Source organism: Cedecea davisae DSM 4568, from assembly GCF_000412335.2.
GTDB classification, from domain to species: Bacteria; Pseudomonadota; Gammaproteobacteria; order Enterobacterales; family Enterobacteriaceae; genus Cedecea; species Cedecea davisae.
In genome coordinates, this window is the sequence record NZ_KE161030.1 from 2,350,458 (window position 1) to 2,407,076 (window position 56,619).

Below are 56,619 nucleotides of genomic sequence, written 5' to 3' on the forward strand. Positions count from 1 at the left end.
CGTGGAGCGCAGCATCACTACCGCACCCACCAGCAGAGGCTGTTTATCTTCCCCGTCCAGGTGAACCGGGGTGATTTCCATCAGGAAGTTTTGCCCATGGATCACAACATGTTCGGTATGCGAGTCGCGAGGCTCGCTTTCCAGCCAGCGGGTAAAGTTAAAGCCGCTGATAAGCGTCCCGGCATTGTGATTGCGCAGGCGGTCTTCACTCTGCCCGAACAGCGTGCAGCTGGCCGGGTTTGCCAGCTCAACTTTGCTACGCATATCCAGCGACAGCACCGGCTCCGGCAGCGCTTCCAGCAGCGCGCTCAGGGCGCGGTGCTCACGCTCGGACGGCATCCACGGCACTTTACGCACGTCGGTAACGTCGGGAATGCGGCGAATTTCAGCCATCAGGCTGCTGAAGGATTCAAAATCAAGGGAGGAGAAATTAAGGTAAATACGCCCAATCGGGTCAATTTCGATGCCGCGCAAATCGATACCGCGCAGTACCAATAGATCGAGCAGTTCGCGTGTGAGACCAAGGCGGTCCTGACAAAAGACTTCCAGACGCATGCAGGTGACCTTATTTTGCAGTAAACGGCCTATGTCCGTCAGCCTGAGGCTGAGCTCTCATAGAGTTGAGAGAATGATAACTCAGTTAGTCCCCGGCAAGAAGATACCTGTCATGAAAAGTTGACACTGAAAGGCAAACCACTGGTCAACGAGAAGATTATTTTTACCCGAAGCTGTAAATGAAAAAAGGCAGCCGCAGCCGCCTTTGTTGTCGCTGATACTCGTTTTAATGAGCCGCTTTGTTTTTCCCCGAGGCCAGCGTCTCTTTCAACTGCACCAGCAGCTGTTTACGGAAGTCGCCAAGCCTCGGCTTATCGCCCTCCAGCCACGGGAGCGGGCGGCAAAGCTCCATTGCTTTAATGCCGAGGCGCGCGGTTAGCAGCCCCGCACCAATGCCCTGAGCGGCACGGGCGGAGAGCCGGGCGGCAATATCCTGAGACATCCAGTCCATTCCGACCTCCCGCACCAGCTCGCTGGCCCCGGCGAAGGCGATGTTCAGCAGCACAAGGCGGAACAGGCGAATCCGGCTGAAGTAGCCAAGCTCGATGCCATACAGCGTGGCGATGCGGTTAATCAGGCGCAGGTTACGCCAGGCGATAAACGCCATATCGACAAGCGCCAGCGGGCTGACGGCTATCATTAGCGTGGACTCGGCGGCAGAGCGGCTGATTTCGCGCCTTGCCTGAGCGTCAAGCACCGGCTGCACAAGCTGGGCATACAGCGAGACCACTTCGCGATCGTTATGGGTTTCGTGAATAGAAGCGTACCAGCGCTGCAGCGCCGGGTGGCCTTTATCCAGCCCGGCCTGAGCGGCCAGTTTCTCGCAAAATGCACGCCCTTTACCGCTGCCGTGGCTCGCCAGCAGATCTCGTGCTTCATCACGCTCTTCAGCACGCTGACGCAGCCGCCATAGCCGCCGCCATTCGCTGGCAACCGATCCCACACCGGCGGCAACAATTAACCCTCCGGCAACGCCGCCGCCGAGCGCAATCCAGTCCTGCGCCAAAAAGGCGTTGTGCGTCCACTGGATCCCCTGAGCAACGACGCTAACGCCGAACAGCGCCAGGCCCGCCGTGACCATTTTTCGCCACAGGCTGCGCTTTGGCCTTAGCGCGGCTTCAACCGCCGCCTCGGCCTGCCCTTCGTCTTCGGCCAGCTCATCAAAGGTGGCGGCAACCGGGGTGAATTTTTCCGCCTCCGGCTCGCTAAAGGCATGAGCCGCCTTCCAGTCCTGCTCCTTCACCGCCTCAAGCGGCTGCGCAAAGTCGATGCGCGGTTTGATAGGATCGCTCATCGCAATTTATCTCCAATCAAAAACTCCAGCGCCGCGTCCAGACGGATGTGCGGCAGCGGCCTGTCCACATCCATAACCTGCGGCCTGAACTGTTCAAACTGAAACCCCTGATTTTGCCAGAAGGCGTTACCCGGCAGGCGCGAAGGGACTTCGCCGGGATAAACCGTCAGAGGTGCGCCGTCGCTAAGGCGGTTCCCGCGCAGGGCGGGAATTTGCTCCCCCTGCACTTCCACCATGCCGCTTTGCGTGGCCTGCACCGAAGCCAGCCCCATGCAGTCCATGCTGATGCCTTCAAAAGCCGCGTTCTGCCATGCGTCCTGCACCAGTTGCTGGAGCAGCGAAACCATGTTCGCGTGCTGGTCAACCGTTACGTGGTCGGCTTTAGTCGCGGCAAACAGCAGCTTGTCGATAACCGGGGAAAACAGGCGGCGGAACAACGTGCGCTGCCCGTAGTGGAAGCTCTGCATCAGCTGAGTCAACGCCAGGCGCATATCATTGAACGCCTGCGGGCCGCTGTTAAGCGGTTGAAGGCAATCGACCAGGACTATTTGCCGGTCGAAGCGCAGGAAATGATTTTTATAGAAACCTTTGACCACTTTTTCGCAGTAGTAGTCAAAACGTGCGCGCAGCATTCCGAGATTGCTGCCTTTATCCGCCTGTGCCAGTCTGGACTCGCCGAAGCCGTCCACGTCCGGCCACGGGAAGAATTGCAGCGCGGGCGCACCAGCCATGTCGCCCGGCAGTACAAAGCGCCCCGGCTGAATAAAATGCAGCCCTTCTTTTTTGCAGCGCACAAGATAATCGGTCCACGCCTCTGCGATAGCAGCAAGGCGGTTCTCATCGGCGGGCGCTAACGGGTCCAGCCCCTCGCACAGGCGGCGCCACTCGGCTGACCATTCGGCACGCTGGCCCTGCAACAGGCCGGTCATCTGCCGCGACCAGCTCAGGTAATCCTGAGCCAGCATCGGCAGGTCCAGCAGCCACTCGCCCGGGTAATCAACAATTTCCAGGTACAGAGTCGAAGTGTCTTTAAAATGGCGCAGCAGCGAATCGTTGGAGCGATAGCGCAGCGCAAGGCGCATTTCGCTGACGCCGCGCGTCGGCGTTGGCCATGCAGGAGGAGTGCCGTACAGCTGCGCCAGCCCTTCATCGTAGGTAAAGCGCTGAATACCGAGGTCGCGCTGGGGTACGCGTTTTACGCCAAGCAGCCGCTCTTCACGCGCGGCGCTCAGCATCGGCAACCTCGCGCCGGTATGAATACCGAGCAGTTGGTTAACCATTGCGGTGATAAAAGCGGTTTTGCCGCTGCGGCTAAGCCCGGTTACCGCGAGACGTAAATGACGATCGACGCCCCGGTTAACCAGGGCGTTAAGTTCATTTTTGATTCGGTTCATAAGCGTCCTGATTGCCTTAGGCCTGGGGGAAATACCTTCATTGATAATATCAAATAGGGCTGATTGCCACGAATCAAAGCGTTATGGCGAAAAAACTCGCCGTTGGGAGGGAGGTTATTTTGCCATGCGGCGATCGTAACGGTTGGAAACGTTACGCAGAATGCGGGTCAGCAGCGGCTCCAGCACCACGGCCAGTACCATTTTTAGCGGACGACGGGCAACGGATTTTATCGCCCATGCTGCAAACCCGGCCGGGCCAAACCGCAGCGCGGCCAGCAGGGCCAGTTTCCCCGCCAGTTGCAGGCCGGGTTTTGCTTTTTGCGAAACGGATTGAAACTTAGTCATCATAACTCCTCACAACGGCGGGAGGTCGCCCTCCCGGTTTCGGACTATAGCTGGCGGAAGCGGCTGCGCAGCGTGAAGGTATCAGAAGTGATATAGCGCTCCATCGAACGCAACTTCTGCTCCCCCGCTGCCAGTTCGGCATCCACCGCGTTTAGCAGGTCGCGGCTGGTAGGCTGGTCGCTTTTCTCATCCGCGCCGTAGGGCATCGGGTCAAGAACAAACGTCATGACGATGTAGGCCACCAGCACGAAGAACGACAGGCCAAAAAATATCGACAAAATGGCGATGGCGCGGACCAGTTTGACCGGCACATCAAGGTACTGGGCAATACCGGCGCAAACGCCCTTTACCATCCCTTTCTCAGGGATGCGCCACAGCTTACGACCGGAAAATGAGTTCACCATTAGTTATGTCTCCAGTTCGGGTGTTCGGCATCGAGGATCTGCTCCAGAGACTGAATGCGCTCCCGCATCTGCCGCGCCTCATCAGTCAACTGCGCCAGTCGTTGCTGTTCACTTTGTGAAAGCTGAGTGCCATCGGGCCGGTTGCTGTAATGAAGCCAGAGCCAGATAGGCGCGACGAACAGCACAAAGATGGTCAGCGGTATAGCAAGAAAAAGCGCGGTCATGTGTACTCCTTACGGGTCAGGCTCGACTCGCGGCGCGCCATGCGCAGCCGCGGCCTGGATTATTATTGATTATCCTGGTTCATTTTTGCTTTCAGCGCGGCGATCTGAGCGCTGATTTCATCATCCGCTTTCAGTTCGGCAAACTGCGAGTCCAGCGATTTTTGCTTGCCGAAGCCGTGGCTTTCCGCCTCGGATTCCATCTGGTCTATACGGCGTTCGAAAGATTCGAAACGCGCCATCGCTTCATCCAGCTTGCCGCTGTCCAGCTGGCGACGAACATCGCGTGAAGAAGAAGCCGCCTGGTGGCGCAGGGTCAATGCCTGCTGGCGGGCACGGGTTTCGCTGAGTTTATTTTCCAGCTCGCCTATCTCTTTCTTCATGCGGGCCAGAGTTTCATCAACGTGAACCACTTCATTTTCCAGCGTGGTAATCAGGTCGGTCAATTTCTGTTTTTCAATCAACGCGGCACGAGCCAGGTCTTCTTTATCTTTACGCAGCGCCAGCTCGGCTTTTTCCTGCCATTCGGCCTGCTGGGTCACAGCCTGCTCTACGCGGCGGGCGAGTTGTTTCTTCTCGGCCAGCGCGCGGGCCGAAGTGGAACGAACCTCCACCAGCGTGTCTTCCATTTCCTGAATCATCAAACGCACCAGCTTCTGCGGGTCTTCCGCTTTTTCCAGCAGCGAGTTGATGTTAGCGTTCACGATGTCGGCAAAACGAGAAAAAATACCCATAATTCAATCCTCTTAGTCATTATCTCAGGTGCCAGGCACTCTGTTCGCAGTGGATATTGCAGAGTTCATGCCAACTTTTTAATGCATTGATTTTAATCTATTTTATAAAATTTGACCTATCAAAGAAAGCCGCTATATTGGTTAAATTAACTAACTATTAGTGAATTTAACCATGTCGGATAACAAAGATAACCTAATCGGCGAGGCCAACAGCTTTCTCGAGGTAATGGAGCAGGTTTCCCGGCTCGCACCGCTGGACAAGCCGGTTCTTGTCATCGGCGAGCGCGGCACGGGTAAAGAATTGATAGCCAGCCGCCTGCACTTCCTGTCCCGCCGCTGGCAGGGGCCGTTTATTTCCCTCAACTGCGCCGCGCTAAATGAAAACCTGCTGGACAGCGAATTGTTTGGCCACGAGGCCGGAGCGTTTACCGGTGCCCAGAAACGCCATCAGGGGCGTTTTGAACGTGCCGAAGGCGGGACGCTGTTTCTTGATGAGCTGGCTACCGCCCCCATGCTGGTACAGGAAAAACTGCTGCGCGTGGTGGAATATGGCGAGCTTGAGCGCGTCGGCGGCAGCCAGCCGCTACAGGTTAATACCCGGCTGGTTTGTGCCACCAACGCCGACCTGCCACAGCTTGCCGAAGAAGGGAAATTCCGCGCCGACCTGCTGGACAGGCTGGCGTTCGACGTGGTGATGCTGCCTCCGCTGCGCGAGCGCCGCTCGGATATCCTGCTGCTGGCGAACCACTTCGCCATGCAAATGTGCCGTGAGCTGAACCTGCCGCTGTTCCCCGGCTTTACCGACTATGCCAGCGAAACGCTGCTCGACTATGCCTGGCCCGGCAATATTCGTGAGCTAAAGAATGTAGTGGAGCGCTCGGTTTATCGACATGGCTCGAGCGATGAGCCTCTGGATAACATTATTCTGAATCCTTTTACCCGCAGGCTCGCGCCCCTGCATCCGGCAGATAAGAGCCCTCCTTCCGGCCTGCCCGCGCTGCCGCTCGATCTACGCGGCTGGCAAAATGAGCAGGAAAAAAGCCTGCTGGAACAAAGCCTGAAGCAGGCGGCATTTAACCAGCGCCGTGCTGCAGAACTGCTGGGCGTGAGTTATCATCAGCTGAGGGCGATGATGAAAAAGCACCAGATAAACCCGGCCACGCCGTCATAAGCGCCGATTTTTTCATCGCTCTGCGCAGAAAATTGCCGATCGTCACCAGTAATTTTGGGGACAAGGCAAGAGTGCGATACACTTTGCCTATCACCTGAGATAACTCAAAAACTTATGCGCGGAATGCTCTCCACCCTGTTACTGGGTTTATGCTGCCTGAGCGGCGCGGCGCGTGCCGCAACGCCTGCTGAAAAGCCGGCAGATATTCGCCGGAGCGGGTTCGTTTATTGCGTCAACGGGCAGGTCAACACCTTTAACCCGCAGATGACCAGCGGCGGCCTGACTGTAGATACGCTGGCAGCTCAGCTTTATGACCGCCTGCTCGACGTAGACCCTTATACTTACCGGCTGGTGCCGGAGCTGGCGGAAAGCTGGGAAGTGCTGGATAACGGCGCAACCTACCGCTTCCACCTGCGCCGCAACGTCCAGTTCCAGACAACGGCCTGGTTCAAGCCCACTCGCCCGCTGGACGCCGACGATGTGGTGTTCACTTTCGAGCGCATCTTCGACCGCAACCACCCGTGGCACAACGTTAACGGCGGCAGTTATCCCTATTTCGACAGCCTGCAATTCCCGGAAACGGTAAAAAGCGTGCGCAAGCTGGATGACAACACCGTCGAGTTTCGTCTCAACAAACCAGATGCATCCTTCCTCTGGCACCTGGCGACGCATTATGCGTCCGTAATGTCCGCCGAATACGCCGCGCAGTTGAGCAAAGCCGACCGCCAGGAGTTGATGGATCGCCAGCCTGTCGGCACCGGCCCATTCCTGCTTAGCGAATATCGCGCCGGGCAATACATTCGCCTTGCACGTAATCAGCACTTCTGGCGCGGCGTACCGCTGATGCCGCAGGTAGTGGTTGACCTCGGCTCCGGCGGCACGGGCCGCCTGTCCAAATTGCTGACCGGCGAGTGCGACGTGCTGGCCTGGCCTGCCGCAAGCCAGCTGACTATTTTACGTGACGATCCGCGCCTGCGTCTGACGCTCCGCCCCGGGATGAACATTGCCTATCTGGCGTTCAATACCAACAAAACGCCGCTCAACAATCCCGCCGTTCGCCACGCGCTGGCGCTGGCCATTAATAACCAGCGTCTGATGCAGTCGATTTATTACGGCACGGCAGAAACCGCGGCTTCTATTCTGCCGCGTGCTTCATGGGCCTATGACAACGACGCAAAAATTACCGAGTACAACCCGGCGAAAGCCCGCCAGCAGCTTCAGGCGCTGGGGGTCAATAATCTTGAACTGCGCCTGTGGGTGCCGACCAGTTCCCAGGCCTGGAACCCAAGCCCGCTTAAGACAGCGGAGTTGATTCAGGCCGATATGGCGCAAATTGGGGTAAAAGTGATTATCGTCCCGATGGAAGGCCGCTTCCAGGAGGCCAGGCTGATGGACATGAACCACGACCTGACCCTGGCAGGCTGGGCCACGGACAGTAACGACCCGGACAGTTTCTTCCGCCCGATGCTGAGCTGCGCCGCTATTGGCTCCCAGACTAACTACGCCCGCTGGTGTAATCCGCACTTCGACAGCGTGCTGCAAAAAGCCCTCGCATCACAACAGCTGGCCGCCCGCATCGAAGCCTACAACGAAGCACAGGATATTCTCTCCGAGGAGCTGCCGGTACTGCCGCTCGCTTCATCCCTGCGCCTTCAGGCTTACCGCTATGACATGAAGGGTCTGGTGCTTAGCCCGTTCGGCAATGCTTCTTTTGCCGGGGTGTCGCGGGAAAATGTTGAGGTGAAAAAATAATGATAATTTTTACCTTACGCCGCCTGCTATTGCTGCTGATCACCCTGGTTTTCCTGGCGCTGGTCGGCTTTAGCCTCAACTACTTTACCCCCCACGCCCCGCTACAGGGTGCCTCGCTATGGAATGCCTGGGTATTCTGGTGCGAGAGCCTGCTGCACTGGGATTTTGGCGTCTCAAGTATTAACGGCCAGTCGATTAACGAGCAGCTGCGAGACGTGTTCCCGGCCACCATGGAACTGTGCATTCTGGCCTTTGGCTTCGCGCTGCTGATCGGCATTCCGGTGGGAATGCTGGCCGGCGTCATGCGCAATAAATGGCAGGATAAACTGATCAGCGCCCTGGCGCTGGTGGGCTTCTCCATCCCCGTATTCTGGCTGGCGCTGCTGCTGACGCTGTTCTTCTCCCTGACGCTCGGCTGGTTCCCTGTTTCCGGGCGTTTTGACCTGCTGTACGAGGTGAAATCCGTCACCGGTTTTGCGTTAGTGGATGCCTGGCTCTCCGACTCCCCTTACCGCAGCGAAATGATCGTCAGCGCCATACGTCATATGGTGCTCCCGGTCGCGGTGCTGGCCGTGGCGCCGACCACCGAAGTCATTCGCCTGATGCGCCTGAGCACAATTGAAGTGTTCGACCAGAACTATGTGAAAGCTGCCGCCACGCGCGGGCTCTCTCGCTTTACTATTCTGCATCGCCACGTTTTGCATAATGCATTGCCGCCGGTTATTCCGCGTCTTGGCCTGCAATTTTCAACCATGCTGACGCTGGCGATGATCACCGAAGTGGTGTTTAGCTGGCCGGGCCTTGGCCGCTGGCTGATCAACGCCATTCGCCAGCAGGACTATTCGGCGATTTCTGCCGGGGTGATGGTAATCGGCTCGCTGGTAATTATTGTTAACGTGATTTCCGACATTCTGGGCGCTATGGCCAACCCACTGAAGCATAAGGAATGGTATGCCTTACGATAGCGTCTACCGCGAGAAGCGGCCGCCCAGTACGCTGCGCCTGACGTGGCGTAAATTCTATGGTGATACTACCGCGATGATTGGCCTTTACGGCTGCGGCGGCCTGGTGCTGCTGTGTCTGTTCGGCGGCCTGTTCGCACCTTATCAAATCGATCAGCAATTCCTCGGCTATCAGTTGCTGCCGCCTTCATGGTCGCGCTATGGAGAGGTTTCGTTTTTCCTCGGCACCGATGATCTTGGTCGCGATGTGCTTAGCCGCCTGCTAAGCGGTGCAGCACCGACCGTCGGCGGCGCTTTTATGGTCACGCTGGCCGCTACGCTTTTCGGCATCGTGCTCGGCGTGATTGCCGGGGCGACTCACGGGCTGCGCTCTGCGGCGCTCAACCATATTCTCGACACCCTGCTCTCTATTCCTTCGCTGCTGCTGGCGATTATCGTGGTGGCCTTCGCTGGCCCAAGCCTCAGCCACGCGATGTTTGCCGTCTGGCTGGCCCTGCTGCCGCGTATGGTGCGCTCGGTGTACAGCGCGGTGCATGACGAGCTGGAGAAAGAGTACGTGGTGGCCGCCCGCCTCGACGGCGCTTCTACCCTCAATATTTTATGGTTTGCGATAATGCCGAACATCACCGCAACGCTGGTGACGGAAATTACGCGAGCGCTCTCTATGGCGATTCTCGATATTGCCGCCCTCGGCTTTCTCGATCTCGGCGCACAGCTGCCCTCGCCTGAGTGGGGCTCGATGCTCGGGGATGCGCTGGAGCTGATTTATGTTGCGCCCTGGACGGTGATGCTGCCCGGCGCGGCCATTATGATAAGCGTACTGCTTATCAACCTGCTGGGCGACGGCCTGCGCCGCGCAATTAATGCGGGGGTGCAATAATGCCATTACTTGATATCCGTAATTTGACCATCGAGTTCATGACTTCAGAAGGCTGGGTGAAAGCGGTAGATCGCGTCAGCATGACGCTGACGGAAGGCGAGATTCGTGGCCTGGTCGGTGAGTCCGGCTCGGGCAAAAGCCTGATAGCCAAAGCGATTTGCGGCGTGACCAAAGACAACTGGCGCGTAACCGCCGACCGCATGCGCTTCGACGACATCGACTTGCTGCGCCTCTCCTCCCGCGAACGCCGCAGGCTGGTGGGCCATAACGTATCGATGATTTTCCAGGAGCCGCAGTCCTGTCTCGACCCTTCGGAAAAAATCGGCCGTCAACTTACCCAAAATATCCCCGGCTGGACTTATAAAGGCCGCTGGTGGCAGCGTTTTGGCTGGCGTAAACGCCGCGCCATCGAGCTGCTACACCGCGTCGGGATCAAAGACCATAAAGACGCCCTGAGCAGCTATCCGTATGAGCTTACGGACGGCGAATGCCAGAAGGTGATGATTGCCATCGCGCTTGCCAACCAGCCGCGCCTGTTGATTGCGGACGAACCGACCAATGCCATGGAGCCGACCACGCAGTCGCAGATTTTCCGCCTGCTGACGCGCCTGAACCAGAACAACAACACCACGATTTTGCTTATCAGCCACGACCTGCAAATGCTCAGCCAGTGGGCCGACAAGATTAACGTGATGTACTGCGGGCAAACGGTGGAAAGCGCCAACAGCGAAGATCTGGTGACGACGCCGCACCATCCTTATACCCAGGCGCTGATCCGCGCTATCCCTGATTTTGGCAGCTCAATGCCGCATAAAAGCCGTCTGAACACTATGCCGGGCGCTATCCCGCTGCTGGAACAACTGCCGATGGGCTGCCGCCTTGGCCCGCGCTGCCCTTACGCCCAGCGCAAATGTATTGAAGCGCCGCGGCTTGAAGGGGTGAAAAATCATCTGTATGCCTGTCATTTCCCGCTGAATATGGAGAGTCAGTAATGGTCGAAACGCTGCTGGAAGTCCGCAATTTAAGTAAGACGTTTCGCTACCGCACCGGCCTGTTCCGGCGTCAGCATGTTGAGGCGGTAAAGCCGCTCAACTTTACGCTGCGCGAGAAGCAGACGCTGGCCATTATCGGCGAGAACGGTTCCGGTAAGTCCACGCTGGCGAAAATGCTGGCCGGAATGATAGAGCCGACCACCGGCGAACTGGTGATTGACGATCATCCGCTGCATTACGGCGATTACTCCTGGCGCAGTCAGCGTATACGCATGATATTTCAGGACCCCAGCACCTCGCTTAACCCGCGCCAGCGTATCTCACAGATTCTGGACTTTCCGCTGCGCCTGAATACCGAGCTGGAGCCGGAGCTGCGGCAAAAGCGCATTCTGGAAACCCTGCGTATGGTTGGGCTGCTGCCCGATCACGCCAGTTACTATCCGCATATGCTGGCGCCAGGGCAAAAACAGCGCCTTGGCCTGGCCCGCGCGCTGATCCTGCGACCGAAGGTGATTATCGCCGACGAGGCGCTGGCTTCGCTGGATATGTCGATGCGCTCCCAGCTGATCAACCTGATGCTGGAATTGCAGGAAAAACAAGGAATATCTTATATTTACGTCACGCAGCACATTGGCATGATGAAACACATCAGCGACCAGGTAATGGTGATGCATCAAGGTGAAGTGGTCGAGCGCGGCAGCACCGCCGATGTACTGGCCTCCCCGCTTCATGAACTGACTAAGCGGCTGATTGCCAGCCACTTTGGCGAGGCTTTAACCGCTGACGCCTGGCGTAAAGATCGTTAAACCCCACTTTTCCCACAGCGGGAAAGTGGTCGGATTAACGCTTACGTTAGACTCATGTTAGAATCGCCCGGTCTTAACGTCGGCCTGCCTGTTTTTTTCACCTGCTGGCCGCAACAACAATGACTATTAAGGATTAAAAGCTATGGGTTTTCTTACCGGTAAACGCATTCTGATCACTGGCGTCGCCAGTAAACTCTCCATTGCCTACGGTATCGCGCAGGCGATGCACCGCGAAGGTGCCGAGCTGGCCTTCACCTACCAGAACGAAAAGCTGAAAGGCCGTGTGGAAGGTTTTGCCGCCGATCTGGGTTCCAGCATCGTGCTGCCTTGCGATGTGGCTGAAGATGAGAGCATCGAAGCGCTGTTTACCGAACTGGCGAAGAGCTGGCCGAAATTTGACGGCTTCGTTCACTCCATCGGCTTCGCACCTGCCGACCAGCTGGATGGCGACTACGTGAACGCCGTGACCCGTGATGGCTTTAAAATTGCCCACGACATCAGCGCCTACAGCTTTGTAGCGATGGCAAAAGTTTGCCGTGAAATGCTGAACCCGGGTTCTGCCCTGCTGACTCTGTCCTACCTGGGCGCAGAACGTGCTATCCCTAACTACAACGTTATGGGCCTGGCAAAAGCTTCTCTGGAAGCTAACGTTCGCTACATGGCAAACGCTATGGGTCCTGAAGGCGTTCGCGTTAACGCTATCTCCGCTGGCCCAATCCGCACCCTGGCAGCTTCCGGTATCAAAGACTTCCGTAAAATGCTGGCCCACTGCGAAGCGGTTACCCCGATTCGCCGTACCGTTACCATCGAAGACGTAGGCAACTCCGCGGCCTTCCTGTGTTCCGACCTGTCTGCCGGTATCTCCGGTGAAGTGGTTCACGTTGACGGCGGCTTCAGCATCGCAGCAATGAACGAACTGGAACTGAAAGACTAATTTCGGTTCTTTAGCGGGGCGGGCTCAGGCTCGCTTCGCTATTTCCCCCTGCCTTCCTCCCCCGTTCCCGAATTTGTTATAGCTTTCCGATATTTATTATCACCGATCATTCTTTTGTCACCTCCCGAGCTTGCGCCAGGATAAAACAGCGAACCAGGCCCGGCATTCACGTTGTATCCGGGTCTGCAAACTTTTTGACCAAGGAACGACAATGGAACAACGCCGCTTTTCTGGTAAAAGCCACTGGTATCATGAAACCCAGTCCAGTCTGTGCCCGGCGGATGTACTGCCCTTAGTTCCCGAAGCGGCGCAGGTTGATGACCGCTTCCTGCTTGATTTAACGCCTTCTGAACAGCAATTAATCGTTGAGGCTCCGTGGCTTGACGCTGCCAGAGCCGCGGCCCATGTTCTGCTGCCCGACAGCATCGCCGTGACGCGCCTGCATACCCTGAGCAGCTATGACCGCCTGAGCACTGCTCTGACCGTCGCTCAGGTTTATGGCGTGCAGCGTCTTTGTAATCACTATGCCGCTCGTCTTGCCCCCCAGCCCGGCCCGGACTCCTCGCGTGAAAGCAATCGCCGCCTGACCCAAATAACCCAATTTGCCCGCCAGCTTGCCAGCCAGCCGACGCTGATTGATGACGTGGCGCTGGCCCAGCTCGATGAATGCGGGCTTTCGGTGGACGATATCGTCACCTTTACTCAGATTATCGGCTTCGTGGGCTTCCAGGCGCGCGCGATTGCAGTCTTGCAGGCTCAACAGGGCCTGCCCGTACGCTGGCTGCCGGGCCTGGACGGACTCCAGGATGCCGACCCTGCGCTGTTTGGCCCGGAGCCAGCCAGCTGGCAGCCGGGGCTGGCTCCGGTTGAATCGCGCTATGCCCGCCCGGAGCAACTGGAAATTTTAAGCATCAGCCAGCCTTTACGTGCGCTGCGGGATATTGCCTGGCTGCTGGCCCACGATGAACGCGCTTTGTCCTCGCTCAGCCAGCTAACGCGGCTGTTCTGGCAGATAACACCTCAGGTTTCACACGATTCACTGCTGGTCATCATGCTGACGTCGCGCATTAACGGCAGCCCCGCCTGCTTTAGCGATGCGGTAGCCGCATGGCAAGGCGATTCAGGCCTGCCGGACGCGATGCGCAACGGCGAACGCGCTCTGAACGCATGGAGTCATAATCACCCGCGTGAAAAAGCGATCATCCAGGCAGTCCAGTTGCTCACCCGGGCACCCGACAGGTTCAGCGCCGCCCAGCTTCAACCTTTGTATGAGCAAGGTTTTAGCGAACAGGAAGTGCTGAAATTGCTGGTGGGCGCCGGGCTTGCGGGCTGGATAAATCGGCTGAAAATTAGCCTCGGGAATACCGCTCAAACGCTGGCTCCCTGAGGCTTTCAGGCAATCAGCGCTTGCCGCAGGGTGTGGTTTCGCGTAAAACTGTCAGCCGCTCTTTTGGCCACGAAAACGAAACGATATGCTTCAGGATAACCCGCTGCTCGCGCAGCTAAAACAGCAACTGCATTCCCAGACTCCACGCGCTGAAGGTGTGGTAAAAGGTACTGAAAAAGGGTTCGGCTTCCTCGAAGTCGATGCCAATAAAAGTTACTTTATTCCGCCTCCGCAGATGAAAAAAGTGATGCATGGCGACCGTATCAGCGCCGTTATTCACAAAGATAAAGACCGCGAGTCTGCCGAGCCGGAAGAGCTTATCGAGCCTTTCCTGTCGCGTTTTGTTGGCCGCGTTCAGAAGAAAGACGATCGCCTGTCGATTGTGCCTGACCACCCGCTGTTAAGAGACGCCATTCCATGCCGCGCCGAGCGCAGCGTGACGCATGACTTCCAGAACGGCGACTGGGCGGTTGCGGAAATGCGCCGTCACCCGCTGAAAGGCGATCGCGGTTTTTACGCGGAGTTAACCCAATTTATTACCTTCGGGGACGATCATCTTGCGCCGTGGTGGGTGACACTGTCACGTCACAACCTCGAGCGTGAAGCGCCGGACGGCGTGGCGACCGAAATGCTTGACGAAGGCTTGGTGCGCGAGGATTTAACCGCGCTGGACTTTGTCACCATCGACAGCGCCAGCACCGAAGATATGGACGATGCGCTGTACGTTGAAGAGCTGGCCGACGGCAAGCTTCAACTGACCGTTGCCATCGCCGACCCGACGGCCTGGATTGCCGAAGGCAGCAAGCTGGACGGCATCGCCAAAGTGCGCGCTTTCACCAACTACCTGCCGGGCTTCAATATCCCGATGCTGCCGCGCGAACTGTCTGATGACCTGTGCTCATTGCGCGCCAACGTTACCCGCCCTGTTCTTGCCTGCCGCATGACCATCGAGCAGGACGGCGCAATCGGGGACAATATTCATTTCTTCGCCGCTAACATCGAGTCTAAAGCCAAACTTGTTTATGACGAAGTGTCCGACTGGCTTGAAGAAAAAGGCGACTGGAAGCCGCAGAGCGAAGAGATTGCTCAGCAAATCCGCCTGTTGCAGCGCATTTGCCTGGCCCGCGGCGAATGGCGCCACAACCATGCTCTGGTGTTCAAAGATCGCCCTGATTACCGCTTTATTCTCGGCGAAAAAGGCGAAGTGCTGGATATTGTGGCCGAGCCGCGCCGCATCGCCAACCGCATCGTTGAAGAGTCGATGATCGCCGCTAACGTTTGTGCCGCTATCGTGCTGCGCGAAAAACTTGGCTTCGGCGTTTATAACGTCCATACCGGCTTCGACCCGGCCAATACCGAACAGCTTGCGGCGATGCTGCAAACTCACGGTATCACCGTGGACGCGCAGGAAGTGCTGACCCTCGACGGCTTCTGCAAACTGCGTCGCGAACTAGATGCCCAGCCAACCGGCTTCCTCGACAGCCGCATTCGCCGCTACCAGTCATTCGCGGAAATCAGCACCGAGCCAGGCCCGCACTTTGGCCTCGGCCTGGAAGCCTACGCGACCTGGACTTCACCGATTCGTAAATTCGGCGATATGGTTAACCACCGCCTGCTGAAAGCGATTATCAAAGGCGAAAGCGCCACGCGCCCTGGCGAAGATACCACCGTACAGATGGCGGAACGCCGCCGCCTGAACCGCATGGCCGAACGTGACGTCGGCGACTGGCTCTATGCCCGCTTCCTGAACGCCAAAGCAGGCACCGATACCCGCTTTGCGGCGGAAATTATCGACGTCAGCCGCGGCGGCATGCGCGTACGCCTGGTGGAGAACGGTGCGGTTGCGTTTATCCCTGCGCCATTCATCCACGCGGTGCGTGATGAGCTGGTTTGCAGCCAGGAAAACGGCACCGTGCAAATTAAAGGCGAAGTGGCCTATAAAGTGACCGACGTTATCGATGTCACCATCGCAGAAGTGCGTATGGAAACTCGCAGCGTCATCGCTCGCCCTGCCGCCTGATAGCGCAGCAAAGCCAGCAAAACCGGGCCAGGTGCCCGGTTTTTTTATTTCTATAAATCCCGGCGGCTGTTTTTTGGTACATCCTCTGCAAAAACAATATCTTTTCTCTTTCACCTGGGCTTTAACATCGGCTTTCTGTTGCTACTATAAATAGTAGATTTAGGTGATTTTTTTCCCTGAGGCTCAGGAGTAAGAATGAAAGACGATTTGGAGCAGAACCTGCTTTATCGTTATCTGGGAACAACCAGCCCGTACTGGCGTTTGCCGGCGGACAGTAACGCTTTGCAGCTTTCGGCCAGCGAAGACGCCGACATCGGCCAGGTCGTGGCATTAGACTCGGCTCAGGCCGATGAAATTCGCCAAATGACGGTGATTACCTCCAGCCTGACCATGACGCTTTCGCTTTTTGGCATTGAGGTGCCGGTGCATATGGTTGGCCGCAAGGTTTCCAAACGCGAGTGGGCCGGCACGGCTTCCTCCTGGCATGATACCCACTCGGTCGCTCGCGATCTGGTGCAGGGCCTCTCTTTTGCAGAGCAGGTGGTTTCCGAAGCTAATTCGGTTATCGTCATCCTCGACAAACAGGGAAATATTCAGCGTTTCAACCGGTTGAGCGAAGAATACACCGGAATGAAAGAGCATGAAGTCATCGGTCAGAACGTCTTTAAATTATTTATGAGCCGCAGCGAAGCCGCCGCCTCGAAGCGTAATATCAGCGGTTTTTTTCGTAATGGCAGCTCTTACGAAGTGGAGCGTTGGGTAAAAACCCGCAAAGGGCAGCGCCTGTTTCTGTTCCGCAATAAATTCGTTCACAGCGGCAGCGGTAAAAATGAAATTTATCTTATCTGTTCGGGCACCGATATTACCGAAGAGCGCCGCGCTCAGGAGCGGCTGCGCGTGCTGGCAAATACCGACACTATCACCGGCCTGCCCAACCGCAACGCCATTTACGACCTGATAGCCGAAGCCATCGAAAATCGCGGGTCGGGCCAGGTTGGCATAGTTTATCTTGACCTGGATAACTTCAAAAAAGTGAACGATGCCTACGGGCATATGTTTGGCGACCAGCTGTTGCAGGCGGTTTCGCTCGCGATTTTAAGTTGCCTAGAAGAGGGCCAGGTGCTGGCACGTCTCGGCGGCGATGAATTTATCGTGCTGGCGACCAATACCTCTCAAGGCTCTCTTGAAGCCATGTCCTCCCGCATTTTGACCCGCCTCAGGGTGCCGTTCCGCATCGGGCTGATTGAGGTTTACAGCGGCTGTTCTCTGGGTATTTCGCTCGCCCCGCAGCACGGTGAGGAACGCGAGAGCCTGATCCGCAATGCCGACACCGCGATGTATACCGCTAAAGAGAGCGGCCGCGGCAAGTTTTGTGTGTTTTCGCCGGAAATGAACCAGCGCGTGTTTGAGTATTTATGGCTGGATACTAATTTGCGCAAGGCGCTCGATAAAGAGCAACTGGTGATTCACTACCAGCCGAAAATGACCTGGCGAGGCGAGGTGCGTAGCCTGGAGGCGCTGGTGCGCTGGCAGTCGCCGGAACGCGGCCTGATCCCGCCTCAGGGGTTTATCTCCTACGCGGAAGAGTCCGGGCTGATTGTGCCGCTCGGTCGCTGGGTGATGGTTAGCGTGGTGCAGCAGGTCGCGAAATGGCGCGATAAAGGTATTAACCTGCGCGTGGCGGTTAACGTTTCTGCCCGTCAGCTAGCGGACCAGACGATTTTTAGCGATCTTAAGCAGGCGCTTAAAGATCTTAATTTTGAATACTGCCCGATTGACGTGGAGCTTACCGAAAGCTGCCTGATTGAGAACGAAGAACTGGCGCTGTCGGTTATCAAGCAGTTCAGCCAGCTTGGCGCTCAGGTACATCTTGACGATTTTGGCACCGGCTACTCCTCGCTTTCCCAGCTTGCACGCTTCCCCATCGACGCCATTAAGCTCGACCAGTCTTTTGTGCGCGATGTTCACAAACATTCGGTTTCCCAGTCTCTGGTGCGGGCGATTGTGGCCGTGGCCCAGGCGTTGAACCTGCAGGTGATTGCGGAGGGCGTGGAGAATCAAAAAGAAGACGCCTTTCTTACCAAGAACGGCGTCAACGAACGGCAGGGATTTCTGTTTGCGAAACCAATGCCCGCGGCCGTATTCGAGCGTTGGTTTAAGCGCTATCAGGCGAGGACAAAGCGCTAACCGGCCTTACGCATCGCCGTCGAAGTGTGGCGGTTTTGCAACTGTACCAGGCGCTCCATGTAGGCGATGTCCTTGTCCTCAAGGCAGAATGCCGCATCCACCCAGTCTTCGGTGATATCCATCAGCTCCGAGCGCGGCAACTGCAACACCCGCTGGCGCGCTCGCAGCATCGCTCTCACGCCGTTTAATTTCGGCAGCAGGGTATCAATGAAGGTCCGTGTGGCGAGGTAGCCCTGTCCCGGCTCAAACAGCTGATCCACCAGCCCGTGCTGGTGATACCACTCCGCCGTATGTGACTCCCCTTTATAAATAAGCTCTTCCGCCAGCTTCATGCCGGAGCGGCGCGCCACCAGAGAATAAGCCCCCATGCCGGGAAACAGGTTAAACGCAATTTCCGGGAAGCCGAGCCTGGCGTCGCGCTGAGCCAGCAGAAAATGGTGCGCCAGGGCGGCTTCAAACCCGCCGCCGAGCGCACTGCCTTCTACCATGGCAAGGCTTATTGCTCCGGTATCAAATCCTCGAGACGCCGCATGAACGCAGTCAACGCAGGCCCTTGCGTAGGCGCGTAAAGCCTCGCGCCGCCCATTACGAATCGTTTCGACAAAAAAGCCTAAATCGCCGCCGGTGTTATACATCCCGGGGACCAGCGAACCGGTGACCCAGAAATCAACTTTAAATCCGGCCTTCTGGACGATATATCCCAGATTCATGATTTCCTCTATCAGGGCATGATTGAAACAGGGGCGCGGCCGTGAGCGCAGCATCATCCAGACGGTGCGTCGCTCTTCTTCGTAATATCCAGACAGTTGCGTAAAACGTGCAGTATCGGTAAATAACTTGCAGGTTGTTTGGTCAATAACTGTCATAGCCTTATCCTCATCAAATGAATGTGCGTTAATCGCAGGATCAGACTAATCCACGGCTGTAGTTTGATGAATGTGATGCGCTGATTAATAATTATTGCTTATATGTTGTGCGATAATTTATTGAAGGATAAGGCGAAGAATTGGCCGTGCGCCCTTCTCTTTGGCGGCCTTTTTTTGCATTATGGATTTATGATTCGTTCGCCAACACAGACAGGATTTACTATGCCAACGCTTGATCCGCAGCAGCTTGCTAAACGTATTGATACCGTGCTGGATATTCTGGTTGCCAAAGATTATGCCTCAGCGATAAATAATCTTGAGATCCTCAAGGCCGAGCTGCTGAGTTTAGATAATGACGGGAATAAAACGAACGGCGAGCAGAAAAAGTCGCCGTGGGAAATTTAAGCAAAAGCCGGTAACCACCGGCTTTATTATTTTTTACAGCGTTAATGCGCCAAACGCACCCTGCCAGTCTTTTTCGAAGCCTTCAATGGCCGCCGTCACCGCTGGCGTAACCAATATTTGCTCGGCCACATCAACCGGGAGCGTGATCGCCTCACACCCGGCGAGCAGGCAGGACATTGCCTGATGAGGCGTGCGGAAGCTGGCTGCCAGCACTTTTGAATCCGGGGCATGCAGCGTCAGCAACTGCTGGAGATCCTGCACCATTTGTATGCCGTCCCCACCCTGGGCATCCAGACGATTAACATAAGGCGCCACGTATTCCGCACCGGCCAGCGCCGCCAGCAGCCCCTGAGCCGCACCATATACCGCCGTGCCCAGCGTCGCAATGCCCATAATTTTTAGCTGTTTTAGCGCCGCCAAACCTTCCGGTGTAACAGGCACTTTTACTATCAGCCCCGGCACTCGCGTCGTCAGCAGTTGAGCCTCTTTAACCATCTCATCCGCCCGACTGGCAATCACCTGGGCAAAAAGTTTGCCTTCGCCACCCAGCGCATCCTGCAACGCGGGCAAAACGTCCCAAAGCGGCTTGCCTGCCTTAGCAACAATTGAAGGATTGGTTGTTACGCCCTGCAATGGCAGGACACGCGCCAGACGTTTAACGGCGGCAACATCGGCGGTATCTAAATACAGTTCCATCACGCTCTCCACATTTAGAGTCATCTCTCACTGCGGGCATCATAACCCGGCTGTCGGATGTTTAGCTGATCAATATCAATATAACTTTCATTCGAAAGTAATTTAATTTACGAAAGAAACACGAATGAGATGAAGCCATGCTGTTTAATATTCAGCGTTACTCAACACACGATGGTCCTGGGATACGCACGGTGGTTTTCCTGAAAGGCTGCTCGCTCGGCTGCCGCTGGTGCCAGAACCCGGAAAGCCGCTCCCGGGAATGTGACCTACTGTTCGATCCTCGCCTGTGCCTGGCCGACTGCAATCTCTGCCAGCAGGCGGCACCTGAGATTGTTACCCGAGTGGGTCAGGAGCTGATTATTGCGCGCGGCAATCTCGACGAAAACGCAATAAGCACGCTGAGGAACTGCTGTCCGACCCAGGCGCTGACCGTCTGCGGAGAAGAAAAAACCGCCGACGACATTATGGCCGCCGTGCTACGCGACAAACCTTTTTATGAGCGTAGCGGCGGGGGCATTACGCTTTCGGGCGGCGAACCCTTTATGCAGCCTGAGCTGGCTCGCGAACTTTTGCAGCGCAGTAAACAAGCCGGGCTGAATACCGCCGTTGAATCCTGCCTGCATGTGCCATGGAAATACATCGAACCTTCGCTGCCGTTTTTAGATCTTCTGCTCGCCGACCTTAAACACGTAGATAAGCAGCGCTTCCACCAATGGACGGACGGCAACGCGGAGCGCGTGCTGGATAACTTCCGCAAACTGGCCGCGCGTGGCGTGGAGATGACGGTCCGCGTACCGCTGATCCCCGATTTTAACGCCGATGAGCAGTCGATTCGGGCCATCAGCGATTTTGCCGCCGATGAAATTGGCGCTAAAGCTATCCATTTTTTGCCCTACCACACCTTAGGTATCAACAAATACAACCTGTTGGCTCAGCCTTACCGCGCCGCGCGCTCGCCGCTTGATGCGCCGGATCTCCTGCATTTTGCCGAACAGTACGCCAGCCAAAAAGGCATGACGGCCTGGATAAGAGGATAAACATCATGACCGAACTGAACCTGAACTTTCTTAGCCCGCGTATCAAGGCGCATAAAGAAGCGCTGATCCACATCGTTAAGCCGCCGGTTTGCACCGAGCGCGCTCAACACTACACCGAGGTTTATCAGCAGCATCAGGATAAACCGCTGCCGGTTCGCCGCGCCATGGCGCTGGCTCACCATCTGGCCGAACGTACCATTTGGATAAAACACGACGAGCTGATTGTCGGTAACCAGGCCAGCCACGTTCGCGGCGCGCCTTTCTTCCCGGAATACACCGTCGGCTGGATAGAAAGTGAGATTGACGAGCTCGGCGACCGTCCAGGCGCAGGCTTCTCGATTTCAGATTCGGACAAAGCCGTGATGCATAAAATTTGCCCGTGGTGGCGCGGGCAAACGGTGCAGGACAGGTGCTACGGCATGTTTACCGACGAGCAAAAAGCCTTGCTGGCAACCGGCATCATTAAGGCCGAAGGTAATATGACTTCCGGGGATGCCCATCTGGCGGTTAACTTCCCTCTCCTGCTGGAGCTTGGCCTTAATGGCCTGCGCGATAAGGTGACCGAGCGCCGTGCTCGTCTGAATCTTACCGACCAGGAGGATCTGCATAAAGAGCAGTTCCTTAAAGCCATTGATATGACTTTTAGCGCCCTTAGCGACCATATCCTGCGTTACGCCGAGCTGGCCAACAGAATGGCGGCTGAGGAAACGCGAGAAACTCGTCGCGATGAACTGCTGGCGATAGCGGAGAATTGCGAACGCATTGCCTCTCAGCCTCCGGTAACGTTCTGGCAGGCGCTACAGTTAAGCTACTTTATTCAACTGGTGCTGCAAATTGAGTCCAACGGCCACTCCGTCTCATTTGGCCGCCTGGATCAGTATCTCTACCCGTGGTATCGCCGCGACGTTGAGCTTAAGCAGACGCTGGGCCGCGAACAGGCGATTGAGCTGCTGCAAAGTTGCTGGCTGAAACTGCTGGAGGTAAACAAAATCCGCTCCGGGTCGCATTCAAAAGCGTCGGCAGGTAGCCCGCTCTACCAGAACGTCACCATTGGCGGACAGACGCTGGTACACGGCGTGGCGGTAGATGCCGTCAATCCTCTGTCTTACGCGGTGCTTGAATCCTGCGGCCGCCTGCGCTCCACGCAGCCAAACCTGAGCGTTCGCTACCATGCAGGCATGAGCAATGACTTCCTCGACGCCTGCGTGCAGGTTATCCGCTGCGGATTTGGGATGCCGGCGTTTAACAACGATGAAATCGTCATTGATGAATTTATTAAAATCGGCGTCAGCCGCGAAGATGCTTACGACTACGCCGCCATCGGCTGTATTGAAACCGCGGTGGGCGGCAAGTGGGGCTACCGCTGTACCGGCATGAGCTTCATTAACTTTGCCCGAGTGATGCTGGCAAGCCTTGAAAATGGTCGCGATGCAACCAGTGGAAAAATCTTCCTGCCTCAGGAAAAGGCGCTCTCAGAGGGAAACTTTGCTTCATTTGATGAGGTGATGGACGCCTGGGATACGCAGATTCGCTATTACACTAAAAAATCCATCGAAATAGAGTGCGTGGTGGACACGGTGCTGGAAGAAAATGCCCACGATATTCTCTGCTCGGCGCTGGTGGATGATTGTATCGAGCGCGGCAAAAGTATTAAACAAGGCGGCGCGAAATACGACTGGGTGTCGGGTCTTCAGGTCGGTATTGCCAACCTTGGAAACAGCCTCTCGGCGGTGCGCAAGCTGGTATTCGACGAGGGAATTATCGGCCAGCAGCAGCTGGCGGAAGCATTAGCCAACGACTTTGACGGGCTGAGCGGCGAGCAGCTGCGCCAGCGGTTAATCAACGGCGCCCCCAAATACGGTAACGATGACGACGAAGTGGATATGCTGCTGGCCCGCGCTTACCAGACCTATATTGACGAACTGAAGCAGTACCATAACACCCGCTTTGGCCGCGGTCCGATTGGCGGAACCTATTACGCCGGAACCTCTTCAATCTCGGCTAACGTGCCGTTTGGGGCAGCAACGATGGCGACCCCGGATGGCCGCAAGGCGAAAACCCCGCTGGCCGAAGGTGCAAGCCCTGCCTCCGGTACGGACAGACTCGGTCCAACGGCGGTCATCAGCTCGGTTGGAAAACTGCCTACCGGCAAAATCCTCGGCGGCGTTCTGCTCAACCAAAAACTGAATCCTTCGACGCTGGATAATCCACGCGATCGGGAAAAATTAATGTTTATGCTGCGTACTTTCTTTGAGGCACACAAAGGCTGGCACGTTCAGTACAACATTGTTTCCCGTGAAACCCTGATAGATGCCAAACAAAATCCTGATAAATATCGTGATTTAGTGGTCAGGGTAGCGGGATACTCGGCCTTCTTTACTGCCTTATCTCCTGACGCGCAGGATGATATTATAGCCCGTACTGAACATACACTTTGACGAGAAGGCGGCGGTTACCCCGCCGCCTGACTACTGGCTGACATGAACTCAAGACAACAAATTATTCTGCAGATGGTTATCGATCAAGGCCGGGTAAGCGTGGCTTCTCTGGCGAAAACGACCGGCGTTTCAGAAGTCACGATCCGCCAGGATTTAAATCTGCTCGAGAAAAACAACTACCTGAGACGCATCCACGGTTATGCCGTCCCGCTCGATAGCGACGACGTTGAAACCCGAATGATGAATAACTACACGCTCAAACTGCAACTGGCGAATTACGCCGCTTCTCTGGTTAACGACGGCGAGACGGTATTTATCGAGAACGGCAGTAGCAATGCCCTGCTTGCCCGCACGCTGGCGGAGCAAAAAAATGTCACGATAATTACCGTCAGCAGCTACATTGCGCACTTGCTGAAGGATACCTCCTGCGAGGTTATTCTGGTGGGCGGGATCTACCAGAAGAAAAGCGAAAGCATGGTTGGCCCGCTGACCCGGCAGTTTATCAAACAGCTGCATTTTACCCGGGCATTTATCGGTATAGACGGATTTATGCCGGAAACCGGCTTTACCGGGCGCGATATGCTGCGCACCGACGTGGTCAATTCGGTGCTGGAAAAAGGCAGTGAGGCTATCGTGCTCACCGACAGCAGCAAGTTTGGCAATCTCCATCCTTATACTCTGGGGCCGATATCGCGCTTTAGCCGCGTGATAACCGATGCAGCGCTGGATGCAGAAACCTTACAGCAGCTCAAAGCCGCTGATTTACAGGTAGATATTGTAGATCCGTATCTTCCTGCCTGACGCTCTCCGGCCCGTGCGCCGCACGGGCATCATTGCTCTCAGAATTATCCCACACGTTAATTAAGAGTTTTTACCTGTGTTAATTCCGCGGGAAATTTAGAATAGAATTTAGCGATATAACAGGGAGTAATAAACGCACCTGCTGTTTTTTGAGCTTATATCGCAACATCGTTTCACGAACCGGCCCGGAAAAGTGCTCAATAAGCACTATACTTATCTGAGACTGGCTTCCGTGAATCAATTATTCTGGAGAAAGTATGATGACCTTAAATAACAAAAAAGTGGCCGCTGCAATGCTGGCTATTACTCTCGCAGTTTCCCTGAGCGGTTGTTCTAACTGGTCCAAACGCGATCGCAACACAGCAATCGGCGCAGGTGCCGGTGCGCTTGGCGGCGCGGTACTGACCGACGGCAGCACTCTGGGGACACTCGGCGGTGCGGCAGTAGGCGGTATTATCGGTCACCAGGTGGGTAAATAAGGCATGACGCCAGCAAAAGCTAACACGCTTTGACGAATTAATTGTGCATGATTTTCAGGTCTGACAAACAGCAGTCAAAAATAAGAGGCCACGGTATTTCCGTGGCCCATTAATAGATAATGCGAAATATTAACCGCCCGCGAGTTTGACCTTCATCCCTTTCGCTTCAAGCAGTGACTTTATCAGGTCGCGTTTATCGCCCTGAATTTCGATTATTCCGTCTTTAACCGCCCCACCGCATCCGCATTTCTTTTTCAGTTCTGCCGCGATTTTTGCCAGGGTAGCGTCGTCTTCATCAATCCCGCTGATAAGGCACACGCCCTTTCCTTTGCGTCCGCTGGTTTGCTTCTGGATCCGCACAATGCCGTCACCCTTTGGGCGCTCGGCTACCGCTTTTGGCTCATCAATACGCCCGGTTTCGGTGGAATAAACCAGACGGCTGTTCTCATCTTTCATTAAGCCTCAAGCCTCCTGTGCCAGCGATGCGCGGATATCACGCAGAGTTTGTGCAGGGTCGGCAGATTGGGTGATCGGACGCCCGATTACCATAAAGTCTACGCCTGCCTGCTGAGCCTGTTGCGGAGTCATAATGCGGCGTTGATCGCCCGCGTCGCTGCCTACCGGGCGAATGCCGGGAGTTATCAGCTTAAACTCGCGGCCAAAGGCGCTTTTAAATCGCACGGCCTCCTGCGCGGAGCAAACTACGCCGTCCAGGCCACACTCTTTCGTCAAGCCGGCCAGGCGTTCGGCATAATCTGCCGGGCTGGACGCGATGCCTAAGTCAGCCAAATCACTGGCCTCCATGCTGGTGAGCACGGTGACCGCAATCAGCAGCGGCGCATCTTTGCCAAACGGCACCAGCGCTTCGCGGGCGGCACGCATCATTCTTGCCCCGCCGGTCGCGTGTACGTTCACCATCCACACGCCAAGTTCCGCAGCAGCAGCAACCGCCCGGGCAGTGGTGTTCGGAATATCGTGGAATTTCAAATCCAGGAATACGTCAAAGCCGCGCTGCTGCAAATCCCCCACCAGCTGCGGCCCAAACAGCGTGAACATCTCTTTGCCTACCTTGAGGCGGCAATCGCGAGGATCGATACGGTCGACAAAGGCCAACGCGCTATCGCGGTTATCATAGTCGAGTGCGACGACAATCGGTGAATCAGTGGCAACACGGGAGGAGGATGACGCAGTTGAGTTCATGGCAAAACCTTCTGACTGTTGGGCACCGGCGCGGCGCAAAAAAGTTAAACGGCAGCATTCTACTCGCCAGCCCGGAAAATTTACAGCCGCCATTGCCTCCTGCTAAGCGATAACTGCGCGGATGCTGAGGTTTGATGATTATTAACACCATTAGTATGTTGTAACTAAAGTGCGCTTTTTTTATAAATAGCCGCGGGCTATTGGCCGTCAAGCCCGCGGATTGGTTTCACCGTTGACCACGCGCGGCAGGACGGGCAGTGCCAGTACATGGTATAGGCGGTAAAGCCACATTTCTGGCAGCGGTAGCGCGGCTTGGTGCGAATCTGCTCGCCCACCATATCACGCAGCACCATCAGGCTCTCTTTGGCGCGCCCTTCTTCCGCCTCATGCAGGTGGTAGTCCATCAGGCGATGGAAGACCCGCATGGTCGGATGGCGCTGCAACTGCCGGTTGATGTAGAGCTGGGCGGTTTCTGCCCCCTCTTTCTGCTCCAGAATGCTGGCCAGCATCAGCTCGGCTACCGCGCCGGTATTTTCTTCCACGCAGCGCTTAAGGAACGCTTCCCACTCTTCGGGCTTCCCGAGCTGCTGGTAGCAAACCTGTAGCATTTCCAGCGTCTCGCTTACCAGCTCGCTGTCCTGCTCAATAACGCGTTTGAGTGATTCTACCGCTTTGGCATACTCGCCCTTCTCCATAAAGATGCGGCCCATCATGATGGAGACTCTGGCGCAGTTGCGATCCGCCGCCGCGCCTTTTTTCAGCAGCGACATGGCTTTATCCGAGTCGTCACTGCCGATATTTTGCAGCGCAAGTTCGCAGTAGAAATGCGCGATTTCAACTCGCTGCTTGTCTTTGCCGAGCTTCACCAGCCTTTCTGCCACGTCGATGGCTTTTTGCCAGTCGCTGGTAGCCTGGTGGATTTGCAACAGCTGTTGCAGCGAGCTGACCCGGAAGTCGGTCTCATCGATCAACTGGGCAAACATATCCTCTGCACGGTCGTACAGCCCGGCAGCCATGTAGTCTTTACCCAGTTGCTGAACCGCCAGCATGCGCTGGTCGTAGTTAAGCGACGCGCTTTCCATTAACGACTGGTGAATACGGATGGCGCGGTCAACCTCACCGCGCTGGCGAAACAGATTACCCAGCGTAAGGTGGGCTTCAACGGTGCCGGTGTCCTCTTTGAGCATATCGAGGAACAGATCGACCGCCTTGTCCTGCTGGTTTGACAGCAGGAAGTTGACCCCTGCCACGTAATCACGGGAAAGACGGCTGGCTTCCTGCTGCTTATCTTGTTGCGCACTTCTGCGCCCCATGTACCAGCCATAGGCGGCCGCAACGGGTAACAGCAGAAACAGCAGTTCCAACATAGAGGGTTATTCCTTCACGGTCGGCGCGACGGGCGCCGGAACATCAGCGGCGGGAGTAACCTGCTGCTCAAGACGTTTAATTTTGCGCTCGGCGCGAGCCAGTGAGACGCGTACGCGCAGCCAGAACAGGCCGCAAATCAACCAGCCAAGGATAAAACCAGCGGCAAACAGCGTTGCCAGCAGGGTTGAAACCCGGTATTCGCCCTGCGCCAGCAGATAGTTAAAGTGAACAACCTGATCGTTTTGTGCGCCCAGAGTGACCGAAACCACGAAGATGGCGAGTACCAGCAAGAAGATGAATAAATATTTCACATTACGTCCCGTTATGTGGTCACAGGTGACTCAGCTATGCCAAAAATGAATCCCGGATGTATAAACTACCATTTCAGGCCAAACCGTGGAATCCATTAACCACCTCCAATTCGTAAGAAATGGGGGTTAAAACACTATTATCAAGCTTATTCGCCGCGTTCGGCTATTTCCTGCTCTTCCTGAGCCGGCGGCGTAAGCGGCCCGCACCAGCGTTGAGCAAGCCAGGTAGCTAAAATTACCAGCAGCGCGGAGATAACCGTCGCCACGGCTAAATCACGCGGCCAGTGCATCCCCAGCAGCAGGCGGCTGCCCATAACCGCCGTCGCCCAGACTAATAAAACCACCAGCGTAATGGTCCGCCTGCGCGGCCACAACAGGCCGACGCCCAGCAGCGCCCAGCTGGCGGCAAACATCGTATGCCCGGAAGGGAAAGCAAACCCCGTTTCAAACTGCCAGTGGTTGCGCAGCCAGCCGGGGATAGCCTGCTCATTATGAAGCTGTTCTTTGACCAGGTCCGCACGCTGGGTACGCTTTAAATTGTAGAACTCGTCGGTCGGGATATGGTGAGTTTTTTCGAGCCAAACAACGAACGGCCGGGGTTCCTGCACTTTATTCTTGATAACGGACTTAATGCCCTGACCTATAAGGATAGCAGCTGCAAGAATAGCAAATAACATCAGGGCGGGCTTGAGGCGAAAACGCAGGCACCACAGAAACCAGCCACAGAGGGCAATATGGGTAATTGCGCCCCAGGGCTGGGTCACGGTTTCTGTCACCCAATAAAGCAATTTTAATACACTCTCATTGCCACCCGGCACCCACTGCCAGCCGCTCAGCCAGACGAGTAACGGCATGATTAACAGAAGAATTGCACCTGCGGTAATACGTTTTACTATTGCCTGCATGAAAACCTCGTGATAATGAAAGCCGTTCAAGAATAACTGATAAATGCCGGAGATGGCGAAAACGCAGCAAGGTAATTGGCAAAAATGGCTTTTTAACCTGCCAATGGAGCGAAGTGGCGTGCGTTATGGCAAAATATCCGGCATTAACGTACAAGCCAGACCTCTGGCAGACGCCGCAGGCGGTGTCGATATAAGTACCTGGAGAATCACATGCAGCTTAAACGTGTGGCAGAAGCCAAACTGCCAACCCCATGGGGCGATTTCCTGATGGTGGGTTTTGAAGAAATAGCGACCGGGCACGACCACGTAGCCCTGGTTTTTGGTGATGTTAGCGGAGAAGAGCCGGTGCTGGCTCGCGTTCACTCCGAATGTCTGACCGGCGATGCGCTGTTCAGCCTGCGCTGCGATTGCGGCTTCCAGCTTGAAGCCGCTCTGACCCACATCGCTGAACAGGGTCGAGGCATTCTGCTTTATCATCGCCAGGAAGGTCGTAACATTGGTCTGTTGAATAAAATTCGCGCCTACGCGTTACAGGATAAAGGCTACGACACGGTGGAAGCTAACCACCAGCTCGGCTTTGCCGCCGACGAGCGTGACTTTACGCTGTGCGCCGATATGTTCAAGCTGCTGGGAGTAGACGCCGTGCGCCTGCTGACCAACAACCCGAAAAAAGTCGAAATTCTGACTGAAGCAGGAATAAACATCGTTGAGCGCGTGCCGCTTATCGTTGGCCGCAATCCGAAAAATGCCCATTATCTGGATACCAAAGCCGCGAAAATGGGCCACCTGCTGTCCGAGTAATAACTTGCTTTACGGCTCCCCCCTTTCGGGGGGAGTTTCTTTCTTACTTCAGCATATTTCTGATGACATAGTGCAGGATGCCGTCGTTGCGGAAATAGGTTAATTCATTTCCGGTATCGATACGGCAGCGGCAGTCAATTACCTGCTGGCGTCCGTCGGCAAAGGTCAACGTTACCGGCACCGTGGCGCCAGGCTTTAATTGATTAAGATTGCTAATGTCTATTTTCTCTTCGCCGGTCAGGCCAAGCGTTTTACGCGTTACGCCCTGCGGGAATTCCAGCGGTAATATCCCCATCCCGATAAGGTTGGAGCGGTGAATACGCTCGAAGGATTCGGCAATAACGACCCGAATGCCCAGCAGCCTTGGGCCTTTTGCCGCCCAGTCGCGACTTGAACCGGAGCCGTACTCTTTCCCGGCGATCACCGCCAACGGCGTGCCCTGCTCTTTATAGCGCATGGCTGCGTCATAAATCGAGAGGACTTCTTCCCCCGGCAGCAGGCGCGTCATCCCGCCCTCCACGCCCGGCACCATTTCGTTACGAATGCGGATATTAGCGAAGGTCCCACGCATCATTACTTCGTGGTTACCGCGCCGTGAACCGTAAGAGTTGAAGTCTTTGCGCTCAACGCCGTGCCCTTGCAGGTAGCGCCCTGCCGGGCTGTCCGGTTTTATACTGCCCGCAGGAGAGATATGGTCGGTGGTGACAGAATCGCCAAGCATCGCCAGCACTTTGGCGCCGTGAATATCCTCCACCGGCTTAGGCTCCACGCCCATATCGTCAAAGAATGGCGAAAGTCGAATGTAGGTTGAGTCATCCTGCCAGCCGTAGGTCGCCGAGCGTTCAACTTCAATACTCCGCCACTCCTCAGTACCTTCAAACACTGCGGCATACTCTTTGCGGAACATATCCGTCGTGACCTGAGCTACCGCAGTGGCTATCTCCTGGCTGCTCGGCCAGATATCTTTCAGATATACCGGGTCACCTTTGCGGTCATGCCCAAGCGGCTCTTTGGTCAGGTCGATGTTCATATTGCCCGCCAGGGCGTAAGCCACCACCAGCGGCGGAGAAGCCAGCCAGTTGGTTTTCACCAGCGGATGGATGCGGCCCTCAAAGTTGCGGTTACCGGAAAGCACCGCGCCAACGGTAAGATCGCCCTTTTTAATCGCCAGCTCGATAGGATCGGGCAGCGGGCCGGAGTTGCCGATACAGGTGGTACACCCGTAGCCGACAAGGTTAAAGCCCAGTTCATCGAGATAAGGCGTCAGTTTCGCTTTTGCCAGGTAGTCAGATACGACCTTCGAGCCGGGAGCCAGAGAAGCCTTGACCCACGGCTGAGGTTTAAGCCCAAGCGTTACCGCCTTTTTGGCCAAAAGCCCCGCGGCCATCAGCACGCTTGGGTTGGAGGTGTTGGTACAGGAGGTGATTGCGGCAATGACTACCGCACCGTCCGGCAGTTGATACTCTTTGCCGTTAAGCGTGTAATTCACCGGAGCACGATCTTTATGCGAGGCGTTAACCTCCAGCTCGTTGCTGGCGGCAAATGCTTTCGGCACGCCGCCAAGCGGCACGCGATCCTGCGGGCGTTTTGGCCCGGCAAGGCTGGCCTCAACATCGTCCATATTCAGCGCCAGGGTGCTGGTAAATACAGGCTCATCACCCGCGTTACGCCACATGCCCTGCGCTTTGGCATAAGCTTCAACCAGCGCAACCTGTTCTTCGCTGCGGCCGCTAAGGCGCATATAGTCGAGCGTCACGCCGTCAATCGGGAAGAAACCACAGGTAGCGCCATATTCAGGGGACATATTGGCAATAGTCGCGCGGTCCGCGAGCGGGAGCGAATCCAGCCCATCGCCATAAAATTCGACAAATTTACCCACCACGCCATGCTTGCGCAGCATCTGGGTTACGGTCAACACCAGGTCGGTGGCGGTTATCCCTTCCCGCAGTTTGCCGTCGAGCTTAAAGCCAACGACGTCGGGAATAAGCATCGATACCGGCTGGCCGAGCATCGCCGCTTCGGCCTCTATGCCGCCTACGCCCCAGCCTAAAACGCCGAGGCCGTTAATCATCGTAGTGTGGGAGTCGGTGCCGACGAGGGTGTCCGGGTACGCAACCCATTCTCCTTCAAGCTGTTCGCTCCATACGGCTTTACCGAGATATTCGAGGTTAACCTGGTGGCAAATGCCGGTTCCTGGCGGTACAACGCTGAAGCGGCTGAACGCCTGCTGGCCCCAGCGTAAAAAGACGTAGCGCTCATGGTTACGTTCCATTTCAAGACGCACGTTTTCTTCGAATGCATCTTTGTCGCCGAAATGGTCAACGGTAACCGAGTGGTCAATCACCAGGTCAACCGGCGAGAGCGGGTTCACTTTAGCCACGTCACCGCCGAGGCGTTTCACGGCTTCACGCATTGCCGCGAGGTCAACAACAGCAGGTACGCCGGTAAAGTCCTGCATCAGCACGCGGGCGGGTCGATAGGCAATTTCACGGTCGGCGTGGGCGTTTTTCAGCCATCCGGCAAGGGCGTGGATATCTTCCCGGGTAACGGAGTCTTCATCCTGCCAGCGCAGCAGGTTTTCCAGCAGAACTTTTAGCGACTTAGGTAAACGGCTGATATCCCCAAGCTGTTTCGCGGCTAGCGGCAGGCTGTAGTAGTGCCAGGTTTTATTTAGCGCCTGTAGGGTGTCCTTGCTGGCTTCGCGTAGGGTTAACGACATAGCTCCTCCTTTATGACAGGGATAGCGAGTGCCCTGATTATCGTCAGGGTCACTATTAAAGATAACACAAACCTGTCGTAACGATTTGATAACAACCCGAATTGATAAATAGACGTTATGCAAGCGGAGGTGAGAAAACAAAACGCCCCGGGTGTTAGCCGGGGCGCTGAGAGATTAATTAGTAAAAATGCGGAATAACTCTAACCAGAACAAAGAAGAGAGCAAAAACGCTCCCAGCCATGCCCAGTATTTAGTGCCACAACGGCTATTCATAAACATTACTCAATGTTGCGCTATGCAATATGACTGATTAATTAATCAGTCTCGATGGATTATTGCTGTGTGTAATTATCAGTAAATAGTTCGTTTAGCCGCGGTAAATAAATTGTGTCTTTGGGCCGCGGATAAAATAAGCAATGTTAAATTAATCTTATTGTTTTTTACTGTCGTCTTCGGAAAACAAATCTATAAACGCCTGCTGCTGTTTAGTCAGCTCCCAGCCATCGGGCGTGGCGTTTGCGCTTTTCCTGTCAACCTTGCGCGGCTTGCTGTCGCTGCGGGTTACCGTTTTTGGTGCAGAGAGTCTGGCTCTGGCGGACATAGCTACCCCCAAAATTTCCAGGCAACTAATGCCACAACCAGCCAGAACAGGGCTGAAACCAAAAAGACCGCAATCCAGGCTTTACGTTTCAGGGCCGGATCCCTTTGCGGTTGTTCACTTCCTGATGACATTGCTAGCCTCATACAATCGACACCACTTATCGTAATAATTCTTAACAATCGGTATAACTAATCGCCAGTTGGGATTAATCCTAAAGAAACTCTAGCGCAAAAGCCAGCGAAATTGCGCCCTCAGAAGGAGAAAAGATTTAATCTTTTGACCTGAAATAAATAATTGAAGTGCCAAATTTGCGCAACTACTAATTATTTACTAGCTGTGTCTCTTTATTGCGACACAATAACCATTGGCGGGATGTGGCTTATTAAATGAAAGGGAACCGGCAAGAAGAATGCGTTTAATTCTTGTTTAATATTTAGAAGGGTATCTCCGGTTTAGCCGAAGATACCCTGGGGAATTATTTAGCAGGTAATTTAATATCTTTAAACATCGCTTCAATATCTTCATTGGAGCGTAATGCCACGGCGGCATCCACCACGTCACGCGTTAAATGCGGCGCAAAACGCTGAATAAAATCATACATATAACTACGCAGGAAGGTGCTGCGGCGGAAGCCAATTTTTGTGGTGCTGTGGCTAAAGACGCCCTGCGCTTCAATGCGGACCAAATCCGGGTCTGAAACAGGGTCAACGGCCATGCTGGCAATAACCCCTACTCCCAGCCCCAGGCGGACGTAGGTTTTAATTACGTCGGCATCGGTTGCGGTGAACACAATGCGCGGCGTGAGCCCGGCGCGGTTAAACGCCGTGTCCAGCTCTGAGCGGCCGGTAAAGCCAAAGGTATAGGTAACCAGCGGGTATTGGGCCAGCTCTTCAATCGTTACCGACTCTTTGGATGCCAGAGGATGATCCGGCGTTACCACGATAGAGCGGTTCCAGTGGTAGCATGGCAGCATCACCAGATCGTCGTAAAGATGCAGCGCTTCGGTGGCAATGGCAAAGTCCGCATTGCCTTTAGAAACGGCCTCAGCAATCTGCGTAGGCGAGCCCTGATGCATATGGAGAGAAACCCGTGGGTAGCGCTCAATGAAGCCCTTGATAACGCCCGGCAGCGCGTAGCGTGCCTGGGTGTGCGTCGTTGCCACATACAAAGAGCCTTTATCCGGCCAGGTATGTTCACCGGCGACGGACTTAATCGCGTCCACCTTAGAAAGCACTTCGCGCGCGATGCGGATGATTTCCTGCCCCGCCGGAGTGACCTGAGTGAGATGTTTGCCGCTGCGGGCAAAAATCTGGATCCCAAGCTCATCTTCCAGCATACGCACCTGCTTGCTGATGCCGGGCTGGGAAGTATAAAGCCCCTCTGCGGTGGAGGAGACATTAAGATTGTGGTTTACCACTTCAACGATATAACGAAGTTGCTGTAATTTCATGAATTACCGTCCAGGGTCAAAAAGGCCCCGGCACGGAAATGGCGGGGATTGAGACGCAGTGAAAGCGAAAATTGACATTGCTTTACGCACTATATCAGTTATAGCTACTTTGTATAGATGCGATAAAAAGATAATAAACAAGTTATATATGGCGCAATAAAAAAACCGGAGCCAGGCTCCGGTTTTCATCACTTCAGGCGGGATTATTTCTTGCCAACAACCCACTTGCCTTCCACGAAGAAGGCGGACCAGCCGGTAGCTTTACCCTCTTTTTCAGAAGCCACGTACTGCTGTTTGGTCTTGCGGCTAAAGCGCACTACGGCTTTATTGCCTTCAGGATCTTCCTGAGGGGCATCGGCCAGGTAGCGCAGTTTCTCCGGCAGACGATCGCGGAAGCGGTAAAGCTCTTCCACCAGCGGCGCACGCGTTTCACGCGATTTCGGGAAAGTATTCGCAGCCAGGAAGACGCCGGCAGCCCCGTCACGCAGTACGAAGTAAGCATCAGACTTCTCGCACGGCAGTTCAGGCAGCGGAACCGGATCCTCTTTCGGCGGAGCAACTTCACCGTTACGCAGGATCTTACGGGTGTTTTTACACTCTTCGTTGGTACAGGCCATGTATTTCCCGAAGCGCCCCATTTTCAGGTGCATTTCAGAACCACATTTTTCACACTCAACGATTGGGCCGTCGTAACCCTTGATGCGGAACTCGCCTTCTTCAATCTCGTAGCCATCGCAGGTCGGGTTATTACCGCAGACGTGCAGCTTGCGCTTAGGATCGATAAGGTAGCTGTCCATCGCCGTGCCGCATTTCTGGCAGCGACGTTTGGCGCGCAGAGCGTTAGTTTCCGCATCGTCACCTTCCAGCACGTTGAGAACTTCGTTCTCAGGCACCAGGTTGATGGTGGTTTTGCGGCGCTCTTTTGGCGGCAACGCATAGCCCGAACAGCCGAGGAACACGCCGGTACTGGCGGTACGGATCCCCATCTGGCGGTTACAGGTCGGACAGTCAATGCTGGTCAGCACCATTTGGTTCGGGCGCATCCCGCCTTCTTCCGGATCCTGCTCGGCTTTTTCCAGCTGGCCGCTGAAGTCGCTGAAGAAGTTATCCAGCACGGCTTTCCATTCGGCCTGATTGTTTGCTACCTGGTCCAGGCTGTCTTCCATTTGCGCGGTGAAGTCGTAATTCATCAGCTCGCGGAAGTTCTCTTCCAGACGGTCGGTAACAATCTCCCCCATCTTCTCGGCGTAGAAACGGCGGTTTTCAGTGCGCACGTAACCACGATCCTGAATGGTGGAGATAATAGAAGCGTAGGTAGACGGGCGGCCAATACCGCGTTTTTCTAGCTCTTTAACCAGCGAAGCTTCGCTAAAGCGAGCAGGCGGTTTGGTAAAGTGCTGAGCAGGTAGCAGTTCAACCAGCGAAAGCGTTTCACCCGGATTCACCGGCGGCAGGGTGCGATCTTCATCGCCCTTACGCAGCGCAGGCATCACTTTCGTCCAGCCGTCAAAGCGCAGAGTACGGCCACGAGCCTTCAGGCGATACTCGCCCGCTTCTACCGTCAGCGTGGTAGAGTCGTATTTCGCCGGCGTCATCTGGCAGGCAACAAACTGCCGCCAGATCAGCTGATACAGCTTCTGGGCGTCTGCTTCCATATCTTTCAGCGCTTCGGCCTGGACATTCACATCCGAAGGACGAATCGCTTCGTGAGCTTCCTGCGAGTTGTCTTTGCTGGCGTACTGGTTTGCATCCGCCGGCAGATATTTCTTACCGAAGCTCTCTTCGATAAAACCGCGCACCATGCTCACCGCATCCTGGCTCAGGTTGGTTGAGTCAGTACGCATGTAGGTGATGTGGCCCGCTTCATAGAGGCGCTGCGCCATCATCATGGTTTTCTTCACGCCGAAGCCCAGACGCGTACTTGCGGCCTGCTGCAACGTGGAAGTGATAAACGGCGCGCCAGGCTTGCTGCTGGTCGGTTTATCTTCGCGATCCAGCACGGTATAACGAGCTTTCTCCAGCAGGCTGACCGCCGCCATAGTTTGCTCGCGGTTAACCGGACGGAACGGCTTATCAAGATGGTGACTGACCTGCATCGGCAGAGCATCGCCCTTCGGCGTCGCCAGATTCGCATCGATTTCCCAATACTCTTCCGGCACAAACGCTTTAATCTCGCGTTCACGCTCAACCACCAGGCGAACCGCTACGGACTGAACGCGCCCTGCGGACAGGCCACGCGCAATTTTCTTCCACAGCAGAGGCGAAACCATGTAACCCACAACGCGGTCCATAAAGCGGCGCGCCTGCTGGGCGTTAACGCGGTCAATATTCAGTTCGCCCGGCTTTTCAAACGCCTGGCGAATCGCATTCTTGGTAATTTCGTTAAAGACCACGCGGCTGTAGCGCGTGTCGTCGCCGCCGATAACTTCCCGCAGGTGCCACGCAATGGCTTCCCCTTCGCGGTCAAGGTCGGTTGCGAGATAGATGTGGTCTGCTTTTTCTGCCAGAGCTTTCAGCTCGTTGACTACTTTCTCTTTGCCCGGCAGGACTTCGTAATGAGCATCCCAGTTATGCCATGGATCAACGCCCATACGGTTGACGAGCGCTCCGCGTTCATCCTTTTTGACCTTTTTGGTCCCTTTGGCGGCGGCAGAGTCAGCGCTCTTCTTGGTGGTTGATCCACTGGTCGGCAAATCACGGATGTGACCGACGCTGGACTTAACCACGTAGTCATTACCGAGATATTTGTTGATCGTTTTGGCTTTTGCCGGGGACTCAACGATAACGAGAGCTTTACCCATTTTCACCTTTACCTATTTAATTCTTCCAGGAATACGTCGCGGGTTTACCTTCCACTGGCGACGTGCCTTTTTATATTGAGGCAGCGTCGAAGGAGATCAACTCTTTTTTTCAATAACCTGCATCACCCGAGGCGGACACAGTGGTTTTTGAGAACCCGAGTTCTGGCGCAAGTGGCATAGCACGACGGAAGTTTGGTCGAATGTCAAGCAATTCTGTTACCAGATTTGCGAAAGCGTCACACTCTACCTGATAAAATATGTTACGCAACTTTATTAGCATGCAATGGCCTTTCTCGCCAGCATGGTTAACTTTGCAAACCCCATAAGGTTTACAGGGAAAATTTGCCCTTTACGCCCGAGCGGACGTAAACTAGCGCCAGTTTTTTAAGGAGAACATCATGCAAGAGACAACTCAGCCAATTAACCGCGAATCCCTCCTCGTTGAGGCGAATAAAATCATTCGTGAACATGAGGATTTCCTGCACGGGATGGAAGCCACCGGCGTAGAGCAAAAAAACGGCGTGCTGGTCTTTAAGGGAGAATACTTCCTCGACGAGCAGGGCCTGCCGACGCCGAAGAGCACAGCGGTGTTTAACATGTTTAAACACCTGGCCCATGTGCTTTCAGAGAAATATCATCTGCAAGACTAAATAAAAAAGCGAGGCTCTCAGGCCTCGCTTTTTTGCTTTAAAGCAGCGGCTTTTCACCGCGCTGCCACCAGCGGAGCAGCAGCCGATCCAGGCTCTTAGCCGCGCTGCCGGTAAAGCGATCCATCACTTTCTTGCGCTGCAGGTAGCGCACGTTTATGGCGTCGAACTCCTTCATCATATCCAGCAGCAGGTCGTCGCTGGTTGCAATTTCATCAACCAGCCCCTTTTCCTTCGCCTGCGTGCCGTACCAGTGTTCGCCTGTCGCCACCGCGTTAATATCCAGCGCCGGGCGCATATCGCTAACAAACTGTTTGAAGAGAAGGTGCGTCTCGTTCAGGTCTTCCCTGAACTTCTCGCGGCCCTGCTCGGTATTCTCGCCGAACAAGGTAAGGGTGCGTTTGTACTGACCTGCGGTATGCAGTTCTACGTCAATATTGTTACGCTTTAACAGACGGTGGAAGTTCGGCACCTGGGCGACAACGCCAATCGAGCCAATAATAGAGAAAGGCGCCGCCACGATGCGCTGCGCAACGCAGGCCATCATATAGCCGCCGCTTGCCGCGACCTTGTCCACCGCCACCGTCAACGGCACCTGCTTCTCACGCAGACGCTGGAGCTGAGAGGCCGCAAGGCCGTAGCCATGCACCACGCCACCGGGGCTTTCCAGGCGCAGCAGAACCTCGTCTTTTGGCTTCACAACCGAAAGTACCGCCGTCACCTCTTCACGCAGAGAACTCACCTCGTGGGCGTCCATACTGCCTTTAAAATCGAGGACGTACAGCGTTGGCTTACCGGAACTGACGGTTTCACCGCGTTTAGCGCGAGCTTTGGCCTGCTTTGCCTCCAGCTTGAGCTTTTTCTTTTCCCCTTTGTGCCACAGCTTCTGCTGGTGCGGGTCGAGCATCGCCACCTGCATTTCCTGCTGAATATCCTGATACTGCTCGCTTAGATTCGTCAGCCGTAATTCGCCGCGCGTCTGCTTTTTACGTTGCGCAACATTCACCAAAATGAGGGCAATTGCGGCAATCGCGACCACAACCGTCACCGCTTCGGCCAGAAAAAGTCCATAATTAGCAATCAGATCCACATCTACCGCCTTTATCACCAAGCATTGTTAATACCTTCAAGTGTACCCGAGCAGATACGCTCCCGTCTGTAAGTAACTATAAAGGCTGCGAGAGCGCTTCCTGAATGGCATGAAAGGGATGAAATTTTTGCAAAATGTTAATCTCCGGCATTGTCTCCCGCTGGCTGATTGAAATGCATCCACCTTTCAGGCATAAAGCCGGGTAACTTAATGAGAAATAAGACGTGAGCGCTGAGCATCACGCGAGGAGCTAAACCATGCACTACCAGCCGCAAGATAATTTACTGCAAAACCGCATTATTCTGGTCACCGGCGCCAGCGACGGCATTGGCCGTGAAGCCGCCCTCACTTATGCGCGCTTCGGCGCCTCGGTGATCCTTTTAGGCCGTAACGAGCAAAAACTGCGCGCCGTGGCCAACGAAATTCATGCCCACGGTCTGCATCCGGCACACTGGTTTACTCTTGACCTGGCAACCACCACGCCGGAGGAGTGCCACGCTCTGGCAACTAAACTTTCCGGTATTGTGCCTCGCCTCGACGGCGTGTTGCACAATGCGGGCATCCTGGGTGACGTCACGCCGATGGACAAGCAGGACCCACAAACCTGGCAGGACGTTATGCAGGTGAACGTAAACGCCACCTTTTTCCTGACCCAGGCGCTGCTTCCTTTATTACTCAAATCAGAATCAGGCTCTCTGGTATTTACCAGCTCAAGCGTGGGTCGCCAGGGTCGTGCGGGCTGGGGCGCGTATGCCGTCTCAAAATTTGCCACCGAAGGCATGATGCAGGTCCTCGCGGAAGAATATAAGCAGCACAACCTGCGGGTAAACTGCATCAACCCAGGCGGGACGCGTACCGCGATGCGTGCCAGCGCCTTCCCGACGGAAGATCCGGCAAAACTTAAAACACCGCGAGATCTGATGCCGCTGTATCTGTGGCTGATGGGCGACGACAGCCGCCGCAAAACAGGCATGAGCTTTGACGCCCAGCCTAACCGCAAACCGGGGATCTCAGAATGAGTGATGACCGCTACCAGCAGCGCCAGCAGCGTCAAAAAGAGAAAGTGGATGCCCGCGTAGCCAGCGCTCAGGACGAACGAGGCATCCTGATTGTCTTTACCGGCAATGGCAAAGGGAAAACTACCGCCGCATTCGGGACCGCTACGCGCGCCGTTGGCCACGGTAAAACAGTCGGCGTGATCCAATTTATCAAAGGCCAGTGGCCGAACGGCGAGCGCAATTTACTGGAGCCGCACGGCGTTGAATTTCAGGTGATGGCCACGGGTTTTACCTGGGACACGCAAAACCGGGAGACCGACACCGCCGCCTGCCTTGAGGTTTGGCAACACGGCAAAAGAATGCTGGCGGACGCCGCGCTGGACTTAGTTATTCTCGATGAGCTGACTTACATGGTGGCCTACGATTATCTGCCGCTGGAAGAAGTGCTCAACGCGCTGGCACACCGCCCTGAGAGCCAGACGGTGATTATTACCGGCCGCGGCTGCCACCGGGAGATTCTGGAAATAGCCGACACCGTGAGCGAGTTACGCCCGGTGAAGCATGCTTTTGATGCCGGGGTTAAGGCGCAGATTGGGATTGATTACTAATAAAAAACCCCTCGGATGAGGGGCTTAGATTTAGTTGCCGTTACCGCTATTGCGGCCGCCGCCGGAGCGACGGTTGCCGCCGGTCACCTGAGTGTGACGCTTAACGGCGCGGCGAATCTGGTTCGCCTTCATACGGCGACGGTCTTTTTCAACCGCCACTTTGCTGCTGGTTTCTTCCGGCAGCTCTACCAGGGTACGCAGGTAGTTAGTCTGGGCCAGGTCAAGCTCGGTATAACCGCCGCGCGGCAGGCCCTTAGGCAGCTTGATGTCGCCGTAGCGAACGCGGATCAGGCGGCTAACCTGAACGCCAACCGCTTCCCACAGGCGACGAACCTCGCGGTTACGGCCTTCGGTCAGGGTCACGTTGTACCACTGGTTAATCCCTTCCCCACCGGTGAACTTGATGGTTTTGAACGCCGCCGGGCCATCTTCCAGCTGCACGCCGCGGGACAGTTGCTTAACCTTGTCTTCATCGACCTGGCCAAACACGCGAACCGAGTATTCACGCTCGACTTCACGGCTCGGGTGCATCAGGCGGTTAGCCAGCTCGCCGTCGGTAGTGAACAGCAGCAGGCCGCAGGTGTTAACGTCCAGACGCCCAACGGCAATCCAGCGTGCACCGCGCAGTTTTGGCAGGCGGTCAAACACGGTTGGACGCCCTTCAGGATCGCTGCGGGTGCACAGCTCGCCTTCCGGCTTGTAGTAGGCCAGCACGCGGCAGATTTGCTCCGCAGATTCGCGAATCGAGATCAAATGACCGTCGATACGAATTTTCAGCGACTGGGTAATTTCAACACGATCGCCGAGCGTGGCGATTTTGCCATCAACGCTCACTCGACCAGCAGAGATAATGGTTTCAATCTCACGACGGGAACCATGGCCGGCGCGAGCCAGCACTTTTTGTAACTTTTCGCTCATTGAGCTTCCTCGGGTGTCGCCTTCACAGGCGTCTCAGATACTTTGAAATCAAAAGGCAAGGGCCTGATGAAGTATAAATACGGATTTGGACCGCTGCCCGGCGGTTAACAAACGCAACGGGCAGTTTCGTGGCCGCACATACTACACGAATTTTAGCTTAAATGGAGTTAAAACCCGCCCCCCGGAAGCAACTCTGGCTAATTACTGAGGCTATCTAATAACGAAGCCAGGGCCGGGGGCGAATGCCCGCTATTGGTTTCCAAATTTTTGGGCGGGTTGGCCGCCTCGCTTCCGCCGAGGAAAACCGGTCGCCCCTGGCTCAGCCAGCGTAAATACAGCGCCTGTTGCTCCGGATTTAGTGCCTCATCGGCCCAAACCATAATATGCTCGGCGTTGATACGACTCAGGTCCGGCATTGGGATTTCGCGGTCTAATACCTCGACGCGAAAACCATCGCTGGCAAAACGGATACCTTCCAGCCAGAGTTCTACCGGGTCTTTCAGGGACAGCGCCAGGATAAACATGCTGCCGCCGGGGCGTTTACGCCCGCTGGCCAGTACAAAAGTGGCGTACTCAATTAGCGCCGTATCCAGCAGCGCGCGGTTCATCGCCATATCAAAACGTGCATCGGCGTTGAGCCACAGCCTTAGCGGGCGAATAACTTCATCAATAAAGATGCCGGGCGGCACTTCACGCCCGTAGCGCCATATCAGCGCCCGCAGCTTCGTGGGCTGCATCGCCTCGCACTGTTCCAGCAGCGCATCCTGAACCTCCAGCCAACCGGAGGGGAAAGCGGTTTCGCCGCCGTTCAGCAATGCCAGCATATCAGGCAGGGCCACGCCTTTTTCCAGCCAGCCGACAATCTCGGCAACGCGCGTGCAGTGAGTCATATCAAAAAAACGGTGCCCGTTCTCATCCATCTGCGGTTTAATCAGGCCGTGACGCTGCCAGCTACGAATATTTGTGGGCGTCACGCCGCATTGAGAAGCAAGAACATCAATGTTAAATCGGGCCATTGCGATTTCCTTAGAGGAAAGGTTTAACGTCTCCGACGCCCTCACGCATCACTACCGGCGCGTCTTCCGTCAGGTCGATAACCGTGGTGGGCTGCTGCCCCAGATAGCCGCCGTGGATAACCAGATCCACCACTTTCTCAAGACGATCTTTGATCTCTTCGGGATCGGACTCGGTAAATTCGCTGCCCGGCAGCATTAATGAGGTCGAAAGCATCGGCTCATTCAGCGTTTCGAGCAGCGCCAGCGCTATCGGGTTCGACGGTACGCGCAGGCCGATGGTTTTACGCTTTTCCTGAAGCAGGCGGCGCGGAACCTCTTTGGTCCCTTTCAAAATAAAGGTGTAATTACCCGGCGTATTGTTCTTGATCAGGCGAAACGCGACATTATCGACAAACGCATAGGTAGACAGCTCGGACAAATCGCGGCACATCAGGGTGAAGTTATGCCCGTCCGGCAGCTGGCGAATGCGGCAGATTCGCTCCATAGCGCCCTTCTCCTCAAGCTTACAGCCCAGGGCGTAGCCTGAATCCGTAGGGTAAACAATCACCCCGCCTTTACGAATAATGTCCACCGCCTGATTAATCAGACGCGGCTGCGGGTTATCCGGGTGAATATAGAAAAACTGACTCATACTGCCCTCTCTTTATCTTTCTGGCCCTGCCCCCAGGTCTGCCAGACCGGTTCAACCCCGGCCGGGAGCCACAGCTTGCGGCCCAACTCTATCCACGCGCAGGGCAGATGAAAATCCGACCCCTGCGACGCCAGCAGATTAAACTGCTGCGCGTAGCTCGCCAGCTGAGTACGTTCATTGGGGGCCTGCTGGCACTGCGCCACTTCCATAGCATCGCCGCCATGTTCAGCAAAGTGCGCCAGCAGTCGTTTTAGCCATTTTGCGGTCAGGCCGTAACGGCCCGGGTGCGCCAGTACCGCCTGCCCGCCAGAATGGTGAATCACATCAATAGCTTGTTCTATTGTACACCACTGGGGCGGAACATATCCGGTTTTCCCCTTTGCCAGGTACTTCTTAAACACGTCGCCCATATTGCTGGCCTTGCCCTGCTCGACCAGGAAACGAGCGAAGTGGCCGCGGGTAATCGCTCCACCGCCTGCGTGACGCATCGCCCCTTCCAGCGCGCCGGGGATACGGGCTTTATCCAGCCTGTCGGCAATCATCGCCGCACGCTGATGGCGGCGCTCGCTTTGCTGCTCCAGGAATAGCCTGAGCTCGGGATGTTGCTCGTCAATGCCGAGGCCGACGATATGGATCTCGTGGTTTTCCCAGAGGGTAGAAATTTCAACGCCGCTGATTAACTGTAGCGGTAATTGAAGACGTTCGATCTCTGCCCGCGCGGCCGGTAGCCCCGCCACGGTATCGTGGTCGGTAATCGCCAGCACGCTGACGCGCATATCAACCGCGCGTTTAACCAGGGCTTCAGGAGACAGCAGGCCGTCCGAGGCGGTTGTGTGGCTGTGTAAATCGTGGATCGTGGCCAGGGTGGGCTCGCTCAAAATAGCTCCGGGAATGGATAAATAGAAATTAGCGGCCCATGATAACGATATTCGGCTATTTTAAAAAATCACTATTGACAACTTACGTCCGAACCAGTTTACTAGTACGCAAGTTCACATGACGAGGTATCTGAAATGAAAGCGATGAATTCCCTGCTTAGCTGGTGGCGTGCTTCCTGACTTCGGGCGGACCTCACGCGAACGCTGGTTACCAGCGCAGATACCAGGCCCGCTAATAACGCGGGCTTTTTTTTGAACAAAATTTGAGAACTGACATGCAAACACAAAAACCAGCATTAGAACTCCTGAGCAGCGAAGCCGCCTACCGTGAAAACCCAACCGCGCTGTTCCATCAGCTTTGCGGCGCTCGTCCGGCTACTCTGCTGCTGGAGTCCGCCGACATCGACAGCAAGAACGATTTAAAAAGCCTGCTGCTGGTCGACAGTGCGATGCGCATTACCGCCCTGGGTGACACTGTCACGTTACAGGCGCTCTCCGTCAACGGCGCTTCACTGCTGCCGCTGCTGGACGCCGCCCTGCCTGCGGGCGTTGAAAACCAGCATTTCCCTGATGGCCGCACGCTGCGCTTCCCGGCAGTCAGCACCCTGCTGGATGAAGATGCCCGCCTGTGCTCGCTTTCGGTCTTTGACGCCTTCCGCCTGATGCAGGAGCTGGTTAGCGTCCCTGCCGATGAGCGCAATGCGATGTTCTTTGGCGGCCTGTTTGCCTATGACCTGGTCGCCGGTTTTGAAGATCTGCCGCAGCTGAAGCAAGACAACCGCTGCCCGGATTACTGCTTTTACCTGGCCGAAACCTTATTGACCATCGATCACCAGAAAAAACAGACCCGCATTCAGGCCAGCCTGTTCACTCCGTCGGAGAGTGAAAAGCAGCGCCTGCTGAAGCGTACCGAACAGCTGCGCCAGCAGATTAGCGAGCAGCCAACCGCGCTGCCGGTGCAGAAAGTCGAGCACATGAGCTGCGACGTTAACCAGAGCGACGAAGAGTACGGCGCGGTGGTTCGCCAGATGCAGAAAGCGATTCGAATCGGTGAGATCTTCCAGGTGGTACCGTCCCGCCGCTTCTCACTGCCCTGCCCGTCGCCGCTGGCTGCGTACCAGACCCTGAAAAAGAGCAACCCGAGCCCGTATATGTTCTTTATGCAGGATAACGACTTCACCCTGTTTGGCGCTTCGCCGGAAAGCTCGCTGAAATACGATGCCACCAACCGCCAGATTGAAATTTACCCAATTGCAGGGACTCGCCCTCGCGGCCGCCGCGCCGACGGTTCTCTTGACCGCGACCTGGACAGCCGTATCGAGCTGGAAATGCGTACCGACCATAAAGAGCTTTCCGAGCACCTGATGCTGGTTGACCTGGCGCGTAACGACCTTGCCCGCATCTGTACTCCAGGCAGCCGCTACGTTGCGGATCTGACCAAAGTTGACCGCTACTCCTTTGTTATGCACCTGGTTTCACGCGTTGTCGGCGAGTTGCGCCATGACCTCGACGTGCTGCATGCCTACCGCGCCTGCATGAATATGGGCACCCTGAGCGGCGCACCAAAAGTCCGTGCTATGCAGCTGATTGCCGGTGCCGAAGGCGTCCGCCGCGGCAGCTACGGCGGCGCGGTCGGCTACTTTACCGCCCACGGCGACCTGGATACCTGCATCGTCATCCGCTCCGCCTATGTAGAAGACGGCATTGCAACAGTTCAGGCCGGTGCTGGCGTGGTGCTGGACTCAGACCCGCAGTCCGAAGCCGATGAAACCCGCAACAAAGCCCGCGCTGTTTTGCGCGCCATTGCCACCGCGCATCACGCACAGGAGATTTTCTGATGGCTGACATTCTGTTGCTCGATAATATCGACTCCTTTACCTACAACCTGGCAGATCAGCTGCGTGCTAACGGCCACAACGTAGTTATTTACCGCAACCACGTTCCGGCCCAGACCTTGATTGAACGCCTGGCGACGATGGACAACCCGGTGCTGATGCTCTCCCCTGGCCCAGGCGCGCCAAGCGAGGCGGGCTGCATGCCGGAGTTGTTAACCCGCATGCGCGGCAAACTGCCGATTATCGGCATTTGTCTCGGCCACCAGGCGATTGTTGAAGCTTACGGCGGCTATGTTGGCCAGGCCGGTGAAATTCTGCACGGTAAAGCGTCTTCAATTTCTCACGATGGTGAAGCGATGTTTGCCGGGCTGCCTAACCCGCTGCCGGTTGCGCGCTATCACTCTCTGGTCGGGAGCAATATTCCGGCCGGGCTGACCATTAACGCCCATTTCGACGGCATGGTCATGGCCGTGCGCCACGAAACGGACCGCGTTGTTGGCTTCCAGTTCCACCCTGAATCTATTCTGACCAGCCAGGGCGCTCGCCTGCTGGAGCAAACGCTGGACTGGGCTTTGCAGAAGCTGAAACAGGCAAATACGCTGCAACCTATCCTCGACAAGCTGTACCAGGCCCAGACCCTGAGCCGCGAAGAGAGCCACCAGCTGTTTTCCGGCATTGTGCGCGGCGAGCTGAAGCCGGAACAGCTGGCAGCGGCGCTGGTCAGTATGAAAGTACGCGGTGAGCACCCGAACGAAATTGCCGGTGCGGCTTCCGCCTTGCTTGAGCATGCGGCACCGTTCCCAAGCCCGGACTACGAATTTGCCGATATCGTCGGCACCGGCGGCGACGGCAGCAACAGCATTAACATCTCCACCGCCAGCGCCTTTGTGGCCGCCGCGGTGGGAATGAAGGTCGCTAAGCACGGCAACCGCAGCGTGTCGAGCCGCTCCGGATCATCCGATTTACTGGCCGCATTTGGCATCAACCTGGAAATGCCAGCCGATGCGTCCAGAAAAGCGCTGGACGAGCTGGGAGTTTGCTTCCTGTTTGCGCCTAAGTACCACACGGGCTTTCGCCACGCGATGCCGGTTCGCCAGCAGTTGAAAACCCGCACCCTGTTTAACGTGCTGGGGCCGCTGATTAACCCGGCTCATCCGCCTCTGGCGCTGATAGGCGTTTACAGCGCAGAGCTGGTGCTGCCTATCGCTGAAACCCTGCGTGTACTCGGCTATAAACGTGCGGCTGTCGTTCACAGCGGCGGGATGGATGAAGTTTCGCTCCATGCCCCAACGCAGGTTGCCGAGCTGCACGACGGCGAAATCAAAAGCTACCAGCTGACCGCCGCAGACTTTGGCCTGCCTGCTTACCACCAGGAAGCGCTGGCGGGCGGCACGCCCGAAGAAAACCGTGACATTCTGACCCGCCTGTTACAAGGTAAAGGTGAGACAGCGCACGAATCCGCAGTGGCCGCCAACGTCGCCATGCTGATGCGGCTGCACGGCCACGAAGATTTGAAAGCCAACGCGCAGAAAGTGCTGGATGTATTACGCAGCGGCGCAGCATACGACCGCGTTACCGCACTGGCAGGGAGAGGATAAGGCAATGCAGGAAACAGTATTGAATCAAATCGTCGCAGACAAAGCGCTGTGGGTTGAAGCCCGCAAGCAGCAGCAGCCGCTGGCGAGTTTCCAGAATGACATCGTACCGGCCACGCGCAATTTCTACCACGCGCTACAGGGCGCGCGCAGCGTGTTCATTCTTGAATGCAAGAAAGCTTCGCCGTCTAAGGGCGTGATCCGCGATGATTTCGACCCGGCGCGCATCGCAAACGTCTACAAGCATTATGCCTCGGCGGTTTCGGTCCTGACCGATGAGAAATATTTCCAGGGCAGTTTTGATTTCCTGCCGATAGTCAGCGGCATTGTCAGCCAGCCGGTGCTGTGCAAAGACTTTATTATCGACGCTTACCAAATTCATCTGGCGCGTTTTTACCAGGCCGATGCCTGCCTGCTGATGCTCTCCGTGCTGAACGACGAGCAGTATCGCCAGCTTGCGGCCGTGGCGCATAGCCTGAATATGGGCGTGCTGACCGAAGTCAGTAACGAAGAGGAACTGGAGCGGGCCATTGCGCTTGAGGCCAAAGTTGTTGGCATCAACAACCGCGACCTGCGTGACCTGTCCATTGACCTCGACCGCACCCGCCAGCTGGCTCCACGCCGGACCCACGGCGTGACGGTGATTAGCGAGTCCGGCATCAATAACTACGCTCAGGTTCGCGAGCTGAGCCACTTCGCCAACGGGTTCCTGATTGGTTCCGCGTTGATGAGCGAAGATGATTTAAACGCCGCCGTGCGCCGCGTGTTGCTGGGTGAAAACAAGGTTTGCGGCCTGACGCGCGGTGAAGATGCCCGCGCGGCACAAGAAGCCGGGGCGATTTACGGCGGGCTGATTTTTGTTCCGGCCTCACCGCGCTTTGTGAGCGATGAAAAAGCTGAAGCGGTTATTGCGGCCGCTCCGCTGCGCTACGTCGGCGTGTTCCGTAATACGCCTGTAACTGAAGTAGTAGAAAAAGCAGAGAAATTCTCTCTCACCGCCGTACAGCTGCACGGCGACGAAGACCAGGATTATATCAACCAGCTGCGTGCGGCTCTGCCGACGAAGGTACAAATCTGGAAGGCGCTTAGCGTCGGCAAAACTCTGCCGGAACGCAACCTGCAGTCCGTCGATAAATACGTGTTTGATAACGGCCAGGGCGGCAGCGGGCAAAGCTTCGACTGGCGACTGTTAGCCGGACAAAAGCTGGATAACGTGATTCTGGCGGGCGGCCTCGGAGCGGATAACTGTGTAGAAGCGGCAAAAGCCGGCTGCGCAGGACTGGATTTCAATTCCGGCGTGGAAAGCGCGCCGGGAATCAAAGATGCTAACAAGCTGGCTGCGGTCTTCCAGACCCTGCGGGCTTACTAAGGAAGAGATACAATGACTTTACTGAACCCTTATTTTGGTGAATTTGGCGGCATGTATGTGCCACAGATCCTGATGCCCGCCCTGCGCCAGCTCGAAGAAGCGTTTGTTGCGGCACAAAGCGATGCTGACTTCCAGGCCGAGTTTAACGACCTGCTGAAAAACTATGCCGGTCGCCCTACGGCGCTGACCAAATGCAAAAATATTACCGCCGGCACCAACACCACGCTGTACCTCAAGCGTGAAGACCTGCTGCACGGCGGCGCGCATAAAACCAACCAGGTTCTGGGCCAGGCTCTGCTCGCCAAACGGATGGGTAAAACCGAAATTATTGCCGAAACGGGTGCCGGTCAGCACGGCGTGGCCTCCGCCCTTGCGAGCGCCCTGCTGGGCCTGAAGTGCCGCATTTATATGGGCGCAAAAGATGTTGAGCGCCAGTCGCCGAACGTATTCCGTATGCGCCTGATGGGTGCCGAAGTGATCCCGGTACACAGCGGCTCCTCTACTCTGAAAGACGCCTGTAACGAAGCGCTGCGCGACTGGTCTGCAAGCTACGACACCGCGCACTACATGCTCGGCACCGCTGCGGGTCCACACCCGTTCCCGACTATCGTTCGTGAATTCCAGCGCATGATCGGCGAAGAAACCAAAGCGCAGATCCTGGAGAAAGAAGGACGTCTGCCGGATGCGGTCATCGCCTGCGTCGGCGGCGGATCCAACGCTATCGGCATGTTTGCTGATTTTATTGATGAAACCAGCGTCGGCCTGATTGGCGTTGAGCCTGCCGGTCACGGTATCGAAACCGGCGAGCACGGCGCGCCGCTCAAGCATGGCCGCGTGGGCATTTACTTCGGAATGAAGTCGCCGATGATGCAGACCGACGAAGGGCAGATTGAAGAGTCCTACTCTATCTCTGCCGGGCTGGACTTCCCGTCCGTTGGGCCGCAGCACGCCTACCTTAATAGCACTGGCCGCGCCGATTACGTGTCGATCACCGACGACGAAGCGCTGGATGCCTTTAAGACGCTGTGCCGTAACGAAGGAATTATTCCGGCGCTGGAATCTTCCCACGCCCTCGCCCATGCGCTGAAAATGATGCGCGAGAATCCGGAAAAAGAGCAGCTGTTGGTGGTGAACCTCTCAGGCCGCGGCGACAAAGACATCTTCACCGTCCACGATATTCTGAAAGCACGAGGGGAAATGTAATGGAACGTTATCATCATCTTTTTGAACAGCTTCAGGCACGCAAGGAAGGCGCGTTCGTTCCCTTTGTGACCCTTGGCGACCCGAACCCTGAGCAGTCTCTTAAAATTATCGATGCGCTGATTGAAGGCGGTGCAGATGCGCTTGAGCTGGGTATTCCGTTCTCCGACCCGCTGGCCGATGGCCCGACGATTCAGAACGCCGCGCTGCGCGCTTTTGCCTCTGACGTTACGCCGAGCAAATGTTTCGAGATGCTGGCTAAAATTCGCCAGAAATACCCGGAAATCCCCATTGGCCTGCTGATGTATGCCAACCTGGTGTTCAGCCGCGGTATCGACGAGTTTTATGCCCTGTGTGCCAAAGTTGGCGTTGATTCAGTGCTGATTGCCGACGTGCCGGTTGAAGAGTCTGCTGAATTCCGCAATGCGGCCCTGCGCCACGGCGTGGCACCTATCTTCATCTGCCCGCCAAATGCCGATGATGCGCTGCTGCGTGAAATTTCTACCCACGGGCGCGGTTATACCTACCTGCTTTCCCGCGCTGGCGTGACCGGAGCCGAGACCCGTGCTCAGCTGCCGCTGCATCATCTGGTAGAAAAATTGACAGAGTTCCAGGCCGCTCCGGCACTACAGGGCTTTGGTATCTCCGAGCCTTCTCAGGTTCGCGATGCGATTGCGGCGGGTGCGGCGGGTGCCATTTCTGGCTCGGCGGTGGTAAAAATTATCGAGAAGAACCTTGATAAACCTGACGTGATGCTGAGCGAGCTAAAAAGCTTCGTTCAGGGCATGAAGGCAGCCACGCGCGCTTAAAACATTCAGGCCGGGGAAACCCGGCCTTTTTGGCTCTGGCTATCAGAAACGATAACCTGCCGAGAACATAAATACCCACGGATCGAGGCGCGTTTTGATATTCTGCTGCTCGCCGCCGGCTTTGAATTTCACCTCGGTATCGATGTCCATATACCAGACGGACATATTCAGCAGCCAGTCGTTGTTTACCATATAATCCAGCCCGACCTGGCCCGCCGCCCCCCAGGAGTCTTTGACGCTCAGGTCGCTGAGACCCGCACTTTTACCCGTTTCGTTAAAGCTGGCATCAAAGAATGTGGTGTAGTTAATCCCGGCCCCGATGTACGGGCGCACCTTGCTTTTAGCATCGCCAAAGTACCACTGCGCCATCAGCGTAGGCGGCAACTGGTGCACGGTTGCCAGATCCCCGGTTGGCCCAAGGCCGACTTTATGGCGGAATGGCGTAGCCGCCAGCAGCTCAATCCCGATGTTGTCGGTGACCATATAGTCAAAGGTCAGCCCCAGTTGGGTATTGTTATTCACCTTAAAACTGCCCATGTTCAGCACGTTGTCCGAACCTTCCGTTGGGCGAACCGTCGCCGTACCTGCACGCATAAAGAATTCACCCGCCTGATGCGCCGACGCAGCGCCAGACAGACAACCCATCGCCAGTAATGCCAGAGTGAGTTTTTTCATAGCCCTTCCCTTGTTATGGTTTTTTAAACAGCGGGCTGAATATACTCAGAAAGAAGTACAAAGTGATCTAACGCCGATCACACTTTGCTGCCTAATTTAACATTCAATGATCTGGATTAATTTTTTGCATCTGCACAACAATCAATAAACAGAATCCAAATCAATTTTATTGAATTATCAACTTTCGTAAATTTCTGTCATATCTGTACAACCTACAAGCTAATCGACACTATTCAACCGCTTATAGAAAGTCTTTGTGGTGCCACGGCGCGTGCATCCAGGGTACAATTGCCCGCAGATTGATAACCGCTAGCAACACCAAGGAGAGTGCATGTCTATCACGGCGGGTTCCGTATACCGTGACACGGGAAATTTTCTTCGTAATCAGTTTGTTACTATCTTACTGATTGCATTACTTTGCGCCTTAATTTCGGTGGTCATTGGTCACGCGTTAACGCCCAGCGACGAACAAATGGCGATTTTGAGCCAGGGCGATAATCTGACGGGAAGCGTTGGGCTGTTCGAGCTGGTGCAAAATATGACCCCGGAACAGCAGCAGGTGCTGCTCAAGGCCTCGGCCGCGGGCACTTTCTCTGGCCTGATTAGCAACGCTATTCTGGCGGCCAGCGTGCTGGTTCTGGTGCAAGTCGTCTCCGCCGGTCAGCGGGTTAGCGCCCTGCGCGCCATCGGTGCTTCTGCGCCAGTGCTGCCAAAAATGTTTATTCTGCTGTTTCTGGCAACGCTGCTGTTCCAGATTGGCCTGATGCTGGTTGTCGTCCCGGGCGTTTTGCTGGCTATCCTGCTTTCGTTTTCGCCGGTGATGCTGGCGCAGGATAAAATCGGTATTTTCCGCTCGATGCGCGCAAGTATGGGATTAGTCTGGTCCAATATGCGCCTGGTTGCCCCGGCGGTTATCGCCTGGCTGCTGGTAAAAGGGGCATTGTTGCTGCTGACCTCCACCTTCGCGGCGCTGCCGCCGGAAGTCGGCGTGACCATCCTGAATACGGTCAGTAACCTGGCATCTGCCGCGCTGCTTATCTATTTATTCCGCCTTTACATGTTGATACGTCAATAACCTTCCCCGGCTCCTGAGCGCGCGTTATAGTCAGGAGCCACCTCTTTACGGAACAGATTATGAAGCAGTTTCTCGACTTCCTGCCGCTGATTGTTTTTTTCGCCTTCTATAAGATGTACGACATTTTTGTGGGCACCTGGGCGCTGATTATCGCCACTGCATTAGCGCTGGTGTACAGCTGGTTTAAATACCGCAAGCTGGAAAAAACCACCCTGGTGACCTTCGTGATGGTGGTCGTTTTTGGCGGCCTGACGCTCTATTTCCACAACGCCGAGTTTATTAAGTGGAAAGTGACGCTAATCTACGGGCTGTTTGCCGCCGCGCTGCTATTTATGCAGTTTGGCATGAACAAGCTGCTTATCCAGAGCATGCTGGGCAAAGAGATCTCACTCCCGACGGTGGTCTGGTTTCGCCTTAACATCGCCTGGGCGCTGTTCTTTATCGTCTGCGGTCTGCTGAATATTTACGTTGCGTTCTGGCTCCCGGAAAGCATCTGGATTAACTTTAAAGTCTTCGGACTCACCGCCCTCACGCTGGTATTTACCTTGCTGAGCGGGGTGTATATCTATCGCCATATGCCGCAGGATGAGAAGTAATGCCGAACGAATTACCGCAAGGTGAACTAGTACTGCGCACCCTGGCGATGCCAGCGGATACCAACGCCAACGGCGATATTTTCGGCGGCTGGATAATGTCGCAGATGGATATGGGTGGCGCAATTCAGGCCAAAGAAATTGCCCATGGCCGCGTGGTTACCGTGCGCGTGGACGGGATGACCTTCCTGAAGCCGGTAGCGGTTGGCGACGTAGTCTGCTGCTACGCGCGCTGCGTTAAGCGCGGTACTACGTCCATTACCATCAATGTGGAAGTGTGGGTAAAAAAGGTTTCTTCCGAACCTATAGGCCAGCGCTATAAAGCCACCGAGGCCATTTTTATCTACGTGGCCGTGGATAAAGCGGGCAAACCTCGCGCTATACCTCAGGTGGATTAAAGCTCAAGAAAACCCGGCATTGCCGGGTTTTTTTGAGCAAGAGCCAGACTTCAAACCAGTTCTTATTCACTCTCCTCGTACTGCAACTGAACATTCAGGGACGAGAGGACATCCCTTACCTTGCCCAGAAAATCGATTCCCTCTACTGAGACAGAATGCTGGAAAAATATTTTAATAACTATATCCCGCCCTAGTGCATTAGGAAAATGGTTGTAGATCTCTCCGCTTTCAATAGCAGCAATATAGCTATTGATTTTTTCCTGCAGTTTAAAAAGATGTTCATTAACATTAGTAACCCAGTCCAGATGATCGGTTATGACCATAAAGGCTTGGGGAGGATAAACCTCTTCGCTTGTAACCGTAAATATGTCGATTTTATTTACATCTTCTACAGACATAGATGCCTCTAACCTTTTGGTGATTCTGGTCTAACTATATCAACTTTCGTTGGCGGTATCCTTGTACCGTCCTCAAATCCCGGACGCCCCTTGCCAATAATCGTTGCTCCGCCTTGTTCCAACTCAGGGAAACCCACTTTTTGATTAGGCGTCAATGGTGCTATTGGTGAACTTTTACACTCTACACAGACAAAGTTTCCTTGCTTATCTTTGGCTATAATATCAATCCTGACTTTCGTTCCACCTTTTGTTTCAAGTGTAACCTCTCTGACAGGGTCAATTATATTAGGGTTGTTTTTCATCTTATCATAAACAGAATTCTCAAATTCTTTGCCCTTTTGATAGTTCTGTTGTACTTGAGAACCTGCATTCGGCGACGAGACCTTAACTTTCCCGCCCTTCTCAAACGTGTAATAAGCGCCATTATTGCTGTAGATAGTATTTCCTACCGCATCAACTTTTCCGGTGTTGCTATAGAGACCGCCTTTAGGACCGGTAATTGAATCTCCCTTCTGCACGTAGCCTACGGGTAAATTTGACGCCGGAGTTTCAATCGCTCCCGCAGAGCCCCTCCCGGATACGCTTTTGCCCACAACAATATCATCAATGGCCGAGGCTCCCGACGTCCCAATAGGGCGAGCGGATACTCCCTTTCCTGGTTTAACACCTGCGCCGCCAACTAACTCTAAAATAGCTGCGGCAGTCACTGCTTTCACATAGTTGCGTTGATGTAATGCCGTATCATTAATAACCGGCTCAAGTTGAGAGATAGAGTATTGAGCCAGTTCGCGACATTGCTGAGTACATTCTGGTGATGTGCTAAGTTGACGAAGTTTTTCCAGTTCAGTTTTCTGGTCTTTGATTGAAATCCCCATAGCCAAAGCTTGATTCTGCTGCTGCACATCAAGTTCTTTAAGCTCCGCACGCAATTGCTCTCTCTCTGCTTCTGTTTTTGCTTTCGCATACTTTTCAGTGAAAGTCGTGATGTCTTTGTCACTTAAATAGTTATTCTCAACCGCATTTTTCCCGGCCTGAGCGCCGGTCGTTGCCGATGCAGTGCTGTTACCCACAACACCTCCGGCAAGTCCCGCGGCCATGGTGCCCAGCAGGCTAACGACCTGTTTTTGATCCTGGCTCAGATCGCCAGGATCTTTGCCCGGGAACATTTCCGCGGCGATATGTCTTGCCGCAAGCTCTCCGCTGAATGCGCCTGCCGCACCCGCTGCCGCATTGCCTCCGGAAAGCTGAGCTGCCAGCGCCCCCCAGACCGCATGCGCCATAAGGTTAGCGGATTCATTCACCTTGCCGTCTTCGGTGGTTGCGCCCTTAATGGTCTGTGCCATGAGCGGATTCAGCCCACCCGCCAGCGCTTTTTTAAGGTCGCCCCCTGCTGCACCGGCCAGGATCCCGCTGACCGACTGCGCGACCATCTGGTATTTACCGCCGATGCCGTACTCGCTAAACGCTTGTTGGTAGTCATCGGTTTTGCGCAACTGCTCTGCGGTCATGCTCGCATTTTGCCCGCCCTTCGCACGCGCGGCTTCCAGCGCCTGGGTGTCGCCGTAGGTCGACACCATATTGGTCATCTGCCCGCCAATCTCACCCACCAGCTGCGCCGTTTGCAGGCGTTTCTGTTCTTTTTCCTTATCAAAGATCTGGCCAATACTGTCATTGGCGTGCTCGGTGTCACGGCTCAGGGCCGCAACGTCCTGCCGCTGGTTCGCCTTATCGCGGATGGTTATCGTGCCGTCCGCAACGGCGGATTGCGTGGTTCCCTCGGCATGTCCTTTACCGTTCATCCCCGCCAGCAATGACCCGGCATTTGCTATCCCATTTGCCGCCAGCATGGAGCCAGCCGACATGTTGCTGCCGCCAGACAAACTTATCCCGCTGTGGCTAACTTTATAGTCCGCTTTATTGCCAAGACTGGAGAAGCCCAGCGTCCCGGTATCGAGACTGTTCTTATCTGCCGTTGCGGTAGAGGCGATAACCGCTCCATCAAGCTGGGTATGGCGCCCTACGGTGAGATCAAAGCCGCCGTTACCGGCAAACAGGCCCGTTTGCTCCTGCACCGAATCATAGGTGCTCTTCATCTTGTCCTGGCTGGCGCTGATATAGCCCGAGCCGGTCATACTCCCGAAGGTAAAGCTGCCGCCCGCGGCCACGCTGGTCTGCTTGCTGTCGTAGCGGTTGGAATCCTGCTGGCTGCTCATCAGCAGGTCACGGCCGATATCCGCGACGATTTTGTCGCCGTTAACCTGCGCTCCGTTCAGAATCGCATCGCGACCGCTGGTCAGAGACACCGTGCCGCCGCTGTCGAGCGTGGTTTCGGTCCACGCCGTGCCGTTGCCCTTCTCTTTGCCTCTCGCCGCATTTACGTTGGCAAATACGCTGATCCCTCCGCTTCCGCCGCCAACGCCGATACTGACGCCCACGCCGCCACCGCTGCTGCTGTTTTTCCCCGTCGTCAGTTGAGTATTTGCCGCGCCGCTCAACACGATGTCCTGAGCCGCCGCCAGCGTGGTGTCGCCTCCGGCTTTAAGCTGGCTGCCGCCAATTACGATATTGCCGCTGCCTTCACTTTTCCCGGTCGCCGCAATACTCAGGTTATTGCCCGCCGTCAGGCTTGAGCCGTTAACCGCATCCGATTCCATATGTTGTTCGGATTTGGATTTCTGTGTCGTGAGCGAGATGCTGACGCCGATGCCGTTATTGGGATCTGCTGAGGCCGCAGCCTGCTGAGAATTCAGATACGCCTGCCCGCCGGCCAGCGCGGTTTTAGTCGCCTGTAGGGCAGCTAAACGTCCGTCGCTCTCATTTTTAGTCGCCTGAGCCGTAGTCACCGCATTGTTGATGGCGTCTCCCACCGCCCCCGAAAGCGCCACGGTCAACCCGCTGCTTTTCTGCTCAAACTTCTCATCGCGGGTGCGTTTATCGTGACCCGGCTCAATCAGCACGCTCTCACCGGAA

At 55.5% G+C, this 56,619-nt stretch carries 54 protein-coding genes, 1 pseudogene and 1 other annotated feature (2 of these 56 running past the window's edge); of the genes and pseudogenes, 27 read left to right on the plus strand and 28 right to left on the minus strand.

Annotation, left to right across the window (positions count from 1 at the left end):
- The 7 genes from tyrR to pspA form a co-directional block, all read right to left on the minus strand.
- A protein-coding gene (tyrR, locus tag HMPREF0201_RS10700; protein ID WP_016536655.1) for a transcriptional regulator TyrR crosses the window boundary here: on the minus strand, positions 1-555 show its beginning. The gene continues 1,008 nt to the left of window position 1, outside the view; only the first 555 of its 1,563 coding nucleotides appear in the window; the start codon lies at positions 553-555; its stop codon lies off the left edge, out of view.
- A gap of 226 nt (positions 556-781) precedes the next feature.
- Positions 782-1,849: a YcjF family protein gene (locus HMPREF0201_RS10705; protein WP_016536656.1), complete on the minus strand. Its 1,068-nt coding sequence runs from the start codon at positions 1,847-1,849 to the stop codon at positions 782-784.
- Entirely contained in the window at positions 1,846-3,243 is a 1,398-nt protein-coding gene (locus HMPREF0201_RS10710) for a YcjX family GTP-binding protein (protein WP_016536657.1), read from the minus strand. Before HMPREF0201_RS10710 ends, HMPREF0201_RS10705 begins: the two co-directional genes overlap by 4 nt.
- Positions 3,244-3,357: 114 nt before the next feature.
- Positions 3,358-3,591: a phage shock protein PspD gene (pspD, locus tag HMPREF0201_RS10715; RefSeq protein ID WP_016536658.1), complete on the minus strand. Its 234-nt coding sequence runs from the start codon at positions 3,589-3,591 to the stop codon at positions 3,358-3,360.
- A 41-nt stretch (positions 3,592-3,632) separates the two neighbouring features.
- A complete protein-coding gene (gene pspC, locus HMPREF0201_RS10720; protein WP_016536659.1) occupies positions 3,633-3,992 on the minus strand; it encodes an envelope stress response membrane protein PspC in 360 nt (119 codons plus the stop codon).
- On the minus strand, positions 3,992-4,216 hold the full coding sequence (gene pspB, locus HMPREF0201_RS10725) for an envelope stress response membrane protein PspB (RefSeq protein ID WP_016536660.1): 225 nt from the start codon (positions 4,214-4,216) through the stop codon (positions 3,992-3,994). Before pspB ends, pspC begins: the two co-directional genes overlap by 1 nt.
- A 62-nt stretch (positions 4,217-4,278) precedes the next feature.
- A complete protein-coding gene (gene pspA, locus HMPREF0201_RS10730) occupies positions 4,279-4,947 on the minus strand; it encodes a phage shock protein PspA (protein WP_016536661.1) in 669 nt (222 codons plus the stop codon).
- A gap of 172 nt (positions 4,948-5,119) precedes the next feature.
- Here pspA and pspF point away from each other — a divergent pair, with 172 nt between their 5' ends.
- The 10 genes from pspF (at position 5,120) to pdeR (ending at position 18,038) form a co-directional block, all read left to right on the plus strand.
- Entirely contained in the window at positions 5,120-6,118 is a 999-nt protein-coding gene (pspF, locus tag HMPREF0201_RS10735) for a phage shock protein operon transcriptional activator (protein WP_016536662.1), read from the plus strand.
- Positions 6,119-6,232: 114 nt separating this feature from the next.
- On the plus strand, positions 6,233-7,870 hold the full coding sequence (gene sapA, locus HMPREF0201_RS10740) for an ABC transporter substrate-binding protein SapA (RefSeq protein ID WP_016536663.1): 1,638 nt from the start codon (positions 6,233-6,235) through the stop codon (positions 7,868-7,870).
- On the plus strand, positions 7,870-8,835 hold the full coding sequence (gene sapB / locus HMPREF0201_RS10745; protein WP_016536664.1) for a putrescine export ABC transporter permease SapB: 966 nt from the start codon (positions 7,870-7,872) through the stop codon (positions 8,833-8,835). The genes sapA and sapB overlap by 1 nt, the downstream gene beginning before the upstream one ends.
- Positions 8,822-9,712, plus strand: a complete 891-nt coding sequence (sapC, locus tag HMPREF0201_RS10750; protein WP_016536665.1) for a putrescine export ABC transporter permease SapC — start codon at positions 8,822-8,824, stop codon at positions 9,710-9,712. Before sapB ends, sapC begins: the two co-directional genes overlap by 14 nt.
- Positions 9,712-10,704, plus strand: coding sequence for a putrescine export ABC transporter ATP-binding protein SapD (gene sapD, locus HMPREF0201_RS10755; protein ID WP_016536666.1), 993 nt, complete (start codon positions 9,712-9,714; stop codon positions 10,702-10,704). Before sapC ends, sapD begins: the two co-directional genes overlap by 1 nt.
- On the plus strand, positions 10,704-11,510 hold the full coding sequence (gene sapF / locus HMPREF0201_RS10760) for a putrescine export ABC transporter ATP-binding protein SapF (RefSeq protein ID WP_016536667.1): 807 nt from the start codon (positions 10,704-10,706) through the stop codon (positions 11,508-11,510). Before sapD ends, sapF begins: the two co-directional genes overlap by 1 nt.
- Positions 11,511-11,652: 142 nt before the next feature.
- Complete coding sequence (gene fabI, locus HMPREF0201_RS10765; protein WP_016536668.1) at positions 11,653-12,444, plus strand: enoyl-ACP reductase FabI; 792 nt, start codon at positions 11,653-11,655, stop codon at positions 12,442-12,444.
- 211 nt (positions 12,445-12,655) lie between these two features.
- Entirely contained in the window at positions 12,656-13,831 is a 1,176-nt protein-coding gene (locus HMPREF0201_RS10770) for a CMD domain-containing protein (protein ID WP_016536670.1), read from the plus strand.
- An 85-nt stretch (positions 13,832-13,916) separates the two neighbouring features.
- Positions 13,917-15,851: an exoribonuclease II gene (locus tag HMPREF0201_RS10775; RefSeq protein ID WP_016536671.1), complete on the plus strand. Its 1,935-nt coding sequence runs from the start codon at positions 13,917-13,919 to the stop codon at positions 15,849-15,851.
- A gap of 195 nt (positions 15,852-16,046) precedes the next feature.
- Positions 16,047-18,038 (plus strand): cyclic di-GMP phosphodiesterase, encoded by a 1,992-nt coding sequence (gene pdeR / locus HMPREF0201_RS10780; protein ID WP_016536673.1) that lies wholly within the window; start codon positions 16,047-16,049, stop codon positions 18,036-18,038.
- Here the strand turns inward: pdeR and HMPREF0201_RS10785 are convergent.
- The gene (locus HMPREF0201_RS10785) at positions 18,035-18,904 is read right to left on the minus strand and encodes a crotonase/enoyl-CoA hydratase family protein (protein WP_016536674.1); all 870 of its coding nucleotides are present in this window, start codon (positions 18,902-18,904) and stop codon (positions 18,035-18,037) included. The genes pdeR and HMPREF0201_RS10785 overlap by 4 nt on opposite strands.
- Positions 18,905-19,126: 222 nt before the next feature.
- Between HMPREF0201_RS10785 and yciZ the strand changes: the two genes are divergently transcribed.
- A complete protein-coding gene (yciZ, locus tag HMPREF0201_RS10790; protein ID WP_039898281.1) occupies positions 19,127-19,309 on the plus strand; it encodes a protein YciZ/DeoL in 183 nt (60 codons plus the stop codon).
- 33 nt (positions 19,310-19,342) lie between these two features.
- On the opposite strand, the gene fsa is transcribed toward yciZ, so the two are convergent.
- Positions 19,343-20,005, minus strand: a complete 663-nt coding sequence (fsa, locus tag HMPREF0201_RS10795) for a fructose-6-phosphate aldolase (RefSeq protein ID WP_039898283.1) — start codon at positions 20,003-20,005, stop codon at positions 19,343-19,345.
- Between the two features lie 137 nt (positions 20,006-20,142).
- Between fsa and HMPREF0201_RS10800 the strand changes: the two genes are divergently transcribed.
- From HMPREF0201_RS10800 to osmB, 4 genes are all read left to right on the plus strand, one after another.
- Complete coding sequence (locus HMPREF0201_RS10800) at positions 20,143-21,042, plus strand: glycyl-radical enzyme activating protein (RefSeq protein ID WP_016536677.1); 900 nt, start codon at positions 20,143-20,145, stop codon at positions 21,040-21,042.
- 5 nt (positions 21,043-21,047) lie between these two features.
- Complete coding sequence (locus HMPREF0201_RS10805) at positions 21,048-23,480, plus strand: formate C-acetyltransferase/glycerol dehydratase family glycyl radical enzyme (protein WP_016536678.1); 2,433 nt, start codon at positions 21,048-21,050, stop codon at positions 23,478-23,480.
- 42 nt (positions 23,481-23,522) lie between these two features.
- On the plus strand, positions 23,523-24,281 hold the full coding sequence (yciT, locus tag HMPREF0201_RS10810; RefSeq protein ID WP_016536679.1) for a DNA-binding transcriptional regulator YciT: 759 nt from the start codon (positions 23,523-23,525) through the stop codon (positions 24,279-24,281).
- A gap of 260 nt (positions 24,282-24,541) precedes the next feature.
- The gene (gene osmB, locus HMPREF0201_RS10815; RefSeq protein WP_039899323.1) at positions 24,542-24,760 is read left to right on the plus strand and encodes an osmotically-inducible lipoprotein OsmB; all 219 of its coding nucleotides are present in this window, start codon (positions 24,542-24,544) and stop codon (positions 24,758-24,760) included.
- Positions 24,761-24,889: 129 nt separating this feature from the next.
- On the opposite strand, the gene yciH is transcribed toward osmB, so the two are convergent.
- From yciH to pgpB, 5 genes are all read right to left on the minus strand, one after another.
- The gene (yciH, locus tag HMPREF0201_RS10820) at positions 24,890-25,216 is read right to left on the minus strand and encodes a stress response translation initiation inhibitor YciH (protein ID WP_016536682.1); all 327 of its coding nucleotides are present in this window, start codon (positions 25,214-25,216) and stop codon (positions 24,890-24,892) included.
- Positions 25,217-25,222: 6 nt separating this feature from the next.
- On the minus strand, positions 25,223-25,960 hold the full coding sequence (gene pyrF / locus HMPREF0201_RS10825) for an orotidine-5'-phosphate decarboxylase (RefSeq protein WP_016536683.1): 738 nt from the start codon (positions 25,958-25,960) through the stop codon (positions 25,223-25,225).
- A gap of 197 nt (positions 25,961-26,157) precedes the next feature.
- Positions 26,158-27,327, minus strand: a complete 1,170-nt coding sequence (lapB, locus tag HMPREF0201_RS10830; RefSeq protein ID WP_016536684.1) for a lipopolysaccharide assembly protein LapB — start codon at positions 27,325-27,327, stop codon at positions 26,158-26,160.
- Positions 27,328-27,333: 6 nt separating this feature from the next.
- Positions 27,334-27,639 carry a LapA family protein gene (locus HMPREF0201_RS10835; protein ID WP_016536685.1) on the minus strand — a complete coding sequence of 102 codons (306 nt, stop codon included), beginning with the start codon at positions 27,637-27,639 and terminating at the stop codon, positions 27,334-27,336.
- 146 nt (positions 27,640-27,785) lie between these two features.
- Positions 27,786-28,544, minus strand: coding sequence for a phosphatidylglycerophosphatase B (gene pgpB / locus HMPREF0201_RS10840; protein ID WP_016536686.1), 759 nt, complete (start codon positions 28,542-28,544; stop codon positions 27,786-27,788).
- Positions 28,545-28,754: 210 nt separating this feature from the next.
- Between pgpB and ribA the strand changes: the two genes are divergently transcribed.
- Positions 28,755-29,345 (plus strand): GTP cyclohydrolase II, encoded by a 591-nt coding sequence (ribA, locus tag HMPREF0201_RS10845; RefSeq protein WP_016536687.1) that lies wholly within the window; start codon positions 28,755-28,757, stop codon positions 29,343-29,345.
- A gap of 43 nt (positions 29,346-29,388) precedes the next feature.
- On the opposite strand, the gene acnA is transcribed toward ribA, so the two are convergent.
- The 6 genes from acnA to topA form a co-directional block, all read right to left on the minus strand.
- Complete coding sequence (acnA, locus tag HMPREF0201_RS10850) at positions 29,389-32,064, minus strand: aconitate hydratase AcnA (RefSeq protein ID WP_016536688.1); 2,676 nt, start codon at positions 32,062-32,064, stop codon at positions 29,389-29,391.
- A 174-nt stretch (positions 32,065-32,238) separates the two neighbouring features.
- Positions 32,239-32,337: a small membrane protein YmiC gene (gene ymiC, locus HMPREF0201_RS23440; protein ID WP_279046313.1), complete on the minus strand. Its 99-nt coding sequence runs from the start codon at positions 32,335-32,337 to the stop codon at positions 32,239-32,241.
- Positions 32,338-32,494: 157 nt separating this feature from the next.
- Complete coding sequence (locus HMPREF0201_RS23195; RefSeq protein ID WP_016536689.1) at positions 32,495-32,665, minus strand: hypothetical protein; 171 nt, start codon at positions 32,663-32,665, stop codon at positions 32,495-32,497.
- Between the two features lie 2 nt (positions 32,666-32,667).
- The gene (locus HMPREF0201_RS22505) at positions 32,668-32,826 is read right to left on the minus strand and encodes a YmiA family putative membrane protein (RefSeq protein ID WP_476577906.1); all 159 of its coding nucleotides are present in this window, start codon (positions 32,824-32,826) and stop codon (positions 32,668-32,670) included.
- Positions 32,827-33,140: 314 nt separating this feature from the next.
- A complete protein-coding gene (cysB, locus tag HMPREF0201_RS10855; protein WP_016536691.1) occupies positions 33,141-34,115 on the minus strand; it encodes an HTH-type transcriptional regulator CysB in 975 nt (324 codons plus the stop codon).
- A gap of 203 nt (positions 34,116-34,318) precedes the next feature.
- Positions 34,319-36,916: a type I DNA topoisomerase gene (topA, locus tag HMPREF0201_RS10860; protein WP_016536693.1), complete on the minus strand. Its 2,598-nt coding sequence runs from the start codon at positions 36,914-36,916 to the stop codon at positions 34,319-34,321.
- Between the two features lie 398 nt (positions 36,917-37,314).
- On the opposite strand from topA, the gene HMPREF0201_RS10865 reads away from it, so the two are divergent.
- Positions 37,315-37,566 (plus strand): YciN family protein, encoded by a 252-nt coding sequence (locus tag HMPREF0201_RS10865; RefSeq protein ID WP_016536694.1) that lies wholly within the window; start codon positions 37,315-37,317, stop codon positions 37,564-37,566.
- A 37-nt stretch (positions 37,567-37,603) separates the two neighbouring features.
- Here HMPREF0201_RS10865 and sohB read toward each other — a convergent pair whose 3' ends face one another.
- Positions 37,604-38,653, minus strand: coding sequence for a protease SohB (gene sohB, locus HMPREF0201_RS10870; protein WP_039898285.1), 1,050 nt, complete (start codon positions 38,651-38,653; stop codon positions 37,604-37,606).
- A gap of 257 nt (positions 38,654-38,910) precedes the next feature.
- On the opposite strand from sohB, the gene HMPREF0201_RS10875 reads away from it, so the two are divergent.
- A complete protein-coding gene (locus HMPREF0201_RS10875; protein ID WP_016536696.1) occupies positions 38,911-39,672 on the plus strand; it encodes a YciK family oxidoreductase in 762 nt (253 codons plus the stop codon).
- Positions 39,669-40,259, plus strand: a complete 591-nt coding sequence (gene cobO, locus HMPREF0201_RS10880) for a cob(I)yrinic acid a,c-diamide adenosyltransferase (RefSeq protein ID WP_016536697.1) — start codon at positions 39,669-39,671, stop codon at positions 40,257-40,259. Before HMPREF0201_RS10875 ends, cobO begins: the two co-directional genes overlap by 4 nt.
- 30 nt (positions 40,260-40,289) lie before the next feature.
- On the opposite strand, the gene rluB is transcribed toward cobO, so the two are convergent.
- The 4 genes from rluB to rnm form a co-directional block, all read right to left on the minus strand.
- Positions 40,290-41,177, minus strand: coding sequence for a 23S rRNA pseudouridine(2605) synthase RluB (rluB, locus tag HMPREF0201_RS10885; protein WP_016536698.1), 888 nt, complete (start codon positions 41,175-41,177; stop codon positions 40,290-40,292).
- Between the two features lie 197 nt (positions 41,178-41,374).
- Positions 41,375-42,193: a MerR family transcriptional regulator gene (locus tag HMPREF0201_RS10890; protein WP_016536699.1), complete on the minus strand. Its 819-nt coding sequence runs from the start codon at positions 42,191-42,193 to the stop codon at positions 41,375-41,377.
- Positions 42,194-42,203: 10 nt separating this feature from the next.
- On the minus strand, positions 42,204-42,824 hold the full coding sequence (locus HMPREF0201_RS10895; protein ID WP_016536700.1) for an L-threonylcarbamoyladenylate synthase: 621 nt from the start codon (positions 42,822-42,824) through the stop codon (positions 42,204-42,206).
- Positions 42,821-43,717 carry an RNase RNM gene (gene rnm / locus HMPREF0201_RS10900; protein WP_172570404.1) on the minus strand — a complete coding sequence of 299 codons (897 nt, stop codon included), beginning with the start codon at positions 43,715-43,717 and terminating at the stop codon, positions 42,821-42,823. Before rnm ends, HMPREF0201_RS10895 begins: the two co-directional genes overlap by 4 nt.
- A 141-nt stretch (positions 43,718-43,858) precedes the next feature.
- Positions 43,859-43,956 (plus strand) — a sequence feature (Trp leader region).
- A 21-nt stretch (positions 43,957-43,977) separates the two neighbouring features.
- On the opposite strand from rnm, the gene HMPREF0201_RS10905 reads away from it, so the two are divergent.
- The 5 genes from HMPREF0201_RS10905 to trpA are packed head-to-tail and all read left to right on the plus strand — an operon-like array spanning position 43,978 to position 50,510.
- A complete protein-coding gene (locus HMPREF0201_RS10905; RefSeq protein ID WP_016536702.1) occupies positions 43,978-45,540 on the plus strand; it encodes an anthranilate synthase component 1 in 1,563 nt (520 codons plus the stop codon).
- The gene (gene trpD, locus HMPREF0201_RS10910; protein WP_016536703.1) at positions 45,540-47,135 is read left to right on the plus strand and encodes a bifunctional anthranilate synthase glutamate amidotransferase component TrpG/anthranilate phosphoribosyltransferase TrpD; all 1,596 of its coding nucleotides are present in this window, start codon (positions 45,540-45,542) and stop codon (positions 47,133-47,135) included. Before HMPREF0201_RS10905 ends, trpD begins: the two co-directional genes overlap by 1 nt.
- A gap of 4 nt (positions 47,136-47,139) precedes the next feature.
- The gene (gene trpCF, locus HMPREF0201_RS10915; RefSeq protein WP_039898286.1) at positions 47,140-48,501 is read left to right on the plus strand and encodes a bifunctional indole-3-glycerol-phosphate synthase TrpC/phosphoribosylanthranilate isomerase TrpF; all 1,362 of its coding nucleotides are present in this window, start codon (positions 47,140-47,142) and stop codon (positions 48,499-48,501) included.
- A 12-nt stretch (positions 48,502-48,513) separates the two neighbouring features.
- Complete coding sequence (trpB, locus tag HMPREF0201_RS10920) at positions 48,514-49,704, plus strand: tryptophan synthase subunit beta (RefSeq protein ID WP_016536705.1); 1,191 nt, start codon at positions 48,514-48,516, stop codon at positions 49,702-49,704.
- Complete coding sequence (trpA, locus tag HMPREF0201_RS10925; RefSeq protein WP_016536706.1) at positions 49,704-50,510, plus strand: tryptophan synthase subunit alpha; 807 nt, start codon at positions 49,704-49,706, stop codon at positions 50,508-50,510. The genes trpB and trpA overlap by 1 nt, the downstream gene beginning before the upstream one ends.
- 42 nt (positions 50,511-50,552) lie before the next feature.
- Here the strand turns inward: trpA and ompW are convergent, their stop codons facing one another.
- The gene (gene ompW, locus HMPREF0201_RS10930) at positions 50,553-51,185 is read right to left on the minus strand and encodes an outer membrane protein OmpW (RefSeq protein ID WP_016536707.1); all 633 of its coding nucleotides are present in this window, start codon (positions 51,183-51,185) and stop codon (positions 50,553-50,555) included.
- A 331-nt stretch (positions 51,186-51,516) separates the two neighbouring features.
- On the opposite strand from ompW, the gene HMPREF0201_RS10935 reads away from it, so the two are divergent.
- The 3 genes from HMPREF0201_RS10935 to yciA are packed head-to-tail and all read left to right on the plus strand — an operon-like array spanning position 51,517 to position 53,251.
- The gene (locus tag HMPREF0201_RS10935) at positions 51,517-52,260 is read left to right on the plus strand and encodes a YciC family protein (RefSeq protein ID WP_016536708.1); all 744 of its coding nucleotides are present in this window, start codon (positions 51,517-51,519) and stop codon (positions 52,258-52,260) included.
- A 59-nt stretch (positions 52,261-52,319) separates the two neighbouring features.
- A complete protein-coding gene (locus HMPREF0201_RS10940; RefSeq protein ID WP_016536709.1) occupies positions 52,320-52,856 on the plus strand; it encodes a septation protein A in 537 nt (178 codons plus the stop codon).
- The gene (yciA, locus tag HMPREF0201_RS10945) at positions 52,856-53,251 is read left to right on the plus strand and encodes an acyl-CoA thioester hydrolase YciA (protein ID WP_016536710.1); all 396 of its coding nucleotides are present in this window, start codon (positions 52,856-52,858) and stop codon (positions 53,249-53,251) included. Before HMPREF0201_RS10940 ends, yciA begins: the two co-directional genes overlap by 1 nt.
- A 62-nt stretch (positions 53,252-53,313) precedes the next feature.
- Here the strand turns inward: yciA and HMPREF0201_RS10950 are convergent, their stop codons facing one another.
- Positions 53,314-53,649, minus strand: a complete 336-nt coding sequence (locus HMPREF0201_RS10950) for a DUF6572 domain-containing protein (protein ID WP_016536711.1) — start codon at positions 53,647-53,649, stop codon at positions 53,314-53,316.
- A gap of 1,004 nt (positions 53,650-54,653) precedes the next feature.
- Positions 54,654-56,619, minus strand: a pseudogene (locus tag HMPREF0201_RS23525) (hemagglutinin repeat-containing protein); its annotated part runs 2,105 nt beyond the window's last position; the annotation flags it as partial.

What these genes read in the sequence shown, in the direction of transcription:
- HMPREF0201_RS10705 (WP_016536656.1), bottom strand. Translation starts at nt 1,849, where the DNA reads ATGAGCGATCCTATCAAACCGCGCATCGACTTTGCGCAGCCGCTTGAG.
- HMPREF0201_RS10710 (WP_016536657.1), bottom strand. Translation starts at nt 3,243, where the DNA reads ATGAACCGAATCAAAAATGAACTTAACGCCCTGGTTAACCGGGGCGTC.
- pspD (WP_016536658.1), bottom strand. Translation starts at nt 3,591, where the DNA reads ATGATGACTAAGTTTCAATCCGTTTCGCAAAAAGCAAAACCCGGCCTG.
- pspC (WP_016536659.1), bottom strand. Translation starts at nt 3,992, where the DNA reads ATGGTGAACTCATTTTCCGGTCGTAAGCTGTGGCGCATCCCTGAGAAA.
- pspB (WP_016536660.1), bottom strand. Translation starts at nt 4,216, where the DNA reads ATGACCGCGCTTTTTCTTGCTATACCGCTGACCATCTTTGTGCTGTTC.
- pspA (WP_016536661.1), bottom strand. Translation starts at nt 4,947, where the DNA reads ATGGGTATTTTTTCTCGTTTTGCCGACATCGTGAACGCTAACATCAAC.
- pspF (WP_016536662.1), top strand. Translation starts at nt 5,120, where the DNA reads ATGTCGGATAACAAAGATAACCTAATCGGCGAGGCCAACAGCTTTCTC.
- sapA (WP_016536663.1), top strand. Translation starts at nt 6,233, where the DNA reads ATGCGCGGAATGCTCTCCACCCTGTTACTGGGTTTATGCTGCCTGAGC.
- sapB (WP_016536664.1), top strand. Translation starts at nt 7,870, where the DNA reads ATGATAATTTTTACCTTACGCCGCCTGCTATTGCTGCTGATCACCCTG.
- sapC (WP_016536665.1), top strand. Translation starts at nt 8,822, where the DNA reads ATGCCTTACGATAGCGTCTACCGCGAGAAGCGGCCGCCCAGTACGCTG.
- sapD (WP_016536666.1), top strand. Translation starts at nt 9,712, where the DNA reads ATGCCATTACTTGATATCCGTAATTTGACCATCGAGTTCATGACTTCA.
- sapF (WP_016536667.1), top strand. Translation starts at nt 10,704, where the DNA reads ATGGTCGAAACGCTGCTGGAAGTCCGCAATTTAAGTAAGACGTTTCGC.
- fabI (WP_016536668.1), top strand. Translation starts at nt 11,653, where the DNA reads ATGGGTTTTCTTACCGGTAAACGCATTCTGATCACTGGCGTCGCCAGT.
- HMPREF0201_RS10770 (WP_016536670.1), top strand. Translation starts at nt 12,656, where the DNA reads ATGGAACAACGCCGCTTTTCTGGTAAAAGCCACTGGTATCATGAAACC.
- HMPREF0201_RS10775 (WP_016536671.1), top strand. Translation starts at nt 13,917, where the DNA reads ATGCTTCAGGATAACCCGCTGCTCGCGCAGCTAAAACAGCAACTGCAT.
- pdeR (WP_016536673.1), top strand. Translation starts at nt 16,047, where the DNA reads ATGAAAGACGATTTGGAGCAGAACCTGCTTTATCGTTATCTGGGAACA.
- HMPREF0201_RS10785 (WP_016536674.1), bottom strand. Translation starts at nt 18,904, where the DNA reads ATGACAGTTATTGACCAAACAACCTGCAAGTTATTTACCGATACTGCA.
- yciZ (WP_039898281.1), top strand. Translation starts at nt 19,127, where the DNA reads ATGCCAACGCTTGATCCGCAGCAGCTTGCTAAACGTATTGATACCGTG.
- fsa (WP_039898283.1), bottom strand. Translation starts at nt 20,005, where the DNA reads ATGGAACTGTATTTAGATACCGCCGATGTTGCCGCCGTTAAACGTCTG.
- HMPREF0201_RS10800 (WP_016536677.1), top strand. Translation starts at nt 20,143, where the DNA reads ATGCTGTTTAATATTCAGCGTTACTCAACACACGATGGTCCTGGGATA.
- HMPREF0201_RS10805 (WP_016536678.1), top strand. Translation starts at nt 21,048, where the DNA reads ATGACCGAACTGAACCTGAACTTTCTTAGCCCGCGTATCAAGGCGCAT.
- yciT (WP_016536679.1), top strand. Translation starts at nt 23,523, where the DNA reads ATGAACTCAAGACAACAAATTATTCTGCAGATGGTTATCGATCAAGGC.
- osmB (WP_039899323.1), top strand. Translation starts at nt 24,542, where the DNA reads ATGACCTTAAATAACAAAAAAGTGGCCGCTGCAATGCTGGCTATTACT.
- yciH (WP_016536682.1), bottom strand. Translation starts at nt 25,216, where the DNA reads ATGAAAGATGAGAACAGCCGTCTGGTTTATTCCACCGAAACCGGGCGT.
- pyrF (WP_016536683.1), bottom strand. Translation starts at nt 25,960, where the DNA reads ATGAACTCAACTGCGTCATCCTCCTCCCGTGTTGCCACTGATTCACCG.
- lapB (WP_016536684.1), bottom strand. Translation starts at nt 27,327, where the DNA reads ATGTTGGAACTGCTGTTTCTGCTGTTACCCGTTGCGGCCGCCTATGGC.
- pgpB (WP_016536686.1), bottom strand. Translation starts at nt 28,544, where the DNA reads ATGCAGGCAATAGTAAAACGTATTACCGCAGGTGCAATTCTTCTGTTA.
- ribA (WP_016536687.1), top strand. Translation starts at nt 28,755, where the DNA reads ATGCAGCTTAAACGTGTGGCAGAAGCCAAACTGCCAACCCCATGGGGC.
- acnA (WP_016536688.1), bottom strand. Translation starts at nt 32,064, where the DNA reads ATGTCGTTAACCCTACGCGAAGCCAGCAAGGACACCCTACAGGCGCTA.
- ymiC (WP_279046313.1), bottom strand. Translation starts at nt 32,337, where the DNA reads ATGAATAGCCGTTGTGGCACTAAATACTGGGCATGGCTGGGAGCGTTT.
- HMPREF0201_RS23195 (WP_016536689.1), bottom strand. Translation starts at nt 32,665, where the DNA reads ATGTCCGCCAGAGCCAGACTCTCTGCACCAAAAACGGTAACCCGCAGC.
- cysB (WP_016536691.1), bottom strand. Translation starts at nt 34,115, where the DNA reads ATGAAATTACAGCAACTTCGTTATATCGTTGAAGTGGTAAACCACAAT.
- topA (WP_016536693.1), bottom strand. Translation starts at nt 36,916, where the DNA reads ATGGGTAAAGCTCTCGTTATCGTTGAGTCCCCGGCAAAAGCCAAAACG.
- HMPREF0201_RS10865 (WP_016536694.1), top strand. Translation starts at nt 37,315, where the DNA reads ATGCAAGAGACAACTCAGCCAATTAACCGCGAATCCCTCCTCGTTGAG.
- HMPREF0201_RS10875 (WP_016536696.1), top strand. Translation starts at nt 38,911, where the DNA reads ATGCACTACCAGCCGCAAGATAATTTACTGCAAAACCGCATTATTCTG.
- cobO (WP_016536697.1), top strand. Translation starts at nt 39,669, where the DNA reads ATGAGTGATGACCGCTACCAGCAGCGCCAGCAGCGTCAAAAAGAGAAA.
- rluB (WP_016536698.1), bottom strand. Translation starts at nt 41,177, where the DNA reads ATGAGCGAAAAGTTACAAAAAGTGCTGGCTCGCGCCGGCCATGGTTCC.
- HMPREF0201_RS10890 (WP_016536699.1), bottom strand. Translation starts at nt 42,193, where the DNA reads ATGGCCCGATTTAACATTGATGTTCTTGCTTCTCAATGCGGCGTGACG.
- HMPREF0201_RS10895 (WP_016536700.1), bottom strand. Translation starts at nt 42,824, where the DNA reads ATGAGTCAGTTTTTCTATATTCACCCGGATAACCCGCAGCCGCGTCTG.
- HMPREF0201_RS10905 (WP_016536702.1), top strand. Translation starts at nt 43,978, where the DNA reads ATGCAAACACAAAAACCAGCATTAGAACTCCTGAGCAGCGAAGCCGCC.
- trpD (WP_016536703.1), top strand. Translation starts at nt 45,540, where the DNA reads ATGGCTGACATTCTGTTGCTCGATAATATCGACTCCTTTACCTACAAC.
- trpCF (WP_039898286.1), top strand. Translation starts at nt 47,140, where the DNA reads ATGCAGGAAACAGTATTGAATCAAATCGTCGCAGACAAAGCGCTGTGG.
- trpB (WP_016536705.1), top strand. Translation starts at nt 48,514, where the DNA reads ATGACTTTACTGAACCCTTATTTTGGTGAATTTGGCGGCATGTATGTG.
- trpA (WP_016536706.1), top strand. Translation starts at nt 49,704, where the DNA reads ATGGAACGTTATCATCATCTTTTTGAACAGCTTCAGGCACGCAAGGAA.
- ompW (WP_016536707.1), bottom strand. Translation starts at nt 51,185, where the DNA reads ATGAAAAAACTCACTCTGGCATTACTGGCGATGGGTTGTCTGTCTGGC.
- HMPREF0201_RS10935 (WP_016536708.1), top strand. Translation starts at nt 51,517, where the DNA reads ATGTCTATCACGGCGGGTTCCGTATACCGTGACACGGGAAATTTTCTT.
- HMPREF0201_RS10940 (WP_016536709.1), top strand. Translation starts at nt 52,320, where the DNA reads ATGAAGCAGTTTCTCGACTTCCTGCCGCTGATTGTTTTTTTCGCCTTC.
- yciA (WP_016536710.1), top strand. Translation starts at nt 52,856, where the DNA reads ATGCCGAACGAATTACCGCAAGGTGAACTAGTACTGCGCACCCTGGCG.
- HMPREF0201_RS10950 (WP_016536711.1), bottom strand. Translation starts at nt 53,649, where the DNA reads ATGTCTGTAGAAGATGTAAATAAAATCGACATATTTACGGTTACAAGC.